This window comes from Hymenobacter crusticola, from assembly GCF_002154225.1.
GTDB lineage: Bacteria > Bacteroidota > Bacteroidia > Cytophagales > Hymenobacteraceae > Hymenobacter > Hymenobacter crusticola.
In genome coordinates, this window is record NZ_MTSE01000031.1 from 1 (window position 1) to 41,527 (window position 41,527).

27 protein-coding genes are annotated in these 41,527 nt (G+C 55.1%); 9 read left to right on the top strand and 18 right to left on the bottom strand.

All coding sequences use genetic code 11. The annotated features are described in order from the left end of the window. Nucleotides 1-66: 66 nt before the first annotated feature. Together BXP70_RS26025 and BXP70_RS26030 are read right to left on the bottom strand one after the other, a co-directional pair. Nucleotides 67-585 (bottom strand): hypothetical protein, encoded by a 519-nt coding sequence (locus BXP70_RS26025; protein WP_086597059.1) that lies wholly within the window; start codon nucleotides 583-585, stop codon nucleotides 67-69. Nucleotides 586-673: 88 nt separating this feature from the next. Beyond that, a complete protein-coding gene (locus BXP70_RS26030) occupies nucleotides 674-1,495 on the bottom strand; it encodes a helix-turn-helix domain-containing protein (protein ID WP_086597060.1) in 822 nt (273 codons plus the stop codon). A 344-nt stretch (nucleotides 1,496-1,839) separates the two neighbouring features. Between BXP70_RS26030 and BXP70_RS26035 the strand changes: the two genes are divergently transcribed. Further along, nucleotides 1,840-2,064 carry a hypothetical protein gene (locus BXP70_RS26035; protein ID WP_086597061.1) on the top strand — a complete coding sequence of 75 codons (225 nt, stop codon included), beginning with the start codon at nucleotides 1,840-1,842 and terminating at the stop codon, nucleotides 2,062-2,064. Between the two features lie 509 nt (nucleotides 2,065-2,573). Here BXP70_RS26035 and BXP70_RS26040 read toward each other — a convergent pair. From BXP70_RS26040 to BXP70_RS26080, 9 genes are all read right to left on the bottom strand, one after another. Beyond that, complete coding sequence (locus BXP70_RS26040; protein WP_245849756.1) at nucleotides 2,574-3,653, bottom strand: Fic family protein; 1,080 nt, start codon at nucleotides 3,651-3,653, stop codon at nucleotides 2,574-2,576. 89 nt (nucleotides 3,654-3,742) lie between these two features. Then, nucleotides 3,743-7,267: a DUF7948 domain-containing protein gene (locus BXP70_RS26045; protein WP_086597063.1), complete on the bottom strand. Its 3,525-nt coding sequence runs from the start codon at nucleotides 7,265-7,267 to the stop codon at nucleotides 3,743-3,745. A 916-nt stretch (nucleotides 7,268-8,183) separates the two neighbouring features. After that, nucleotides 8,184-9,410, bottom strand: coding sequence for a glycoside hydrolase family 88/105 protein (locus BXP70_RS26050; protein ID WP_086597064.1), 1,227 nt, complete (start codon nucleotides 9,408-9,410; stop codon nucleotides 8,184-8,186). 240 nt (nucleotides 9,411-9,650) lie between these two features. Further along, nucleotides 9,651-13,133, bottom strand: a complete 3,483-nt coding sequence (locus BXP70_RS26055) for a glycosyl hydrolase (RefSeq protein WP_218779871.1) — start codon at nucleotides 13,131-13,133, stop codon at nucleotides 9,651-9,653. 247 nt (nucleotides 13,134-13,380) lie between these two features. Then, entirely contained in the window at nucleotides 13,381-14,517 is a 1,137-nt protein-coding gene (locus BXP70_RS26060) for a glycoside hydrolase family protein (protein ID WP_086597065.1), read from the bottom strand. A gap of 68 nt (nucleotides 14,518-14,585) precedes the next feature. Beyond that, nucleotides 14,586-17,363: a family 78 glycoside hydrolase catalytic domain gene (locus BXP70_RS26065; RefSeq protein WP_086597066.1), complete on the bottom strand. Its 2,778-nt coding sequence runs from the start codon at nucleotides 17,361-17,363 to the stop codon at nucleotides 14,586-14,588. A gap of 72 nt (nucleotides 17,364-17,435) precedes the next feature. Beyond that, nucleotides 17,436-18,914: a RagB/SusD family nutrient uptake outer membrane protein gene (locus BXP70_RS26070; RefSeq protein ID WP_086597067.1), complete on the bottom strand. Its 1,479-nt coding sequence runs from the start codon at nucleotides 18,912-18,914 to the stop codon at nucleotides 17,436-17,438. 48 nt (nucleotides 18,915-18,962) lie between these two features. Then, complete coding sequence (locus BXP70_RS26075; RefSeq protein WP_086597068.1) at nucleotides 18,963-22,331, bottom strand: SusC/RagA family TonB-linked outer membrane protein; 3,369 nt, start codon at nucleotides 22,329-22,331, stop codon at nucleotides 18,963-18,965. A 31-nt stretch (nucleotides 22,332-22,362) separates the two neighbouring features. Then, nucleotides 22,363-23,385: a FecR family protein gene (locus BXP70_RS26080; RefSeq protein ID WP_086597069.1), complete on the bottom strand. Its 1,023-nt coding sequence runs from the start codon at nucleotides 23,383-23,385 to the stop codon at nucleotides 22,363-22,365. Nucleotides 23,386-23,858: 473 nt separating this feature from the next. Here BXP70_RS26080 and BXP70_RS26085 point away from each other — a divergent pair, with 473 nt between their 5' ends. Next, nucleotides 23,859-24,443 carry a sigma-70 family RNA polymerase sigma factor gene (locus BXP70_RS26085; protein ID WP_086597070.1) on the top strand — a complete coding sequence of 195 codons (585 nt, stop codon included), beginning with the start codon at nucleotides 23,859-23,861 and terminating at the stop codon, nucleotides 24,441-24,443. Between the two features lie 343 nt (nucleotides 24,444-24,786). Here the strand turns inward: BXP70_RS26085 and BXP70_RS26090 are convergent, their stop codons facing one another. The 4 genes from BXP70_RS26090 to BXP70_RS31150 all read right to left on the bottom strand — a co-directional run bounded on the left by BXP70_RS26090 (nucleotide 24,787) and on the right by BXP70_RS31150 (nucleotide 26,885). Further along, entirely contained in the window at nucleotides 24,787-25,110 is a 324-nt protein-coding gene (locus BXP70_RS26090) for an integrase core domain-containing protein (protein WP_086597071.1), read from the bottom strand. Between the two features lie 279 nt (nucleotides 25,111-25,389). After that, nucleotides 25,390-25,554 (bottom strand): hypothetical protein, encoded by a 165-nt coding sequence (locus BXP70_RS30075; protein ID WP_179197850.1) that lies wholly within the window; start codon nucleotides 25,552-25,554, stop codon nucleotides 25,390-25,392. 410 nt (nucleotides 25,555-25,964) lie between these two features. Continuing rightward, entirely contained in the window at nucleotides 25,965-26,534 is a 570-nt protein-coding gene (locus BXP70_RS26100; RefSeq protein ID WP_086597073.1) for a hypothetical protein, read from the bottom strand. 21 nt (nucleotides 26,535-26,555) lie between these two features. Further along, a complete protein-coding gene (locus tag BXP70_RS31150; RefSeq protein ID WP_086597084.1) occupies nucleotides 26,556-26,885 on the bottom strand; it encodes an RHS repeat-associated core domain-containing protein in 330 nt (109 codons plus the stop codon). A gap of 275 nt (nucleotides 26,886-27,160) precedes the next feature. Between BXP70_RS31150 and BXP70_RS26110 the strand changes: the two genes are divergently transcribed. The 3 genes from BXP70_RS26110 to BXP70_RS26120 all read left to right on the top strand — a co-directional run bounded on the left by BXP70_RS26110 (nucleotide 27,161) and on the right by BXP70_RS26120 (nucleotide 29,876). Further along, entirely contained in the window at nucleotides 27,161-27,685 is a 525-nt protein-coding gene (locus tag BXP70_RS26110; protein ID WP_086597074.1) for a GNAT family N-acetyltransferase, read from the top strand. A 570-nt stretch (nucleotides 27,686-28,255) separates the two neighbouring features. Continuing rightward, nucleotides 28,256-29,245 carry an IS110 family RNA-guided transposase gene (locus tag BXP70_RS26115; protein ID WP_086597075.1) on the top strand — a complete coding sequence of 330 codons (990 nt, stop codon included), beginning with the start codon at nucleotides 28,256-28,258 and terminating at the stop codon, nucleotides 29,243-29,245. Between the two features lie 163 nt (nucleotides 29,246-29,408). Further along, the gene (locus tag BXP70_RS26120; RefSeq protein ID WP_086597076.1) at nucleotides 29,409-29,876 is read left to right on the top strand and encodes an immunity 26/phosphotriesterase HocA family protein; all 468 of its coding nucleotides are present in this window, start codon (nucleotides 29,409-29,411) and stop codon (nucleotides 29,874-29,876) included. Between the two features lie 243 nt (nucleotides 29,877-30,119). Here the strand turns inward: BXP70_RS26120 and BXP70_RS26125 are convergent, their stop codons facing one another. Beyond that, a complete protein-coding gene (locus tag BXP70_RS26125; RefSeq protein ID WP_143436698.1) occupies nucleotides 30,120-30,533 on the bottom strand; it encodes a hypothetical protein in 414 nt (137 codons plus the stop codon). A gap of 386 nt (nucleotides 30,534-30,919) precedes the next feature. Here BXP70_RS26125 and BXP70_RS26130 point away from each other — a divergent pair, with 386 nt between their 5' ends. Beyond that, nucleotides 30,920-31,243, top strand: coding sequence for a hypothetical protein (locus tag BXP70_RS26130; RefSeq protein WP_086597078.1), 324 nt, complete (start codon nucleotides 30,920-30,922; stop codon nucleotides 31,241-31,243). Between the two features lie 284 nt (nucleotides 31,244-31,527). After that, entirely contained in the window at nucleotides 31,528-32,088 is a 561-nt protein-coding gene (locus tag BXP70_RS26135; RefSeq protein ID WP_218779872.1) for a hypothetical protein, read from the top strand. A gap of 535 nt (nucleotides 32,089-32,623) precedes the next feature. Here BXP70_RS26135 and BXP70_RS26140 read toward each other — a convergent pair. Beyond that, the gene (locus tag BXP70_RS26140) at nucleotides 32,624-37,741 is read right to left on the bottom strand and encodes a beta strand repeat-containing protein (protein ID WP_086597080.1); all 5,118 of its coding nucleotides are present in this window, start codon (nucleotides 37,739-37,741) and stop codon (nucleotides 32,624-32,626) included. Between the two features lie 202 nt (nucleotides 37,742-37,943). After that, on the bottom strand, nucleotides 37,944-39,620 hold the full coding sequence (locus tag BXP70_RS26145) for a T9SS type A sorting domain-containing protein (RefSeq protein WP_143436699.1): 1,677 nt from the start codon (nucleotides 39,618-39,620) through the stop codon (nucleotides 37,944-37,946). Nucleotides 39,621-40,294: 674 nt separating this feature from the next. Between BXP70_RS26145 and BXP70_RS26150 the strand changes: the two genes are divergently transcribed. Continuing rightward, complete coding sequence (locus BXP70_RS26150; protein WP_245849757.1) at nucleotides 40,295-40,909, top strand: recombinase family protein; 615 nt, start codon at nucleotides 40,295-40,297, stop codon at nucleotides 40,907-40,909. A gap of 368 nt (nucleotides 40,910-41,277) precedes the next feature. Continuing rightward, nucleotides 41,278-41,527: DUF4249 family protein (locus BXP70_RS26160; RefSeq protein WP_143436700.1), on the top strand; the 250-nt coding region annotated here is incomplete at its 3' end.

Consider the following 41,527-nt stretch of genomic DNA (forward strand, 5'->3'; position numbering starts at 1 on the left):
CGTACGGTTACTTAAACGGGCGTTTGTGAAAGGATACAAACTCAACCATAACTAGCACTGACCTACTTAGTCGACCGGTGTATCATAACATGCTGAAGTCGTGGCTTGCTTCAAGGACGAGGCGCCAAAGAAGCGTAGGGCTAGGTAGCCTACCATGGGCATTTCTACCAAGAACGCCAGCTTGCGCAGCCAATCCGTGCGCCAGAGCTCGTCTAATAGGGCTGCCGAATAGGCGCCCCGGTCTAACTGCTGCTCCAGTGGGAGCTGGTAGAGCAGGGTGGAGGTCCAGGCCAGGGCATGGCAGGCCAGCAGCCCCCATAGCCCCCAGCGCGGCAGGTGCAAGGGCCAGTAGCGCAGTAGACCCACGGCCACCAGCGTGGTGACCACCATCGGCAGCACCAACACGGGCACGGTCCGGCTCCCAGCCACCGTGTGCCACTGCGCGAACTCGGCCGGGCTCAGATACCGGCCCAAATCCCGCCAGCTTTGGTACTCGACTACTTCGGCCATGAGCGCAGCGCCACAACAGTAACCTGCCAGCAATAGATAAAGCACAAACAAGCGGTAGGAAGGGGAGGGGGCCATGGCACGCAAGCAGATATGCTACCGGCCGGGTGCCGGGGCTCACAAACGTACTAGCGCACGTGCGCCGCGGCCTTGTAAAAAAGGAACCTTAGGCCTTCCCAGCATAAAAATCAGCCGCCGCGCTCGGCGCGTGCTGGTAGGTGGTGGGGGAGAGGCCGGTGAAGGCTGCAAAGTCTTTGATTAAGTGGGCCTGGTCGTAGTAATTAAATTGGTAGACCAGATCCAGCCAGTTAGGCGAAGGTGTTTGCACTAAGGTCTGATGCAAGGCATTGAAGCGGACCACCCGGCTCATTTGTTTGGGGCTGCGGCCCACCTGCTCAGCAAAGTGTCGGGCTAGAAATTGCCGGCTTACGCCCAACTCACGAGCCAAGGCCTGGATCGATCCTGTACCCGGGTGCTGCGCCAGCTGCTGCAAGACATAGTCGCTATAAGTGAGCGGCTGGGCCAGCACCGGGAGGTGGTGGCTGATAAAAGCATCCAGCAGTTGCACGCGCGCTGCGGGGCTCGGCGCCTCCTGCAACTGCGCTTGCAACTGGCGCACAGGCGGCCCGAGAAAAGCTTCCAGATCCAGGGGCTGGTGCGTGAGCTCGTGCATCGGGTAGCGCAGGCAGCGGTGCACGACACCGGGCCGGAAAAACACGCCGGCGATACCGCAGGGTCCGGGCAAGTGCAGCCGCCAGGGAGCGAAGGGTTGCAACAAGGCGTAGGCAGACGGCAAGGCCTGGCAGGCGGCTGCTTGCACGAAGAGTGAGGGGGCCTGGGTCTGGAATTGAAAGACAAACCCATCCAAGGCGTTGGGGGTGAGCAGATGCTCTAAAGGATGCGCGTCGCTGGGCATGGTTTCTACCAGCCAGTAACGGGCCACATAAGCGCGCAACCAGGGCGCGGGAACAAACTCGCGGAAGGTCATACAGCCAGAGGAGCCGGGAGAGAAGCGCCCGGGGATAGCCCGCAGTGAAGATAAGGAAGAGCCCGTTGCGGGCCTACTGATGGTGGCCAAGGCTGGTACTTCGGCTCAGGGTGCGAGGTGCTGTCTTACCCGTCTCAAAAATCAGCCGGTTTCTGCGCAGTTTTGGACACTGCGAATGCAGGCTGTAAACGCCGTTTTTTGAGCCTGATTTTGGCACCGTTTTTTGCGCACGGAACTTGTTGGATTTTCAGCTCAACGTGCTAGCTTGACAGCGCTTCGGCAACGGCTCCATTTGTTTACATCGTCGGCTAAGCAGACGCGCCTCTGATCAATAACTTACCGCGATGAAAATAGCATCCCGCGTTGCGCTTATTTCTGCTACTGTGATACTGCTGACGGGTATTCTAATCATGACGAATGCCCCGATTCACTCTTCTTTCTACTTCCAGTATGGTTATGAACTGTATGTCGTACTGATTGCGGCGCTCTTTTTCTTCACTATTTCAATCCTGCTCGTTGCCTTCATCGCGGTGCAGAACGTCTTCCGCCGCCAAAAGGAGTCAGAATAGGGCACTGGCAAAATTAAACAACGCGCGAACAGGCTTCGGTGAGATGCCTCTGTACCCTGCGAGACGGTTGCTAAAACCAAACCTATAGGTTCAGATTACCTATCATAGAAATGGCCCCGAAAACCGCGTTTTCGGGGCCGTTGAGGCGGGTGCTAAGACCGTTCAGAAAAGAACCGTGGCTGTTGCAGAACTCCTCGACGAACGCCCTAGTCGTAGGTTTATCGGGAGGAGTCACCCAGAAAAGTGTCGGAAACCGTGTTTTGCGAGGCGGAAGCTCACTCCTACTGCGTGCGAAACGCAAGACCCAGACTTCTGCAACAGCCACAACCCTCTGTCGAACGCTTCTGCTCTTACGAAGACAATCTACTTAAAACCTTGTGGCACATTCCACCCAGGCAGATCCATTCTGGTCTTCTACCATCGGGAACTAGGCTGCTTCTTGCCTCTTGTCAGCTCCTGCCGCGTTTTGCTTAAGACTACGCCGACGCGGTGCCTAGCCGAACGGTGGGTCAGGCGTCTGGGGCTAAGCGGTAGCTGGTGCTCCGGCCACCGGCAATCTCTTTGACCAGGATACCTTTGCTGATCAACTCGGCAATATCCCGCCCGGCCGTATCCTGAGAGCACTTGGCCATGCGCGCCCACTTGGACGTGGTCAACTTGCCCTCAAAGCCGTCGAGCAGCCGCGTGACTAGCCGCCGCTGCCGCTCGGAAAGCGTAGTCTGCTGGTGGCGTTCCCAGAAGCGGGCTTTGGCCAGCACCTGCGCCAGCGTCTGCTCGGCGCTCGTGAGCGCTCGGCCTAAGCAGCTCAAAAACCACGTCAACCAACTCGTCAGATCCAGCGTTCCGCGCTGGCTGGTCTCCAGCAAATCATAGTAGGCCTGGCGCTCGGCCTGGATCTGCGCCGACATACTGTAGCAGCGTTGCCCGGTGCCGTCGGCGCGGGAGAGCTGTAGATCCGCAATGGCCCGGGCAATGCGCCCGTTGCCGTCGTCAAAGGGGTGGATGGTCACGAACCAGAAGTGCGCGATGGCGGCTTTCAGCACCGGATCCAAGTCGAGAGGGGCATTGAACCAGTCCAGAAACTGTTGCATCTGCGCGTCCACTGCCTCCGCCGGTGGCGCTTCGTAGTGGATCCGTTCCCGGCCCAGAGGCCCGGAGACGACCTGCATGGGGCCGGTGCGCCAAGCGCCGACCCGCACGGGGTACAAGCCGCTGTGCCCGGTGGGGAACAAGGCGTGGTGCCAGTTGAACAAGCGTGATGCCGTCAGGGGCTGCTCGGCCTGCTGCGTGGCGTCCAGCATCATGGCCACGACTCCTTCCACGCGGCGGTCCGCGGGGGGAAGTCCACCCCGCTCCAAGCCCAATCGGTGGGCCAAGGACGAGCGCACGGAGGCGGGTGGCAGTAGCTCGCCTTCGATTTCACTGGACTTGAGCACGTCCAAGGTCAGCGTCTGTAGGGTCGCCTCGTTGCGCAAATCCAAGCCCAACCCGTCCAGCCGCCCGAGCAGGCGGCCTTGCTGATGGCGAACGGCCCCCAACAAGTTTTCTAGTGCCGCCGCTTGCCAGCTAAACGCAGGCCAAGCAGGCATTTGATGAATATAAGATGCTATTCTCCGCATAGTATGCGGTAAATATACGCCTTATTCTCCGCATCAAGGACCTTTCAAGTAGGCTAGCTTTAGCGGAGCACTTGCAGCCAACCCTTGAGTGAATCACCCTGCGGCGCTCGCAAATAATAGTAGTAGATACCGCTAGGTAGTCCGGCACCATCCCAATCGTTTTGATAAGCAGCCGTTTCATAGACGAGCTTGCCCCATCGCGAGAACACCTGCAGTTTGGGCGGCTGGCAGCTGAGTTGCTGCACAAAGGTGTCGTTGAGCCGATCCCCATTTGGCGTGATGATGTTCGGCAGCGGGCGCGGTACCCCGATACGAAAAGGCTGATACTGAATCTGCGTGGTGCAACTCGTACTGTAATGAATCAGGAGCGTGGGCGCGTAGGTACCCGCTTGCGCATAGGTGTGGGTAACAGCCGAGTCCGCTTGAGGCGAGAAGAAACTGGTGCCATCGCCAAAATCCCAGGTTGCGCTACCTGGCCCGGTGGCTACTTGAGGAAAGGTCACGGAAAAGGGTGCTAGTCCCTGCTGGGTGGGATCAAAGCTACAGGGTGCTACTGGCAGGACATCGGTCATGAGACCAGGTTCGGGAACGAGCAAAACAGTTCGCGTGGCCTTGCTCGTACACCCACCAGGATCAACATAGGTATAGGTCAGCTCGGTTGCACTCGCGCCCGGTGTCAGGCGCAACACCGCCGGATCGAAGACCCCGGCGGCGGAAACCCCGCGGCCACTCCAGGTGCCACCGGCTGGTGAAGCTCCCCGAAGACGAAAGGGGCCGGCGGGAACACCACAGAGCACTGTATCGGGTCCTGCGCTTACAACGGGGGCGGGCAAAACCGTCAGCAGGGTCGTGGCACTGCCACATTGGCTACTGGTACTGAACGAATAGGTAATCAGGTGCTGCCCGGGTCCGGCGGCCTGCGGGTAAAAGGAGTTGCCTATGATGCCGCGCCCCGAGAAAAATCCGCCTTCTGGTGTACCCTTCAGATCCAGACCATAGGGACTATTTTCACAAATGGGGGTAGTAGTCGTACTGCTAATTTGTACGCTCATGGGTGGACGAACTGTCACCTGCTGCGTGCGTGTGGCCGTTGGACAAGTGCTGGCCGAAGGGGGAGTATAGGAAAGCGTATGCGTGCCAAGTAGGTTAGCAGCGGGCGTAAAGTAGTACACACCGCTTGCGCCGGATACGCCGGGGCCGCTCCAGGTGCCACCCGCCGGCGTACCACCGAGAAGTTGCGGGGGCATGTCTTGGCATAGCAGACGCGGAGGAAGCACAGCGTCAGGCGCGGCCGTCAGTCGGACTTTTAGGGCAGCATCGTTGCAGTTAGCTGAGCCATTCTTAATCGAAAAGTAATTTGCACTAGGAGGGATCTGGAACGGATGCCGCTGGTCACAGCTGCCACAGATGGCTTGGTAGAGCACGCCATCCGCGTCGAAGCGGCTGACGCCGTGGGTATGGTCACCTAGGTTGGTGAATGTATCCTCTACCACCCGCGCGTCGCTACTCAGCCGCAGCACCTGGGTGACGCGCGCGGCGAGCCCGGCGATGTACATCCGCCCGCAATCATCTACCCCAAAAGCAGTAGGCAGCAGCGAGGCGTAGGTGCCCCCGGCCAAGTTGCCGAATTGCGTGACAAAGTAGGGCTGACGAAGGTAAGAGGAAAGTTTGCAAAGGAACAGGTTGCCACCGGCGGCGGGAAAGTAGGCGGGCGTGAGCGCCAGCTGCCGATCCGTGGTACCTAGCACGTACAGGTTCGCCGCCGCATCTACTTGCAGAAAGAGTGCTTGATCGTAGCCGGCCGTCCCGAGCAGGCAGGCCTGCTGCACCGTTTGGCCATCGGCGCTCAGGTGCGCCACAAAGCCATCGGCCCCACCCCCAGTACTAGCGGGCTGGTAAGCGCCAGCGCTGACCGGGAAATTTGAACTTGCCGTGCCGCCACACACATACACGGTGCCCGTCGCATCTAATTGCAGTGCGTAAGCGGCATCCGCTTTGTTACCGCCTAAGTACGTACTCCACTGCAACGAGCGCAGGTCCGCGCTGAGCTTGCACACCACCGCATCCGAGTAGCCGCCCTGAAAGGAGGAACGATGGGTGCCCATCGTCACGGGGAAGTCGCGGCTGTTGGTCACGGAGGCAAGCACCACATTGTTGGCCCCATCAACGGCTAGGTCGCCCTTGAACGTGGGCGCGCCGCCCAGTGCTGTTGGGGCGTCAGAGGGTGGTAAGCTGAGGGAAGGCCGGGCCCAGGCGAGCCCATCATTGCCGGTGCCTCCCAAGTACGTGGCCGCCCGCAGGGCGTTGCCGCTGGTACTCAACCGGGCCACAAACAGATCGGCTCCGGTGGTAAATGCTATAGCATCGGGTTCGATGAGCGTACCACCCCCAAAGCTGCGGTCGTAACTGCCGGCTGTCGTGGGAAAATCGTTGGAGCTGGTGGAGCCGAGCACCACCAACTCGTTATTGCCATCGACTACCAACCGGTGAGGCGCATCCGCCGCGCGACCACCTAGGTAGGTGGCATAAAGGCGGGCGGCGGGCCCAGCAGCCTGCGTATTGTACTTGATAATCGCCACATCGACGCCTTCGGCGTAGGTTTGGCTGTAAGCACCCAGCGAGGTAGGATAGCCCGTACCGAAGGCTAGGCTAGCGGAATAAAGATTGCCTTGAACATCGTGCGTAGCTGTTACGCCCCAATTGTCGGAAGTGGCACCGGAGAAGGAAGCAAAGACAACGGTGGGGTCAATGATGAGAGGGCGACTACGGTCGTAAGCCCCTAGTCGAAAGCTGACCACGTTGTCTACGAGTTCGTAGTCGCACGTAACGGTATACCGTTGCCCCTGGGCATCCGTTTGCCAAGCTCGCGGCGCGAGCTCCGTAACCGTACCCACGCTGGTTTTAATCAGCAACTGGCGATTGGATAAACGTAATTCGCTAGCACCTTGGTAGCGCAGCTGAATGGCATTAGGCTGAGCCCCGGGCTGCAGGTGAAAGTCATACTCAAGGTTGCCCGTTTCATTTTCGTATAGCGTAGCCGCAATACCAGGATACAGATCCGGGTAACGCACCCGCCGATAACTAGGCACATCGTGGGTCCACCGCGTTGGGTCAGCGCCGAGAAAATAGTTATAGGTGGTGGCAAGCGCTTCTTCCGCTACAGGGACCGTCGGGTGACTACCAGCAAACGTAAGGGAGTAAGCATGGCAGCGGAGCTGCGAGCCAGGCGTGGCGGGGATGTTCGCGTGAGCAGGCTTCGTCAGCGGATCATACAAGGCGTACGTAAAGCCTGTCGCTTCTATATACAGGCGTCCCGTCGCCAGCGGCGTCATAAATTGGACACTTGGGTTCCATTGGCCACGATTCTGAATAAACTCTAGCGTTCGGCTAGGCGGCGTACTCGCTTGCGCGGCGATGCTGACAAAATTCCACCAAAACAGAAGAGTGTAAACCTTTACCCAATATGACATGCCATTACTCGAACAAGAGCGATAAATGCACTCCCCGCACGCACCAAGTTTGCTCGAGCCCTCGAGTCTGGAATGAAGCAGGTAGAAGCCGACGGCAGCCGTGTCACTAGCCATGCTGTCTTCAGTAGCTATCTAGCAAAGATCTCACCGGTTAGGTCTTCGGCTACCGTGCACAACTCCTAGAAGCACCCTAGATGACGTCAATAGAGCTACACTGAAAAATGCACGATGCGCCTTAGCACGCACAACCAACCCCAGAAATCGTTACCGTTTCCTTCAGCCGAAAATCCGATGTTACCCCGTCCGCCGTTCGTGCAGCGTGCTAGATGTGGCAGTCACCGCTGGCGCAGCAAGCCCGCTTCCCTGTGCCCGTTAGGAAAAGCAGGCTATACCGCGTATTCTAGACAATATAAGCGCCATTTGCGCACCGAGTCGCACGCGCCAGCCCCCGCCTCACCCGGCACGTGTTGCGCCGACGAGCATGCAGCCGTTGGCCTTGGGTCCTCGTATTCGTTGCCATGAACAGAACGCCTAGCACAGGGCTGATCCTTTGCTGCACCGCCTGCCCCAATGGGCACCTACTTGCTCCTACAAAAAGGAACTTGGGCCTACCTAGCTGTATTCCAGAGTATTTATACTAAACAGGTGGCGATGACGGTAGGGGTGAACAGCTCGCTCCTGTTCGGGGAGAACGTACACCTATCTCGTCGCAGCAAGGAGCTAGTATGTACTTAGATTGGTGAACAACTTTACTGAACTATTTAGCGCTTCATTTCTCCTCTCCTACCGCCCTTACTCTTGCGCATCAGTTTGTACAATTAAAGGAGGGTGACTGTTGCAGAATGCTCACTTCCAATTGCCTTGCCAGCAACACACGTAACTTCAAGGCCACGGTTGTGCTAGCCATCGTTGAACAACCACCCTCGCGGCGGTGCCAGTGGTCTGGGCAGGTGTTGAGCAGCCTCCTTTACGCAAGGGTCCCCGCCGTCGTGGTTCATCGCCGTACCTGCGTTCGCTTCGCTGCTTCCGCTTATTTGCCGCGCTTTTCCAGTTTCAATATCTCCACCCCGGCGTCGAGCAAAGGGCCGGTACCATGCTTTTCGTTGATGCCTACCGGGCGGGTATAATAAAAAACAAGATTGTCTTGGATGCCCGTGCCCACGCAAATGTCTTTCAATCGACCTTGCTCATCGATCTTGTATTTTTTCAAACCCTCCCACCCGCTCGTGGCAATCGAAGCGTAGCGAGGGTCAATCCACCCGTGGTTCACTGCATGCGCCACCCCGTACACAAACATGGCGGAACACGACGACTCCAGGTACGAATCCGGCTTATCCAGCACCTGGTGCCACAACCCTTCTGCGCTTTGGTATTTGGCAATTCCTAGAATTTGCCGCTCCAGCAGCTGGATCAGCCGGGCGCGCTGCGGGTGATTAGCGGGCAGGTAGTCCAGCAGGTGCACCTGCGCAAGCAGGACCCAGCCGTTGCAGCGGCCCCAATGCGCCACCCCGTTGCGTTTTAAATCGCTATACCAGGTGTGCCAGTAGAGTTCTTCTTTCTCGTCCCACAGATACTTAGTGAAATTGAGTACCTGCGTTACCGCCTCCTCAAGATACTTTTGCTGGCCCGTGAACTTCCCCATGCGGACCAGGAAGGGCACGCTCATGTACAGGTCATCGGCCCACAGTGTGTTTTGATACGGAAAAGCGCGGACGAACGTCCGGTCCAGCAAACGAAGGCGTTCTTCGGTCAAATGCTTCGCTGCTTTTTCCAAGTAGGCTTTGTAGGCGGGGCGCTTCACCTGTTGGTACACCTCGAGGATGCTCGCAGACATGGCGCCGAAGTCGTCGAGTTCGTCCATGGTAAAGAATTCGCCATAGGGGTAAGCATAATGCTTGACGCCGGACTGAAAACGCTGCTCGAACACACGGTAGTTATCGAAGCCGAAGGCCACGTGCCGGGCGGCGTAGTCCACATATTTTTGTTCGCCGAGCAACCTGCCCAAATCGATCATGGCCAAGTTCAGCACGCCATGGGTGTAGTGCCAGCCGGTATACGGGCTGGCGTATTTGACGGGTACGCCCTGGGGAACGGCGGCGGCAGAGGCGTAAAATTGCTTATTCTCCACCCCCTGAAAACCCAACACTGTTTCTTTCAGGACCTGGTCCGCAACTTTGCGCACCACGGCTTCAGTGGTTTGGGCCGCTAACAGCTGAACATTGAGCACCAAGACGAAAACGGCAAGCAGCTTTTTCATGAAATCAGTTGAAGCGTTTGAGGATTTGTGATCCAAGCTTTCAGGTCGGTAACGCTAGCAAAGTTGCCTAAGCTGTTTTAAGGTAATAGAACGTGAGAATAGATCGATACTTGCGAAGGTGTCCAAAAGGAACCCTTCTCTTTGAATCCTTTCTCTAGAAGAAGGCAACAGTAGCCTTCCTAGAAAGGGCTACTTACCGAGGCAGCCTGCTGCTTAGCTTGAATTTATGATGAGGTAGTATCAATTACTCACGGGAACCGTCTTCAAGGTTATAGGACCTAGCAGACCAGCGGGGAGCAACGGCTTGCCTTCTAAACGGTAAGCGGCCGTCGTACTGGTCACTTGCTTATCCTTGGGCAGTGCGTGGTCACCAATGAGCCGGTTGGCCCAAGTGTTCGTTACCTCGATGCGGAGCTGGTTTTTGCCCTTTTTCAGCGCTGGTGTGATGTCGACGCGGTAGGGCGCGGTCCAAGCGATGCCGCAGGGCTTGCCATTTACCTGCACTTCGGCAATGTTGGCAATTCGACCTAGGTCGAGGTAGATCGGCTGCTTGCTTTTGGTAGGCTTCCAGGTGAACGTTTTGGTGTAGGTGGCGGTGCCGGAATAATACTTGATCTGGTCGTCCGGGTGCTGGCTCCAGTCGGTCAGCGCTTTGAAAACGATAGGCTGCGCGGGGCCATTTACCTGCTGATCAAAGCTTACCTGCCAGTCGCCGGCCAGGGTTTGTACCACTTGAGGCTCCGACCAATTGGGGCCGGCTTGCGCGCCTTGCGCGGTGGTGGGCTGCTGGAATACTATGAACATGGAGCCGTTGCGGTCGAGGCGCACGGGCAGCAGGGTGCGGCCGTTTTCCATACGCCACTCGGAAGCCGGGCGGATGGTGCCAGTTACAGCATCCCACAGCTCCGGCTGCCGGCCGGCTACGCGCAAGGACAGCGCAATCGTGCGGGCGGTATCAAGCTGGTTGGAAATGAAATAGATATCAAACTGTGGATCGGTGCGGTGCGTCCAGGCAACAGCTTTGGCGGGCTGCCCGTTAGTGGTGCTCGCTACCACATCCCGTGTTAGGCCGAGGTCATCGAAGGAGCTAGCCGTGTACGGACCTTGCAGGATGCGTCCCTTTCCTACTTGCCAGCCCGTAGGGCTCCCGGCCGCCGAGGCGCCCGCATACAGCTGGCTAGCCAGTTGCTGCACCGTTTGGTCGGCCGCCGGGAAGTTGCGGAGCTCGGGGGAGCGGCTGGGTTTGCGATTGATCAGCAGCGTCGCGCCCTCCCTCACCAAGCTCAGCAGCTTGCTCGCGACTTCCGGCGACATGGAGGTGCTATCGGGCCACATGGTCTGCGCGCCCGGCACTACGAGCAACCCGTAACTAGCCCCACCGGGTAGCTCCACGCGGCCATTATTCACTCGAGCTAGGTTCAGCAGCGCATCCTTGTTGAAGGAATCGTAGGCATAGCCTTTCAGCGGATCAATCAACAGCTCCGACATTTCCATGTTGGCGCCCGACATCACCTGGTAAGGCATTTCCTGCATCGGTAAGCCTTGGTTAGCCAGGCGGTTCTTCTCGCTTGCCACGGCCGCCGGGCCGAAGATGCCGGGCAGGTCAGGCATCAGGCGGTTGGGCAGTATGGCGCGGCGCGGGGTTTGTTCGCCCGTAAATACGGCCACGTCGGCCACGGGCCGGCCTTGCTGTAGCAGGGCTTGGCAGCGCTGGGCGTAGGCGACCCACTCGCGGCCGGGCTTCCACCAGGTTTGGTCGCGCTGGAAGAAGAGGCCGATGTTGCTCAGCGTCATACCGGGCTTGCGGTCGAGCCAGGGGTTATGCACGAAAACGTGATAGACAAACCGGTTGATACCTAGGGCGTAGTGCCGGTCCTGTAACGCTTTCAGCATAGCTGGGTGCTCATCCCAAGCAAGGCGCAGCTCGGTAAAGGCTTCTGCCTGCACGATGTTTTTGCCGTAGATGTGCGCGCCAGAAGTAGCGTCCAGAATATCGTTGGGCTTGTCGTTGGTGGGGCTGCGCAGCCAGAACTCGCCCATGGGTACGTCCACGTTTTTGTAGTGCAGCATGCCGTCGCTGACCATGGTGGGCGCCACGCACTCCGCCGTGAAGGTGCTGCCCTTCGCGCGTGCTAGGTCGGCTAGCGTGACGTAGAACTTATCGTTAATCAGCTCGGCAATAGTCTGGCGCACATCGAACAAAAAGCGTTCGGACACCTCCAGGCTTTCCACCGGCACGCCGGCCATCACGGGCAGGTACGGCATGAGGTCGTAGCCGCGACGCTTCCGAAACTCCGCGGCAAAGTTGGCCGACCAGTTCTGGCTGCCGCACTCCCAGCTGTCGACGTGAAACAGCTTCAGCACCCGGGAAGCTAGCTCCGGGCTGGCTTGTCGGATGGCCTCCCCGTACCAGCCATCAAACTGAAGCTTAACTGCTTCGGGGTTGAACTTGTCGCACTCCAAGCCTTTGCCGCCGCCGCCAGTGGCGTTGGTGTAGCCCGTGGAGGTGTGCCCCACGCGCAGAACAGTCCAGTTGCCCGCGGGTACGTCCCATTGCAGCCGACCATCGGCGCCCATTTTAGCGGAGATGTTGATAATCTTCTGGAGCGGCACGCATAGGGAGCTAGGTACTTGCTGCGCGGTGGTGGGCAGACTCACGCGCCACACTTCGCCATTTTTGCCTTCGTACTGGTGAAGCTTAGCTTCCTTGGAGAGGCGGATTTCAGTTAGTTTCAGCGTTTGCTGCCATTTGGCCGCGTCCAGGTCTTCGGCGCCGGGCTCTGAGCCTTCGTTGTTGTACACAAAGCGGAAAAAGCGCGCCGTCGTGGGCACGAGGGCGTGGGTCACGGCGCTGCTGTCCTGCCACCCGCTGCGCGGCGGCTGCAACCGGCCCACCGGCCGGAACTGCTGTCCATCAGTGCTAGCTTCTACCAGTAAGCGGTTGGCCTGGTAGTTATAGCCGTTGGAGCGGATGCGGATAGAGCGGCAGGTGAACGGCTTATCAAAGGCGTACTGAATCCAGCACGGCGCACTGCTTTGGAAGTTCTTTTTGTTGCCGGCTTGGGCTAGCAGTGCCGCATTGGCTTCAGCGGAACTGCTGGTTACCTGGGGCTTGATGGTGTACGTGGAGGCCGTGCCGCCCGTGGGCGTTGGGTAGGCGTACACGGCGATGTCGCGGTAGTAGTTCTGAGTAGCAGCCGCTTGCGGCAAAACCTGGCTGTAGCGGCGCCCGCCCGTGACTTTCGTTTCCGCAAAAACGACCTTCTGCATCGACAGTTCCGGCGTGATCCACGGGCCGCCGGCTAGGGCAAATCCGTCGCTCACGTGCATGGCTAGCTTTAAGCCGAGGCGGTCGGCCTCGTTCATGGTGTGGCGCACCAGTTCCCACCAGTAGGGCGTGAGCTGCTCGGCGGGCGGGCTGAGAGCGGGCGGATTTTCTGCCCCACGAATGGGCATCAGGTACGCACCCTCCAGGCCCGCTTGTTTCATGGCCTCCAAGTCGGCCGTAAGCGCCTCACGTGTCACGGCCCCATTCATCCAGTACCAGAACACCCACGGCTTGGCTGACTCAGGCGGCGATTGAAAAAGCTTTTTTAACTCTGCTGCTGGCTTTTGCTGCGCATTGGCGCTGGTCGGATAAAACCAGCAAGTTCCAGTCAGAATCGCAACTAGAAAAGCGCTTAAATGCCGTCTTCTTCTCATCAGCCAGTTATTAATTACCATTGCTATTCAATTGAATGGGAACTTGGAACGGTGCGTAATCCGGCTCTCCATCAGGCAGCGACAACGCCCGCAAAACGCTTGTCTGGCGTGTCAATTTAAACCTAGGTGTATACTCTATGGCTGCAGCTCAGCCAGCTGTTGCTCGACGGTAGCCCGGTAGCTTTTTAGTTACTCCTTGCCCCACAGGCTACTTTCTAATACGCCTCCAACCCAATCCTGAAAAGAGGGGTCTTCAAGGAAGACTGCATCACTTGCTTTCTGCCTTTTTAGCAGGCTTTGGGTCAGGTACAATGAAGTGGACACTGCTCTTGCCTAGGTCCTTGGAGGTAGCCACGGCAATGCCGCGCTGATCGGCCTTATTTACGGCGCAGTAGTAGTGATACACCACACCTTCATATTTGACCACAAACGACTTGTGGGCGAATAGCTCATCATACGGCTCCGAAGGCTCGATCAGGTTGGCCCCGGTCCAGTCAGTCCAGTTGACCAGGTCGTAGGAGCAGGCAAAGCGGTTCACGGCGCCCGAGATGCCGAGGTAGAAGGCGCCGAAGTAGAACATCACCCACAAGCCGTTGTCTAGCTGCTGCAGGTAGGCGTCGCCGCTGATGCCCTTGTGATGGTTGATGACCGGGTTGCGCCGGAACCGCTGCCAGTGCGTCATATCATCCGACACCGCCATGCCGATGCGCTCGGCCCCGCGCTTGGCGTCCAGCGAATCGCCGTTGGCATTATAGTACATCACAAAAGGATGACCCGTTAGCTTCGCCTTATCCCAGATGACCGAGCTTTTGTAGATGGTGTGGTTTTCCCACCAGCGCGCGTCCGGGTCGTTGGCTTTCAGCACCGGCTGGGGCAGGCGCTGCCACGAGTGCACCGTGCTGGGGTCTTGCGTGGTGTAAGCCATGCCAATCGACAGGAGGCCTTTCTCATACCCGCGCGAGTTGCCACCGAAGTACGACATCCAGTATTTGCCCTGGTAGGGCTGCCACTGGTAGCTGCCTCCCCATTTGTAGTCTTGCAGGGCCACGTAGCCGGCTTTCTGGTTCGTGTCCCAGTCGGTGGTGTCGGTGAAGGACAGGAGCTTGCCCTTGGTTTCCCACTTCAGCAAATCTTTGCTCTGCGCCAGCCAGGTTTCGTAACCGCGTCCGTCGAAGATGATGTAGGTCATGTACCACTGGTTGCCTTTGCGGAACACGCTGGGGCAGTCCAGCTTCTTTTGGTTGTCGTCCGTCACGAGCACCAGGCCGTACTTATGGGGCGTTTTCACCTCTTCGTACACTTGCTGCATCTCGCGGACAGGTACTTCTTTCGGTTTGGCCTGCGCCCACGCAGCAACCGGACTCACCAGCACCAAAGAAAGAACATAAGCTAGGTTGCGTCTCATGCAGAAGTTGATGGGAGAAGAAAAGCGTTAAGCCGTCAGGATTCGCAGGCTCAGCATGACGGCTTTCTTTATGGATTGACTACAAAATGATAAGTACCCGACCCCACGCTGATGCGCGCTTTGCCTTGGTCCGTACCGAGCAATTGCAGGTCGCGGTGCTGAGCCACGGCTAGGTTATCTTCCACGATTTTGGAAGAAGCCGTAGCCGGCAAATAGATGGTAGCGGTGGTGTTGGCCGGAATGGTAGCCGTGAGCTCGAAGGAGTTGCCGGTCTTTTTCCAGTCACTGACAATCAAGCCGTAGGGCGAGTGGTAGCTGGCTTTGGCCGACGTTACATCGCCCACGGGCTCCGGCCTAATGTCGATCTTGTTGAACCCCACTGCGCCATTGGCGAGCCGGATGCCGGCCAGGCCGCCGTAGAGCCACTCCATCAGGTGACCGAGCATGAAGTGGTTGTTCGAGGCCGTCGGTAGGGCCGCCCACGATTCGGTGAGGGCCGTGGCGCCTTTAGCGAGCTGGTAGCCGTAGCCGGGCACGTCGGAGCGGCTGTTCATGTCGAAGATGACGTCGGAGCGGCCCGCCTCGTCGAGCACTTGCAGCAGGTAGCGGTAGCCAATGTCGCCGGCCGTGAGGCTGTTGTTGCGGCTGCGGATGTCTTTTACAATGTTCTCGACCACTGCGGCTTTATCCTCGGGCGCTACGAGCTTCATGTACACGGCCATAGCGTTGGCGGCTTGACTGCCGGTGGCGTATTGCTTGGTGTCTTTGTGGAAGAACGTGGCGTTGAAGGCCGTTCTTACTTCCCCAGCTAGCTTATCGTAGCCAATAGCATCTTGGGGCTTGCCGAGTAGGCGCGCGACTTTGCTCAGCAGCTTCAGGTCGTAGTAGTACATGGCCGTGCCGGTCACGCCCATCGGCGTCAGCTGCGACACGCCCGGCGGCTTGGGGCCTAGGTCGTACCAGTCGCCCAGGCCTTGGCTGAGAATGTGGCTGTTGGCTTTGGTGCCGAGGTAGGCGATGTAGCGCTGCATGGTAGGATAGCTCTCTACCAGCGTCTGCCGGTCACCGTACCACTGGTAGAGGTACCAGGGCGTGATGATGCTGGTGCTGCCCCATTCCGGCGAGTCGCGGAACATGTCGCCGCCCCACTCAAACTTGACGTACTCCGGCGCAATTTCCGGCACCAGGCCATTGGGGAGCTGGGAGCTGCGAATATCCTGCATCACCTTCCGGCTCAGGTCGGGCACGTCGTAGTTGTAGAGCACGGAGCGGAGCATCAGGTGTGTTTGTTCGAGCCAACCTAGCTTTTCGCGGTGCGGGCAGTCGGTGAAGGTGCTCACCATGTTGCTCTTAATGGCCCAATCGATCAGCGTGTTGGTGCGGTTGAAGAGCTCGTTGGAGCAAGCAAATTCGCCCGCGCGGGCAGCGGCATTGCGCATGTGTAAGCCTTTCAGCTCTATGATCTGAGGGGCGTTCTTGGGGTTGGCTTCGCCTTGCGGCACGGCGCCAGTCACTTGCAGGTAGCGGAAGCCATAATAAGAGAAGCGGGGCTGCCACGTCTCGGTGCCTTCACCTTTGAGGATGTATTGCCAGTAGTACGGGCTGCCGCCAGAGTGCTGGTTTACCGTACCGTCCTCCTTCAGCAGCTCGGTCGGGATAATGCGTACCGTGTCGCCTTTGTGGCCTTTTACTTTGAGCTGAATGATGCCCGAGGCGTTCTGCCCGAGGTCGTACACCCAGGTACCGGCCACGGGCTGGGTGGTTTTCTGCGGCGCGAAGTTCTCGAACACCTTCAGCGGCTCCTGCATCTGGCTTCTTAAATTCGGCGGGCCTTCCACCAAGAGCACAGGCTTCCAGCTGCCTTTCGGTTCCTGGAAGCTAGGCGTATCCCAGCCGGGTTGTCCGAGGGTAGCGTTGTAGTCTTCGCCGCCGTAGATGCTGGAGAAGGTAATAGGGCTCGGGGCCGTCTTCCAGGAAGCATCACTGATGATGTCCTGCGTAGTGCCGTCGTCGTAGTCAATTTGCAAGCGGCAGATCATCTTCGGATAGCCAAACGCGACTTTCAGCTTGCGGTAGCGCTCTTTTACCGGCGGCACGTAGTAGAAGCCATTGCCGAGCATCACCCCAAGCGCATTCTGGCCGCTTTGTAGATTTTTCGTCAGGTCGAAGGCGACGTACTGCGCCTCCTTATCGTACTTGGTCCAGCCGGCATCGAGGAAATGGTCGCCGACTTTCTGGCCATTGACGCTCAGCTCGAAATGACCTAGGCCGGCAATAAAGATGGTGGCTTTCTTGACTTTACTCTTGACGGCAAAGCGCTTGCGCAGCAGCGGCAAGGTGTTGCTGCCCTGGTGCGTGTCCTTCTTGCCGTCGGTGGGCAAGATGTTTTTGCTGGAATCGGGGAGCTGCTCGTAGGCAACCCAGTGGGCGCCTTGCCAGTCGGCTTTCGATAACAAGCCCATTTGCCAGGTGGCAGATGGGCTCCAGGCGGAGGCGTTATTCTGGTTGTCCCAGGTCATTACTTTCCAGTAGTATTTCCTGGTCGGCTGCAAAGGCTTTCCGGCGTACGCTACTTGGATAGAGGTACTTGCATTAACCTTCTTCGAATCCCACACGTTGCCCGTATTCGCTTGCAAAAGCGTCGGCGTATCGGCTACCAAAATCCGGTAAGCTACTTGCTTGGTGCCGCGCTGGCTAGTGTTCAGCTGCCAGCCTAGCCTTGGCGTAGCCGCTTCCACGCCCATTGGGTTTGATTTGTACTCGCAGGTAAGCTTCGCTACATCAAGCTTTTGCGCAAGAGAAGAGAAAGACCCGAAAAGAAAAGGAAGCAAGAGTAGCCTAGACATGGACAATAAGGAAACAGCAGTTCACTGAAAAGCGCAGCAGCACTATCTAGGTCCGCTTCGCAGAAGTAAAGGCTACTTCAAGAGAGGGTTTAGAATTACCTCCCGGTCGGGAATAGGAAACCGCAGGCGGCTCTGCGTGACGTTGTAGGACTGCGAAAGCGCGCCCGAACCTGTCGGATAATAGTACTTCTGCGGATTGGCTTTGACTTTGGCGCCGTAAGCTGTCATCACCTCAATGGCTTTGCCCGTCCGGACTAAATCCAGCCAGCGCTTATTCTCGAAAGCTAGCTCTATGCGTCTCTCGTGCGCAATCACGTCGCGCAGCGCCGTTTGGCCGGCAGCGGTGGTGGCAGCTAGCCCGGCTCGGGTTCTTACTTGGTTCAAAAACGGCAGCGCGTCAGCGCTTTTGCCTTGCTCATTCAAGCTCTCGGCGAGCAGCAGCAACACATCAGCGTAGCGGTACACAGGCCAGTTGTCGTCGGTGTTGTTATAGAGGGCGTGCGCGTGCAGGTACTTCTTAACGTAAGGGTACGACACCCCACTGACCGTGTAATAGCCGATGGAGGCGTCTTTCCTTTTATCGTTGGCCTCGTAGGAGCTAATCAGATCATCGGCGGGCGTGTTCCAGCCGCCGATTAGTTGGTTGTTGCTCGGCGTGACGCTGGTAATGGGCTGCGTGTTCGTCAGCGCCGGGATGAAAATGTAGGCGAAGTTGCTTTGCAGCCCCTGGGTACCTTGCTGATACTGAACTTCAAAAACCGATTCAGCGCTGTTTTTATTAGCTAGAGCATACACAGCCGCGTAGTCGGGCAACAGCGCGTATTGCCCGGAGCTAACGACCTCGCGCAAAATGGTTTCGGCACTCGCGTACTGCTTTTGCGTGAGGTACACGTAGCCGAGCAGCGTTTTGGCGCTGCCGTTCGTCACGCGGCCTTTCTCCTGCGTTGCTTTCAGGGGTAGCAAGGCCGCGGCGTCCTTCGCGTCGGTTATAATCTGGGTGTAGGTGTCGGCCGCGGCCGTTTTCGGTAGCGCGGTTTCTTCAATAGTAGAGGCTGGTTTCAGGTGCAGCGGCACATCACCGAAATACTGCACCAGCTCGTAGTAAGCGAAAGCGCGCAGGAACAATGCTTGCCCCTTCAGGTTGCTCTTCGCGGCCTCGTCGAAGCTAGCCGCATCAATCTGCGCCAGGATCTGATTGACCCGGGCAATGATGTTGTAGCAGCTATTCCATTTGTTGGCGATGTACGTGTTCGTGGGGTCTTCCAAAAAATCCGCTATTTGCTCGCGCTGCACATTCTGCCCACCTCGGTCACCACTTTTGAAGACGTAGTGGGTGTTGTCGGAGCGCATTTCGCCCATCACGTACGCGTCGCTGTAGAGGCTGCGCAACCCCGCGTAGGTACCGTTGACAGCCTGGGTGAAGTCGTCCTGGGTTTTGTAGAACGTGGTCGAGCTGATGGCCGTTTGAGGCGGTATTTCAACAAAGTCTTTATTGCAGGAGCCCAGCGCTAAGGCTAAAAAGCTAGCTGCCAATAGAATATTCGGTTTCATGGCGGGAAAGAGTCGGAGTTGGTACCGGGCTAGAGTTGGTTATTTCGGCTACTGCAAGCCCACGTTTATCCCCAGCGTAAAGGTTCTGGGCACGGGATAGGCAGTCCAGTCTATGCCTTGGTTCAGGGCATCGCCACCGCTGCTGCCAGATTGTGGGTTAGCTCCGGCACTTACCTCCGGGTTGGCACCTTGATAGCTTGTAAAGACAAACGCTTGCTGAATGCTGCCGTACACGCGCACGTTGCGCAAGTGCTGACCTTCTTTCAGCGGGATATTGTAGCCCAGCGTGATGTTTTTGATGGTCAGATAGCTACCGTCGCTTACCCAGTTGGTGTTCGGGGAGCGAGCCAGGTCGGTTGTGCCCGCCTTCACGCTCGGGATGATGCCGTTGCCCGGATCCTGCTCCGACCGCCAGCGGTTCAACACTTTTCGATCGACGTTGAAAACGCCATCCAGATTCTGCGTGCTTTCCAGCGACCGATTCATGATATCGTTGCCGTAGGAGCCCGAAGACACAATGGACAAGTCGATATTGCGGTAGGAGAAATTGTTGGTGATACCGAACAGGAACTTCGGCCACGGATTGCCAATGACGGTTTTGTCGTCGTTGGTGTTGGTAATCACGCCGTCGCCATTAATATCCTTCATCTTGATGGTGCCCACTGCCGACGTAGCATATTTAGGAGAGGTGTTTAGGTCTTCCGCATTGCGGTATACGCCCTGCGCCTGGAAGCCCCAGAACTGGCCAATCCGCTCACCCACCCGCGTGATGGTGGTGTTAGTGTTGCCATAAATGGGCGCGTCGGTGTTGCCTAGCCTCTCAACTCGGTTGTCGTTGAAGGACACGTTGAGGTTTGTGTTCCACTTGAAATCGTGGACGAAGTTTTGGGTGTTGATGGCAAACTCGTGACCCCAGAACTTAAACTCTCCTAGGTTGGTGAGCAGACTATTAAAGCCCGATTCGTTCGGAATGGCCACGCTGTAGAGCAAGCCGTCGGTGTCTTTGTGGTAGTAGTCGTAGGTGAAGTTGATCCGATTTTTAAACAGACCGATATCCACGCCGAAGTCAAGCTGCTTGGTTCTCTCCCAGCCTAGATTTAGGTTCGGCAGCGAGTTCAGGCTGCGGCCGTTGGCTAAAGAATTGTTGAACACGTAGTTGGCCGGGCTTAACAAGGCATAGTAAGGGTAGTTGCCAATGTTGTTGTTGCCCGTGAGGCCGTAGCTGGAGCGCAGCTTGAGGAAGGATACAGCGGCCACCTGCGGCATGAAGCTTTCATCCGACACGATCCAGCCGGCCGAAATCGAAGGAAAATTGCCCCATTTGTTGTTCGAGCCGAAGCGCGAGGAACCATCCCGCCGAATGGAGGCCGACAGCACGTATTTGCCCTTGAAGTCGTAGTTCACGCGGGCCAGGTACGACAGCAGGGACCATTCCTGAATATCACCGGAGCTGGAAGAAGTAGTAGTGGCTGCGTTCAGCGTATGCACCCGATCATCCGGAAAATCGGTCTTGGCAATGGACAAGGCGTCGCTCCGGAACTTCTGCACCGTGTAGCCGCCCAGCACGTCAAAGGCATGGTCTCCTAGGGTTTTGCGGTAGGTCAGCAGGTTTTCGGATAGCCAGGAGTAGTAGCTGCTATTATTAGCTTGGGCAGTGGCTTTCTGCGGCGGGGGGGCGAAAATCTGCCCGGCTGTGGAAGGCGAAAACCGATAGAACTGCGACTGACCTAGGTCGATGTTGATAGTGGTGCGCGCTGACAGCCCTTTCAGGATTTCGTAGTCGAGCGAGGCATTAGAAAGTAGGCGTGTGGTCCGGGTTTTGGCTTCTATTTCCTGAATTGTCCGGTACCAGTTGGGGTTCGGATACAAGCCGGCGCCTGTGGCCGTGAGGGGCAAGCTGCCGTCGGGGTTTTTGTAGGGGGCAATGGGCGACGTCAGAATGGCGCTCATGATGGCGCCGCCGCCCCACAGCACGCCGTCGGTCGTCGTCGGGCCGTTGTTAATAGCGTAAGTCGGGGCTACGTTCAGGCTGAATTTCAGCTTGTCGGTGAAGTTGTAATCCGCATTCAATCGGGCCGAGAAGCGGTTGTAGCCCGAGTTCAGGATTACGCCTTGCTGATTGAAGAAACCGAGGGTCGCGGCCGTGCTGAACTTGTCCCGGTTGCTGTTCAGGGAAATACTGTAGTTCTGGATGGGTGCCTGGCGGAGCAGCACTTTGTACCAGTCGGTGCCCTCGCCGTACTGCGAAGGATCCTGGTACTCGGCAGGCACAGGCTTGTTATTGAACTCATAGACTTCTTTCTGAAACTGCGCGAATTCCTGGGCATTCAGCATGTCGGGCCTGCCGCGCTGGGGCACCTGCTGCACGCCGTAGAAGGCATTCACGCTGAGATTGTTCTGGCCGGCGCGTGCGCGCTTGGTTTGCACCAGCACCACCCCGAACGCCGCCCGCGAGCCATACAAGGAAGCTGAAGCCGCATCTTTCAGCACTGATATGCTCTCGATTTCGTCGGGGTTGATGTTGCTGATGTCGCCCACAATGGGGAAGCCATCGACCACGTACAGCGGCTGCCCTTGCGCGTTGATCGACGCCTGGCCGCGGATGCGCACCTGCATGCCTTCGCCGGGGCGGCCAGTGCCCTGGTTGATCTGCACCCCGGCTAACTTGCCCTGGAGCTTCTGTGTGACCTGGGCCACGGGGATGTCGGCTAGCTCCTTGCCCTGCACTTCCTGCACGGCCCCCGTTACAGCTCTTTTCTGCTGCGTGCCGTAGGCCACCACTACCACTTCGTCGAGGGCTTTGCTATCTTCCTGCAACGTAATGGTCAGCACAGTTTTCGTACCCACAGTTACTTCCTGACTCACATAGCCGACAAAGGAAAAAGTTAGGGTAGCACCTTCAGGCACCTCCAGCGAAAAGCTCCCGTCAGGGTCGGTGGCGGTACCTGTTGTCGTGCCCTTCACAACCACCGTCACTCCGGTGAGTGGCGTCCCATCAGCCTGTACTACGCGCCCTGACACTGGAATTGCTTTGTTGGGCACGACACTGCTAGGCTTTGCCTCCACGATTACGTAATAGTCGGGACGCAGCCTTTGAAAACCTAGGCCTACCTGTTGCAAGACGCTGGTTAGCTGTTCTTCTAAGCTGCCGGCTGCCGCCTGCGGCACAGCCGTTTTATTGCGTACCAGATCGGTTTTATAGACGATGGTGGTTTTATACTGCTTTTCCCATTGACCGAGCAGTTCTTTGAGCGGCACAGCGCTTTTGCTGTTAGTGTGCTGCGGCAACGAGGTTTGAGTAGAGGCAAGTAGTTGAGCGTAGGCTCCGGAAGCGGGCGTATGCAGCAGCAGCAAACTAGCGGCGGCAGTTACATGACGAGCCAGCTGCCCAGGCAAGTGGGTATGCAGTCGGTTCATAAGCTATGGATGGGATTAGGAAGGATGAACCTTAGAGAGGAGAAAGCAGAATGCGCTGGTGCTGGCGTTCTACTTTGATGTTGAACGAGGCATGCAGGGCCTGGCAAAGCAGGTCGACATCCCCCACGGGCACGGTACCCGTAATGGTTTGCTTGCTCAAAGCAGAATCCAGCACCACCACATCTAGCCCGTAAGTGTCGCGTAGTTGCGTAGCTAGCTCAGAAATAGGGGTATCATCGAGCACTAGCTTATTAGCCGTCCAAGCCGTGTAGCTCGGGGCTTTCACGGCTTTGTGCACCACCTGTTTAGGATGAGCATCGGCAGTTTGCAGCAGCTCACCAGGCTTCAGAATAACGTCGGGTCGATTGTGGTCGTGAAAGTCAACCCGCACTTTCCCCGAGAGCAGCACGACGCGCTCCTGCGCGTGGCGCCGGTACACCGTAAACTTGGTTCCAAGCACTTCCACGTTGAAATTACCGGAAGTATGCACGCGGAAGCGTTGGTGATTCGGCAGGTGCTTCACGGAGAAATAGGCCTCCCCATCGAGCCACACTTCCCGGGGCGTGTTGGAGTTCCACACAGCAGCATGACGCAGCGTCGAGTTAGCATTCAGTGTGACGGTGGAGCCGTCTGGCAGCTGTACTTGGCGCGTCTGCCTGTAGGTAGTCATCACTTCGGCAAACGTTTGTGGCAAGGGCGATGCAAAATGCTTGGCTTGCCAGAACCAAGCTCCTCCCAAGAGTAGCCCGAAGAGCAACACAGCGGCTACCGCCCATTGGGGCCACCAGATTCGCCGGGTTTTTGTTTCTATTTTGACTGGCTCTTCCAGACCAAGCTGCGCAAGCAGTTCCTGTTGAATTGCTTCAAAGCCGGGCATTTCGACCGGGGCGCCCTCCTCCTGTTCGAGGATCTGTACGTACCGGTTCATCCACTCTTGGGCTAGGAAGGTATTGGCTGGGTCTTCCAGCCACATGCGGACGGCACGATGTTCTTGCGGCGAGGACTGCTGCCGGGCATAACGAAGAAAAGCATCGAAAGTCACGAGGTTTGCCATAGAACACGGGGTATGCCATAGAAATAGAAGTAAAACACCCCTTCAACTACAAACGACGCCTAGGCTGGCTTCTACCCTATGTCTAGCTCAGAAAAAATTCTTACTCAAAGCTTTAAGCTGGCTAACCATAGATACAATGTATTGATTATTAGCAATTTATTGTTCGCTAATAAAAGAACACTATTTTTTTACTGCCTTGGTTTTTACAGCATCATAGCGAAATACAAGGTGCAGTAAACTTAGCTAGCAGGTTGTTCTATCATGAAACTGTATCCTAGCCTAAGTTCTGCGGATTAGAGGCTAAAATGCGCTTAATAATGACCTGATTACCTTAGGTAAAACAGAAGTAGAGGCATGAGAGTACAGGAATGTGAAGGCAAGCTACCTCAGGTACATTAGTAAGACAGCGCCTATTAATCTTTTGGCAGCCTACGCGTTGTCTTTGTCAATCTTTCCCTTATTTACCTACTGCGGTGAAGCTTACCAAGAATGCTTCAGAAAACCCCATTTCGCCTTCTGCAGAGGACGACCGGCACCTGTTTAAGTTGCTTTTCAAGCAGCACGCTTCTGGTATCTATCGTATGGCGAATAACCTGCTGCGCTCCCGTGTCGAAGCACAGGAGGTCGTTCAGGAGTGCTTCTTAAAGTATTGGGAAAAGCGCCATACAATCAGCGCTGATCCGGCGACCATCAGAGGCTACCTATATACCTCTGCCTATCACGCAGTCTTACTCCAAGTGCGTCGTCAACGCCGATGGGTTTATCAGGACTACCCCGAAGATCTTATTGTTGAACAAGAACCGCAAACGATTGCGTTAGAGCACCAAGAGCTAACTGTATTGTACACGCATGCCTTGGCTCAATTGCCTACGAAACGGCGCTTGGTCTTCGCCATGAGTCGGCAGCAAGGGTTATCGAATGCGATGATTGCGCAGGAACTCAATATCTCGGTGAAGATGGTAGAGGCTCAGATTACCCAAGCGCTTAAGTTTTTGCGTACCTACTTTCGGGCACACGGTATTGTGCTCACCCTTGTATTGCTCTTATTAGAAGGATAAGCAAGCCACTGTCCACATACTTGAATTGTTTTTGGTAGCAAGCAGGTCACTATAAAGCGTCAAGAGGGTGTCTGATGCTAAAAGAGGTTGACCATATTTTCGAAGGAACGAAGCCTTGATGTTCATCTGAATGTTTGGGTTCTTGAACTGGCTGGGTATTCAACGCCGCATGGTTTATTAAATGGCAGGATTGAAGATCTCTTGAAAGGTTACTGGTTCAAAAAAAGGAGGGTTTTAAAACGAGTAATGAGGTAAATTCCGCTTGGTAGGGCACGCCGGATTTGACGATGGCAAAAGCTTGCTTGAGCAGCTTGTTGCAGACAGCAATCATGAGGTGGTCTAGCTATGCCGCACAGAGTTGGGACGTGGTTTGAAAGTGGATTTCGAAGTGATTGGGGGCTTGGTAGCCGAGGGCGGAATGGCGACGTTCGGCGTTGTAGTAAGCTATATAGTGACTGATTTCCAGACGCGCTTCCGTCAGGTTGGCAAAGCTGCCACCGTCGAGCAGTTCGGTTTTCAGGCGGCTCCAAAACGATTCGGCGTGGGCGTTGTCGTAACAATTGCTCCGTCGACTCATGCTTTGTACCGCTTCGTGGCGCTCGGCCTTGAAGGTGTCATCGTATTTACGCCGTTTATCCGGCGTGGACTTGCTGCTTTTTACACTCATGACTCAGGAAAGATACGTCCTGTTTCTATGCGCCGAGATTAGACCACCTCATTCTTGATAAGGCGGATATACGTGCTAGACTACTCACAAATGGTAGAGAGGTGCTGCGTCGCTACCTTTTTGCTCAAGTGCTGCCGAGTGGCTTGGCCGGTAAAGCCCCCGTTTGCCTCAGAAACCCCGCTCCGAGAAAACGGCCACTACCCTGCTGGCCGTTGCACCCATGCTGACGGCCCTGTATTGACTGCGCGAAGTGTCCACCCCGCCTAACGTCCGGCACAACTAGTGCAGATAGGGCGCAAGCACGGTCCGTAGACGGGCCAGCAGGGCGCGTCGCCGTAGCTCGTCAAGCGAGAGAGTCGGCAGTTGCTCAATATTCTTGGCAATGCGGGGGGTGTCATTATGCACTACTTTCAGCCGCCAGGGCGAGTGATATACCGGTTTCAAGAGAGTATCAACAAGCCTTGAAGGGGGATACCTGCCTGGTATACGATCTTCCCAGGGAATGCACAGGAGACGCTGAAAAAGGGCATCCAATTGGCGTCGTACTTTCGGGGAGCTCAAGGCCACTACAGCATATTCGCTTAAGCGAGGGTGCTCCAGGCTAAGAGCTTGATGCAGAATAAACTCCTTGAGGAAGTAACCTTCTGGGGTCTGGAACAGGTACACACGAGACCGCTCAGGGTCCTGGCTCTTAGTACGAGGAACATCAAAGTGCAGGCGTTGCACAATGTCAGACCGAACCGCCCGATAAAGCGTGCTTTCGTAACGCGACGCGTTGTCTGGCGGATTTTGGGCCCTGCTTTGGACGATCTCAAGACTACAGAAAAAACCTAACAGCAAGATGATTCTATACATTATTTACTTACTTCCTTTAAATATTTTTCTGAAAAATTTTCATAATCCTGTTTTGTCGCAATTGGATTTCCAAACGCAGCTTGTTCAAATCCATATTCTATTTCAATCATCACTGGTTTACCGTTTTCATGATAAGCAGGATACCGCTGTAGATATCCCGCAGGATCTGTTGCAGCCGCTTTGATAAATGCATTCAACTGATAGGTAATTCCTCCCCATCTATCACCCGGTACAGAATTCTTATCAGAACCGTCAATTGTTTCACCAACCCGAAATGTATTATCTCCACCATGCACATACTCATGTAATACAGAAACCACCATTTCAGCAGGCGTTAGTCTAGGATCCATTCCTACTGTGAATCGCCCCGTAGCAGAATTTGATGTCATTCCGACAGTGCCATCTTTATGTGTTTTCGTTTGAATTATTGGGACTTTTCCGTTCTCTGTCCAAGGGTTATTCCATTCTTTCTGATCTTTTTCATCAAGGCCGCTAAACGCAATAAAGGCGTCTTTTGCATCTGTATTATTATCGAGAATTTTTTTGGCGCTTGCTATTGCGTTATTCAATTCTTGCCTATGAACTTCTTTTCAGGCTTCAATTGCTGCTATTTCTTCTTGTGAGAGCGATACTGATATTTCGTAGTTACCGGTTGGATCAATCACATTGACTGGATTATTACCCGCATAGCGATAAGGGGTCAGAGACGGAGTTATGTACGAGGCAGCATCTACAGCATTCCATCTTCCAATGGTAGGGGCAGAGAGGCAGGCTTCATAATCAGTCCAGTTTAGGCCTAGCTCCGTCTGTTTCTCCTTGCCATTAAATTCATACTGGTTTAACAGCTTTAAGTGCTCGTTGCGCTCGATTCCTGTGGCTGTTGCAGAACTCCTCGACGAACGCCCTAGTCGTAGGTTTATCGGGAGGAGTCATCCAGAAAAGTGTCGGAAACCGTGTTTTGCGAGGCGGAAGCTCACTCCTACTGCGTGCGAAACGCAAGACCCAGACTTCTGCAACAGCCACGAGCGTTTGCAGAACGTTATAAAGGCAACCGTCGTGCTGGCACCGATTACTGAGCAACGTTTAAGCTATTTACAAGCTGCAAAGGGTCGTTTGCAACACGTAAAAGGGCTTACACTTACCATTTTGTTTTACCTCACAATCGATTTCTCAACAAGCTCTTAGACAGGAAAAAATGATGGGCAAAAAGTTTATGCCGTTTCCAGTTTTGAAAACCGGGAGGCTGCTATTGAGACAACTCAGACGAAGCGATGACCATGACATACTGGCTTTGCGTTCGAACGACAATGTGAATAGATATCTGGACCGGCAACCGAGCAAATCAATTGATGACGCGAGGAACTTCATTCACACCATTAACGAAAACGTCCAACGCGACGATGCCCTTTATTGGGCCATTACGTTGAACGGTGCTGACAACGTCATTGGAACGGTCTGCTTATTTAACTTTTCGGAAAACGCTTTAAAAGCAGAAATTGGGTATGAATTACTACCTGACTTTCAGGGAAAAGGGTTGATGCAAGAAGCGCTTTCAACCGTAATTCACTTTGGTTTTCACCAGGTTGGACTACATGTAATAGAAGCCTATACCCGTTTCGAAAACCAACGTTCTACAAGCGTTTTGGAGAAATTACATTTTAGGGGGGACAGTGCTGCCGACAGAAACTTCACACTGTTCAAACTGACACCTAATGGCTGAAAGAAAGAAGAACTGACTGCCAATACTGTCTTAGTAAGGCCCTGTGGGTCAACGCTACCCCCTGCCTCTACTGCCTACTGTAATTTCCCCACATGCGCTATGCGGACCCTGCTTTCCGTAAAGGCCCGGCAGTTGGCTGACACCAGGTGCCAGCAGGCGGCTATAGGGCCAGGGGAGTTTAAAGAAATTCGTCTCTAAATCAACGTTTACAAAACATTCCGAAAGGACGAGTTTCGTAAACGCCTAAATGGGAGCATAGTCCCCGCCAAAGTACCACGCTGGCAACGGCAGTCAGCCGGCCCAAAACCGTCACTTTCCCAAGATGTCGGTTATAAGCAATGTTATCCTATGTTCGCCTACCAGCCGTAACTTAAGGCTATTGAGAAGGAAAAGGGAGGAGTAAGATCCCAATGTTATGGAGCCGGCGAGCTCGTTTTACATGACAATCCCCTCCCTTTTCTGGGGCCACTTTGGACCGTTCCATGAAGCCAGTGAGCTTGTGTTAGGATAGTAAAAGACGCTCTAGAAGTCCTTCTTACCCTTCCATTCTCTTCTTTCTCATCGCAAGGTATGAATCCGCAACTTCGTCTTTCTGTGGTTGGCATTGATGTGAGCAAAGCCTCGCTGGCCGTCTGTTACTTGCGCCAGGAGCAGGTACAGCACCTGGAAGTCAGCAACAGCAAAACCGGCTTTCAGCAACTGGTCAAAGCTTGTGGCGCTCATTGCCTGTTCGTCATGGAAGCCACCGGCAGCTACTACTTAGCCTTAGCCTATCACCTGCACGAGCAAGGTGGGCAAGTAGCGGTGCTGAACCCACTGGTCATCAAGCGCTTCATTCAGATGCATCTGAGCAAGGGCAAGAGCGACCGCAAAGACGCCCAGTGGCTGCTGCGCTATGGCCAGCAACAAGCCGTCAAGCTCTGGCAGCCCGATGAAAACGTGCTGGTGGAGTGCCGACAGCTCGAGCAAGTCACCGAGCAGCTGCTCAAGCAGAAAACCATGGTCAGCAACTCCTTAGAGGCCCTGCAGCAACAGCCTATCATTAGTAAGCAGGCCTTGAAACGGCTGCAGCAAACGCTGAACGTACTCACCCAGCAAGTACAAGCCGGCGAAGCCGAATTGCTGACTTTGCTCGAACAGCGCTTTGCTTCGGAGATGACGCTGCTGTGCTCGATCCCGGGGATCGGCCGCAAGACGGCCGGCATGCTGCTCTTGTTTGCCGGCGGCTTCACCCGCCTAGATAACTACCGCCAGTTGATTGCCATGGCGGGCCTCTCGCCCCGAGAACACAGCTCCGGCACCAGCATTCGCGGCAAGGTGCGCATCACCAAGATGGGTGGCAGACTGATCCGCGGCAAACTCTTCATGTGCAGCTTTGCCGCTAAAAAATGTAATGCGGCCTGCCAAGCCCTTTATAACCGGCTGGTGGCCAAAGGCAAGAATGGCAAAGTAGCCCTGATTGCCGTTTGTAATAAACTGCTCAAGCAAGCCTTTGCGATCATCAAATCCGGGGTGCCGTATCAAGCCAATTTCACCTCAAAACTTGCCCTTAATCCTTGACTTTTAACACCGTTCATGTTTATCAGCTTTTTCCAGAAAGTAGCTGCTCGGAGAGTAGGCTCCGTTCTGGCTTTTATCTAGTTTAAGCGCTTCTTAGAAAAGCAAGCTGCCTAGCTGAATTGGAAAACCTGGGGCAATCAGGAACTTGTTATCGCATCGCATCATGGGGAGCCCTCACCGAACCGTAGAAGCCATCGTGGAAATTGATCTAGCCGACGGTCATTATGCGTATGGCCGGATCTTGGCAAACGCTGATTTCGGCTTCTACGACTTATACACGACGGAGCGCGTTCAAGATCTAGAGCAGATCATCACGCGGCCGCTCCTATTTATTGTCGCAGTTAATACTGGAGCGGTTAACGCTGGTCGGTGGGTGAAAATAGGCAAGCGGCCATTGCCCGCTGCCTTACAGCAGTTACCGCTGAAGTTCATTCAAGATCCGCTGGCGCTGGATAAGTTTGAGCTCTACGAGCCACTCACTGGCCGCATCACGCCCGCCCTGAAAGAACAGTGTGCTGGGCTCGAACGCTGTGCTGTCTGGGATCCAAGCCACGTCGAAGAACGCCTGCGTGACCACTATGCGGGACGGCCCAACCGATACCGTGCGCAAGATGTAGCCCTATTTGACTAAAGCTAGGCTAACAGAACAGCGGGTTCGTCACGCCTACTAGTAAACATAATTTTAGTGGCTGTTGCAAAAGTCGCTACGCCCGTTGGTTGGCTTAGGAAACAGGACGTTTTTCGCTAGGTAGTCGCCCGAAAGAGGCTGTTTAAGGAGGACCTTTTGCTCACTGCTCTACTTTTGCAACAGCCACTTTACTTATCGGACAGGCCGTTCTACTGCCTCATTCCTATTTTTTGCTCTGTTGAAGAGTTACAATAAGCTTTCAAACTCGCTACAAGGCACACCCGTTAGTAACCAGTAATACGTGTCGAAAGGAATTTTTCCTTGACGCTCTACTAAGCATGAAGCTGTGATGCTGATAGGATCACTTCTGAACTTACCCTCAATAATCATCCATGGTTGATAATACACTTGGCCGAAATGGTATCGTTCTAGCTTCCACTCGAAGCCTTTTTCTTCAATGAGGAATTTAGTCATTGCTAAGCCAAAACAGCTAGTTAACTCATCTTTCACTTCGAGTGCAACGGACCTTTTTCGGACGTAGGGCTTTAACTTTTCATAGCCCTCCATACAGGCGCGTACACTTTTAAAAGGAGCCTGAACGCCTACTTTGTCGACCAAGGGCTGCACGTAGAATGTTGAGTCTTGCAGAAAGTCAGCCATTTGGTTGACATAGGAATGAAGCCAAATTTTCACGGTCATAGCTAATAGAACGCTAGATCAGTTACTGGTAGTCTTGAAGTAATTAATGGTTCTGCATCGAAATGAAGTAGCGCCCATTAGCGTGGGCGCATTATACAAAGTAAGCTGGCCTATCAAATACCTTCGCGATAGGATTTTATCATACACCACTTTCAAGCTTGCATAAGAGAGCTTCTTGAAAAAGTTGCTTAACATATTGTTTGTTATACGAAAATTCTTGGTAAAGTAGTAGATTCAGTTCTGTGCTATCCCTTCTCCTGCGTTGAACTTTTCTTCGTTCCTCTCGCAGGGTGTGCTTTACACGGCCAATCGCAACTCATCTATCGCTCACTTCACGCTTTGCCTTAATGCTGTCTTTTCTCGCCCTGCTGCTTGACGAACTTTCCCCTATCACGGCATTCATCGATCTCTTAAAGATGGTAGGCATAGCCGCCCTGTACTGGCTCACCTGGCGTCTGCTCTTCCGGAAGGGTATTAGCGCTGATCTACGCTTGTTGGGAATCGGCCTTGCCTGCGTGTTGGCAATTATTGGTTTCTCTACCTGGCCACAGAAGTACTCTTGGCAAAAGCATGCCTTTACGGATTATATCTTGGTGCTTTTGCTGTGTATTCCGCTACTAGCTGCGGCCGTTAGACTCGCTTACCGCACTGCCTACAACCGACGTTCATAAACACAACAGTCAAGCGTATAACGTTTTCTGAACGTTGGTGGCTGTTGCAGAACTCCCAATAGTGAATCGGATGAATAGCACCAACGAGTGGAACAGGCTAAAAAGCCTGTTTATAGCAGCTATTTTCCGTAAACGAGGGGTCAAACATAGCTTATCCGGAATACAAATAGGGTTCTGCAACAGCCACGTTGGACTGGAAAAGGTTATAAAAGGTCTTCCCGTGTACCAATAAGCCCCCGATGAAACAAAGGAGCCCTCACACTCCCCTGCGCGGGGAGAGCATCGTGGCCGCTTTAACGCAGCTCGGCTACTTCCAGTTTGCCGCGGTGGAGCATCTAGATGTCCTGCAGCAGGAAATGGCCACCTCGTACGACACGGCACGGGTGCTGACGAGTCTTTATGAGGAAGCCACGAACGCACCGTACTGCTTCCGCCTGTACGATTGCGATGGCGAAGACTTGTTCGAAGTAGGCGGGCTGGTGGACCAACTCGCGGCGATCCAACCGACGTTCGATCAGCTGGGCGTGCCGCTCACCTGGTCCGATGATCACTGGTCGCTGGACCAGCAGCGGCATACGATTGTCCTCAACGGCAAGCCATACACAGCGTTTGAGGGCGATCTCAACTCCCCTAGGAGTTGGGCTTTGGCTACGAAGCTCTTTGTGGAGATGGTGAACGACCAATTAGCACTCCATCGTTCCTCGGAGCGGGTGTACCCGTTGCTCGGAGGGAATGACGGATGCCTGGTCTTTTTGACGCCACCGCTCTACGAGCTCATTCGCCACCACTTTGATGCGGACGAAGGACCCAAAGAGATCGGGTTGTGGTGGCAGGAATTGGGATAACGTGGACCACCAGCTAAAGGCAAGTTGGCAGCTTCTGCGCACCTGATAGTATGGTGCTTCGCTCGACTCATATACAATCAGCTCCTTGTCGAATCGCACGATGCAGTGATTCGACAAGGAGCTGGATTTGGTATTACATCGCTAAGAAGTGTACTGGAGGGCGGCTTGGACATTTTGTAAAGGGAGCCCGTAAAGTGTCCAGGACAACAACCCTTTTTAACCCGCTTCTTACCAACGGTCCCCTACCAACTGTACCAAGTGTTCTCTCGTCCGTTGCGCATCAAACGTGACTTGCTTGCCTCGTACTACACGCATTACGGTGCAGTTAGGAGCTCATTGCGGTAGAGGGCAGAGGCTTGTGCGCCCGTGGTGCTAAGTATGCCATTCGTAACACATCTTCTGATTCTTGCTTTGTAAAATGGTCAAGCCTGTAAACCGGCCTGTACCCCACCTAAACTAGGAAGAGCCTTTACTCCAAACAGCTGGCTTGCTGGGTAAAGAAAGTGCTCGCGGTTTGTTTCTCGTGCAGCGGAAATTACTCCAAAATAACCTGCTTAGTGAACAGATGGGTGCCCGCTTGGCCTTGTAGGATGTACACGCCAGCAGCGAGTCCGGTGGCGTCAAACTCAATTGCTGTCTGGCTTGCTGGCACCCGCAAGACCTGGGTGCGCACAGCTTGACCTACCGTGTTTCGCAAGGTCAAAGTAAGCGTAGTTACATTTAGTGGGGGAAGTACGAAGCAGAAGTGCTGGTGTGCTGGGTTTGGGTAAAGTGTAATATCAGCTGCGAGAGTAGCACTCTGCGTGGCTGTAGGAAGGCTACCAGGATTTAAGCTGATACTAACCTTTCCATCCGTGTAGTTAGCCATAAGCACATCCAGATCCGTGTCGCCATCCAGGTCGGCTAAGGTAATGCCAGAAGGATTCTGCCCCGTCGTCAAGGACGAGGTGCCACTAAACTGCCCCTGCCCATTATTTACTCGAATAGAGATGGAGAAGGCATCCCCATTAGCAGCGAGCAGATCGAGGTCTGAGTCGCCATCAATGTCCCCTACGGCGATGAAGCGGGGAAAATTTCCAACGCTTACTACTGTGCCGTTGGTAAATCCACCTGAGCCGGTGCCAAGTAACACTTGTATCCGGGAATCAAAGAATCCAACCAAGGCATCCTGGACACCATCCCCATTGACATCCGCCATGCGCAGGCATTGTGGCCGACCAGCCAAGGCTAGCAGGTAATTACCACTAAATACGCCAGCACCATTGTTTAACCGGACAGAAAAAGAATTGGGATTTTGATTCACCGTAATAAGGTCTAAGTCGCCATCGCCATCTACGTCGGCAACAGCTAGCCAGCCCGGATTGATTAAAGGGGCTTGCGTCGTGCTTACGTTCACCTCTCCGCTGTTTAGGAACCCCCCTACTTGGTTGTTGAGGCGTATGGACACCGTGTTATCGCTCGTATTAGTAGCTAGCAAATCCGTATAGCCATCGGCATTAACATCAGCGGCGATCAAAGACAAGGCGCCGTGACCTACGAGCACATTGGCTCCTTGCGTAAAGGAGGTACCTGCGCCGTTATTCAGCCGGACGTCAATCTGGTGATAATCATCACTAATTGTAAACAGGTCCAAGTCCCCATCGTTATCGGCATCTGCTACCGCCAGAGCAGAAGCATTGCGTCCTATAAATACGGTGGTGGTGCCGCTAAACGTAGCCTTTCCATCATTAAAGCGAATAGAGAGAGAGCTCGCGCCAGCATTGGATCCCGCAGAAGCGTAGTTCAGCGTCACGATATCCAAGTCGCCATCCCCGTCCATATCGGCTGCAGCTGTCTCTAATGGGTTATCGACTACGCTGGCTGCTACCGTTAAGGGAGGAAAAGCGCCCGAGCCGCTACCCGCCGCCGTTGTAAACTGGAAGACCTGTCCCGTACCGAGAGAGCGGCCGCTAAGATTCTGCACGGCCGTCGTCAGGGTAGCCGTTAGCGTTTCCCCTGGTTTGAAAGGAACAGTAGGCGTGAACGTCAGGGTATTTCCACTAGCGGTTACACTGCCGGCTTTATGACCACCGGCGCGCTGGCTGAGTACATGAAGCGCGCCAAGTGAAGCTGCCGCGGGGCTAATGAGTTGGTTGAAAGTGACACTTACGGGGCTCAAGCGCGCCGCATTGCGTTGATTACGGGTAGGCAGAACAGCACTAACAGTAAACGCGCCCGTGACTATGTACGGTTGTGAACTAGTTGCGGTGCCTCCAGGTGTAATAACTGCAAGAAGGCCGCTGGTAGCAGACGGTGGCACTGTTGCCGTCAACTGAGTGGCTGAAAGCACAGTGAAGGCAGCGGATACGCCGTTAAAGGTTACCGCCGTTACATTCGTAAAGCCGGTTCCCGAGAGGGTCACTAACGTACCTGGTAGACCTTCCGCGGGTGTAAAACTTAGCAGCACAGGCGCCGCGGGCTGATTCAGGCGCACACTCACGGTATTACCAGTAGAGTTGCCTGTATTAGCCGTTACGAAGTCGAGATCGCCGTCATTGTCGAGGTCCCCGGTTGCTAAACTAAGAGCCCCTGTACGGGTAAATGTATTGGTGTCTACCTCTGGATCAGAGCCTCCACCGAATTGCCCCCGCCCATCATTAAGACGAACACTCACCTTGTTGGTACTGTAACTAGTAGTGAGCAGATCCAGGTCTCCATCGCTATCGACATCCGCTGTTACCACATCACTCGGAGCGAGTCCTACTACGGAATCCGAGCCGCGGCTGAAAGTACCTTGACCATCATTTAGGCACACCGATACGGTATTTCCATTTCCTGTGCTGCCCTGATTGGCCGTGAGTAAGTCCAGGTCGCCATCCGCGTCCACATCAGCAGCCGTGACATTGTAAGGGGCAGAGCCAACGGGTACGTTGACGGAACCGCTGAAAGCACCCGTGCCGTCATTGAGTCGCACGGCGACACTATTGCTACTCGCAACAGAGGCGAGTAGGTCTAAGTCCCCATCGTTATCTACATCCGCTGTGGTAATACCGATGGGGCCGGTGCCCACCATCAGGGTTTGGCCATCCGTAAAGCGCCCGGAACCATTGTTGAAACGTACAATAACGGAGTTGCCATAGGTGGCGGTCAACAGATCTAGATCCCCATCCCCATCCACATCGCCGAGCGTAATTCCATGCGGCGATATGCCCGTGCCGGAGCTTACGCTTGGTCCAATATTAAAATTAAAGGTACCCCTGCCATTATTGAAGAGCAGGCCCGTTTGAAAGCCGTTTGCTATTATTATATCAATATCGCCGTCGCCGTCCAAGTCACCCGTAGTTAAAAACAGCGGACCACTGTACGTGTTGCTAAAAGCATAAATGGGTGCCGCATAGCCAAAGGTGCCATTCCCATTGTTTGGTAGCACACTTACTGTACTTCCGGCCGCACCGAAATTAGAAGAAACTAGGTCCAAGTCCCCATCACCGTCCACATCGGCGGTGGCTACAGCATACGGCGTATCATACACAATGGGATCCGAACCCGGTCGGAAATTTGCGCGTCCGCTCCCCCCAACCGCCGTCGTGAATTGAAAGACATGGCCAGTAGCGCCTGTGTTCCCTAGGTTGCGAATACGAGAAGGTACGCTCACCTGCACGACCTCTCCTGGGTAAAAATTTGTGCTTGACGTACCTGTTGTGGCCGCGAAGCGGAGGGTACTACCTTGCGTTGTAACCGTACCTGCCTTCTGGCCACCTACTTGACGGGAAAAGACGGGTAAAGTTGTGGCCGTTGCTGCCGAGATAGGCTCAGAAAAGTTAATCTGAACGGCCGAGCCGTCGCGCACTACGTTCAACGCATTTGTGGTAGGCGTTGTACTAGTAACTTTCAACTGGACCGTAAACGCGGTACTATTCCTGCTCCCGTAGCGCGTGGTTACTACAGTTGGCTGAGAAGCCGTGGCACCAGTCGGCACCACGAAAGTAAGACTGGTGGCCGTGTTAGAAGTGACCGGCACTGGCAACCCACCCACTAATAAGGTGGCATTGCTTAGCGCTTGTCCGGTGAGGGTGACAGTTTCGCCAGCAACAGCACGACTAGGAGTGAATTGAGTAATCGTGGGGGGCGGCGGCTGGTTCAGGCACACGCTCACGGTGCTGGTACCTGCGTTTGCCGTCAGCAGATCAAGATCCCCGTCACCATCTACGTCCCCTAAGATCAGTGCAATAGGCGTGCGGCCTACGATCGCTGAAAAGCCATTCGTAAATACCCCCGAATTAGAACCAGTCGCATCCCCTCCATTAAGCCGCACCTGTACTTGATTAGTAGTAGCCGTACCCCCACTCGCGCTACCATCCGCTGCAATCAGGTCTAAGTCCCCGTCCGCATCGACGTCGGCCAGGGCCACGGTGCTAAGACTAGCGCCAACCGCTACCTCTTGGCTGCCGGTGAAGTACCCAGTGCTTCTATTTTTCAGGCGTACACTCACCGTGCCGCTCTCCGCGTTAGCGGTGAGTAGGTCCAGCGCACCATCGCCATTCACATCCCCCACCGCTAAATCAACCGGTTGGGCTCCCACAAACACGGTTTGTCCGTTGCGAAACGTGCCGCTGTTGGTGCCGGTGGCGTCTCCACCATTCAGACGTACTGTAACAATACCGATGTTAGTGACAAACAGGTCGAGGTCGCCATCGTTATCTACGTCGCCGAGCGCGAGGCTAGTGGGAGAACTGCCGAAAGACAGGTCCTGGCTGCCACTGAACACACCGGTCGCTGAGCCCGTGTCATCACCCCCATTGAGCCGGACACTGACGGTCCCACTGGTACGGTTAAGCGTGAGCAGGTCTAGGTCGCCATCGCCATCCACGTCGCCTGTAGCCAGTGCGGAAGGATTCAGGCCTACGCTAACCTCCTGGTTGCCAGTAAAAAATCCGGTAGCTGAGCCTGTGGCATCCCCCCCGTTTAGGCGCACACTGACCGTGCCAGCGGTTGTATTTGCTGCGAGCAAATCCAAATCGCCATCATTATCCACGTCCGCCAACGCCACGGTGGTGGGGCTGAGCCCCACCGCGACGGTTTGATTGCCGCTGAAGGTTCCCGTATTGGAGCCTGTGGCATCCCCCCCATTCAGATGCACTAAGATCTTATTGGTGCTGCGACTGCTTACGAGCAGGTCCACATCACCATCGCCATCCACGTCGCCTATGGCAATGCCTGCCGGTTGACCGGGGATACTCAAGGAAGCGCCAGCCAGAAAGTTTCCCCGACCCGTTCCACCCACGGCAGTGGTGAACTGATACACCTGGGGGGCAGCAAGCACAGCGGTAATTCCCTGTACCGTACGCGATACCGAGACGGATATAGGTTCACCCGGAAGAAAATCGGAAGCGGGGTCAACAGTGAGCATCGTCCCACTAGTGGTAATGGTACCCGCTTTGCGCCCGCCAGCGCGACGGGAGTGTAGTGTCACGGCCGAGACACTCGTCGCCTGCAGATCCTGGGAGAAGGTTAGTTTTACATTAATAGCAACAGCAGCAGTGTTCGTGTTCGCAGCAGGTTCTCGGTTGAGAACGGTCAGCGTCTGTGCCTGTGTTAAGGAAGTGCTACTAGCTACCAGCAGGAAAAAGAGAGGCCACAGTGGAGCCGACACAGCTTTAGTCAAAGATTGCACAAGCGTAATAAGGTAGAGGTAAACTAAACGGGGATAAAATAAGTAGGTGCCTTTCGCTCAGGTAGTGGAGATCGCACAACAGCACTACCCTGACACGGGCATCACACCAAAGCCGTAGATCATTATCTCTGGTATTATGTCACCCTGTCCAAAAGCAAGCCGGAACCTGTATCCTTAACAGGATCGCTAACACTTCTAAAAGCTACTGAACCCAAATGCGCCGCAACAAAGGCGTTTGACCAGTCACCTCCATGCGCAGCAGATAGCTGCCAGCTGGCAGCTGCGCGACTGGTAGAGTTACTTCTGCTGATGGTGTCATCGGCACCGAGACGGGATGCACCAGCACCACGCGCCCTAGGGCATCTATCAGCGAGAGCGTTGCCGACGACGCGTTCGGCAAAGGCGGCAGCACCACGTGCAAGCTAGAGGAGGCCGGTACCGGGAAAACCGATACCAAACGAGCCCACCGAGGCTCTGTACTTTTCAGGGGTAGCACAGCGGCCATCTTCAGTACCCAGAAGTTGACAAAGCCATAGTTGTACTGCGTTTTATCACCCAACGCGGGCAGCCCACTCGAGGTACTGCTGCCTGCTACCAAGCAACTACCATCGGCCAGTAAGGTGACGGCATTCAGCATATCAATGCTTTCCCCGCCGTAGCGCCGCTCCCACTCTAGGGAACCCTGCTCATCCACGCGCAGTAGCCAATAGTCACAATAGCCCCAGTTCGGTTGTGCTTTGTCTCCGCCACTGCCCGACCAGGAACTGCCGCCGAGTAGAAAGCCGCCTGCTACAGGTTGAATGGCTGCTAGGTTTTCTTCCAGGTCACCACCAAAGCGCCGGTCCCAGTCCACCGTGCCAGCCACGTTGACTTTCACCACCCACATATCCTTCCCACCCCGGCTAGCTTGGGATTTCTCCCCTCCTGCCTCAGAAGTGGACGTACCGCCTAAAATAAAGCCGCCATCCGGGGTTAGTTGCATGGAGGATAGCACATCATTGCCAGGACCACCGTAGGTGCGGTCCCATTCCTTGATGCCAAACTGGTTTACCTTCACCACCCAGTAATCCTGACCACCCCGACTGGGCTGCGTTTTATCCATACCCGTGGTCGAAGCGGATGTGCCGGCTAACAGGAAGCCGTGATCGGCGGTGCGCCGGATCACGCGCAGCTCGTCGTGCTGGGCTCCGCCGTAGTGCACATCCCACTGCCGTTTACCCTCGGCCGTGATCTTAACTAGATAGAAATCATAATTTCCAGTGCCATTGTCGTTTGTTTCGCCAGCCAGCAGATAGCCGCCATCGTCGGTTTCGACCAAGTCATGCAACTGATCACTGCTGAAGGTGCCTAGGGTTTTGTCCCAGACCTTGATGCCGGTACTGGTGGTCTTCACTACCCAGAAATCATCGGTCCCCCAGTTGTTCTCACTCTTGTCACCACTGCTATATTGCGAGTAAGAGGTACCACCCAGTAAGTAACCCCCGTCAGTGGTCGGGCGTACCACCGCCAACCGGTCTTCGCCCGAGCCGCCGAAGCGTTGATCCCACTGCTGAACGCCTTGTGCCGAAAGTTTAATCAGCCAGTAATCCCGTGCTCCTTCCGCGGTTTGCGAGTGGGTACCGGAGATACCTGACACCGAGCTACCGCCTACCAGGCAGCCGCCATCGGCTGTCGGGACAAGAGAGGCAGGCTCATCTTGGCTGTTACCGCTACCGCCATAGGTATGATCCCAGAGCCGAGTGAGAGGTAGCTGCTGAGCAATGGCGGGTGTGCTTTGCCCGACTACCGTAGCCAGAAGTAAGACGTTGCTCCAACGTGAAAGAAAAACATATAGACCAGCCGAAGTAAGACGCCCTTTAGGAGTAACTAGAAAGAGCAAAGAAATCAATAGAAGCATATCAGAAGCGTCCCAACAGGGCAGATAGTAGCAACATTGTAGGGGGTAGGCCTTTCCTCGCTGCGATAACAGCGCCACATAAGCGAATTCTTTTCCACACGTTCTGTCCTATTTTCAGCACCGTAGAGGAGATCGTGCGTTGAGCAGAGAAACAGGGTCGCACAGCCGCTTCACATACTAGAAAAGATCGGCATAGATGTGCTTGGTACGCACCTAACAACCAGAGATAATAGATAGCTCAGCAAAAATATTGTCCTAGAGGAGATATTCAACAACAAACCCGATAGTTACGAATTAATCATGTAATAATTATAGTGGCATGGTACCACTGTTGAAGGGTCCTCCCCTTTGGCATCCTACGCTAACAAATAGAATATTTTCTAAAGGGTTGTTGTAGAACGTAGCCTACTGCTTCACGTGGACCATGCTGGGCGTGCTTTTACTCGGCAAGCGGCATGCCTAAACAGGTTGTGTAATTCTAGGAACATTACTACACAGGCTGAAGTATATTTGGGCACTCGGTCACCAAAACCTGTTTCTCGATGCCCTACGTGGCTTACTACCGCGTCTCCACCCAAAAGCAAGGCGAATCGGGTTTAGGCTTGGAAGCGCATCAAGCCGCCGTGCGGGCCTAGGTGCCGGATCCGGCCGCGATCGTGGCCACCTTCCAGGAAGTAGAGTCGGGCAAGCATAACCAGCGCCCGGAGTTGGCTGAAGCCATGGCCGAGTGCCGGCGCCTAGGCGCCACGCTGCTAGTCGCCAAGCTCGATCGCATGAGCCGGGATGCCGCTTACATCCTGCGCCTGGATGTACCGTTTGTGGCCGCTGACATGCCCGAGCTCAACACCCTAACCAAAGGCATCTTTGCCAGCTTAGTTCAGCATGAACGCGAGCTCATTAGTAAGCGTACCCAGGAGGCGTTGGTAGCCAAGAAAGCCCGTGGTGAGCAACTCGGGACTCCCCTGAACCTGCGTGCGGCCGGCAGAGCCCACGGGCGGGCGCAACAGCAAGCCAACGCGCGCACGCACCAAGCCAACGTGCAGGCCCAGCATCTGATCCACTTACTGCGAGAGAAAGGCCTCAGCTTACGGCAAATCGCCCAGGCCTTGAATGAAAAAGGCTACCGTACCCGGCGCGGGTGCGCTTTCACCGGCAAAGGCGTGCAATTGCTACTACAGCGAGCANNNAGCGAGCAGTATACACTTTCTCTAAAGAAAGCGAGCAAGAGGTCTCCCGGGAGAAAGCTTAGAGAATCCCGAGTCAAAGCTTAGGTAAACACAGCCGTCCGTACGCCTAGCGAAAAATAGTAGGAGAAGCTAATACCAGCCGAGCGTCTGCTTGCGTTAGCGCCTTATTATCTATTTTATGTGTTTATGGCTATTGTACTACCCAATTATTGGTGGGGAATACTCCTGCTTGCCTTTTCCAGCGGCTGCACAGATCAGATGAGCGCCGACTTGCCGCCTCCTGCTCCAACGCTGGTCGTGAATTCGATTCTTACGCCCGATAGTGCCTTCCAGGTGCAGGTGAGTCGCGTGTCCCGTGCGACGGACTCTGCTTCTCGCCTGCTCTCCTCCGCCCGCGTGCAGCTACTTACCCCAGGTCAGGGCACTCAACCNTCCAGGTGCAGGTGAGTCGCATGTCCCGTGCGACGGACTCTGCTTCTCGCCTGCTCTCCTCCGCCCGCGTGCAGCTACTTACCCCAGGTCAGGGCACTCAACCGTTGCGGTCACTTGGCCAAGGCTTGTATGCTACCACGACTAAACCGACGCCTGGGCAATCGTATACGCTGCAAGTCAACGCGGAAGGCTACCCTGGCGTGCGGGCCACCGATACCATCCCGGCGCTGGTTCCCATTCGGGAGGCCTGGTATTCGTTTCCCACGGGAA

Excerpts from the sequence above, each read along its gene's own strand:
- BXP70_RS26025 (WP_086597059.1), bottom strand. The coding sequence starts at position 585 with ATGGCCCCCTCCCCTTCCTACCGCTTGTTTGTGCTTTATCTATTGCTG.
- BXP70_RS26030 (WP_086597060.1), bottom strand. The coding sequence starts at position 1,495 with ATGACCTTCCGCGAGTTTGTTCCCGCGCCCTGGTTGCGCGCTTATGTG.
- BXP70_RS26035 (WP_086597061.1), top strand. The coding sequence starts at position 1,840 with ATGAAAATAGCATCCCGCGTTGCGCTTATTTCTGCTACTGTGATACTG.
- BXP70_RS26040 (WP_245849756.1), bottom strand. The coding sequence starts at position 3,653 with ATGCCTGCTTGGCCTGCGTTTAGCTGGCAAGCGGCGGCACTAGAAAAC.
- BXP70_RS26045 (WP_086597063.1), bottom strand. The coding sequence starts at position 7,267 with ATGGCTAGTGACACGGCTGCCGTCGGCTTCTACCTGCTTCATTCCAGA.
- BXP70_RS26050 (WP_086597064.1), bottom strand. The coding sequence starts at position 9,410 with ATGAAAAAGCTGCTTGCCGTTTTCGTCTTGGTGCTCAATGTTCAGCTG.
- BXP70_RS26055 (WP_218779871.1), bottom strand. The coding sequence starts at position 13,133 with ATGGTAATTAATAACTGGCTGATGAGAAGAAGACGGCATTTAAGCGCT.
- BXP70_RS26060 (WP_086597065.1), bottom strand. The coding sequence starts at position 14,517 with ATGAGACGCAACCTAGCTTATGTTCTTTCTTTGGTGCTGGTGAGTCCG.
- BXP70_RS26065 (WP_086597066.1), bottom strand. The coding sequence starts at position 17,363 with ATGTCTAGGCTACTCTTGCTTCCTTTTCTTTTCGGGTCTTTCTCTTCT.
- BXP70_RS26070 (WP_086597067.1), bottom strand. The coding sequence starts at position 18,914 with ATGAAACCGAATATTCTATTGGCAGCTAGCTTTTTAGCCTTAGCGCTG.
- BXP70_RS26075 (WP_086597068.1), bottom strand. The coding sequence starts at position 22,331 with ATGAACCGACTGCATACCCACTTGCCTGGGCAGCTGGCTCGTCATGTA.
- BXP70_RS26080 (WP_086597069.1), bottom strand. The coding sequence starts at position 23,385 with ATGGCAAACCTCGTGACTTTCGATGCTTTTCTTCGTTATGCCCGGCAG.
- BXP70_RS26090 (WP_086597071.1), bottom strand. The coding sequence starts at position 25,110 with ATGAGTGTAAAAAGCAGCAAGTCCACGCCGGATAAACGGCGTAAATAC.
- BXP70_RS26110 (WP_086597074.1), top strand. The coding sequence starts at position 27,161 with ATGATGGGCAAAAAGTTTATGCCGTTTCCAGTTTTGAAAACCGGGAGG.
- BXP70_RS26115 (WP_086597075.1), top strand. The coding sequence starts at position 28,256 with ATGAATCCGCAACTTCGTCTTTCTGTGGTTGGCATTGATGTGAGCAAA.
- BXP70_RS26120 (WP_086597076.1), top strand. The coding sequence starts at position 29,409 with ATGGGGAGCCCTCACCGAACCGTAGAAGCCATCGTGGAAATTGATCTA.
- BXP70_RS26125 (WP_143436698.1), bottom strand. The coding sequence starts at position 30,533 with ATGGCTGACTTTCTGCAAGACTCAACATTCTACGTGCAGCCCTTGGTC.
- BXP70_RS26130 (WP_086597078.1), top strand. The coding sequence starts at position 30,920 with ATGCTGTCTTTTCTCGCCCTGCTGCTTGACGAACTTTCCCCTATCACG.